The 57,671-nt window shown below is 72.7% G+C and carries 45 protein-coding genes and 3 pseudogenes (1 of these 48 only partly in view); 15 read left to right on the top strand and 33 right to left on the bottom strand.

The features are described 5' to 3' along the window. Window positions 1–186: 186 nt before the first annotated feature. Both ACH47Z_RS19160 and ACH47Z_RS19155 read left to right on the top strand, forming a co-directional pair. Window positions 187–1,017, top strand: a complete 831-nt coding sequence (locus tag ACH47Z_RS19160; protein WP_399075019.1) for a diacylglycerol kinase — start codon at window positions 187–189, stop codon at window positions 1,015–1,017. Window positions 1,018–1,189: 172 nt separating this feature from the next. Further along, window positions 1,190–2,701, top strand: a complete 1,512-nt coding sequence (locus ACH47Z_RS19155) for an APC family permease (RefSeq protein WP_399075017.1) — start codon at window positions 1,190–1,192, stop codon at window positions 2,699–2,701. A gap of 9 nt (window positions 2,702–2,710) precedes the next feature. Here ACH47Z_RS19155 and ACH47Z_RS19150 read toward each other — a convergent pair whose 3' ends face one another. Next, window positions 2,711–3,220, bottom strand: coding sequence for a GbsR/MarR family transcriptional regulator (locus ACH47Z_RS19150; protein WP_399075015.1), 510 nt, complete (start codon window positions 3,218–3,220; stop codon window positions 2,711–2,713). A gap of 73 nt (window positions 3,221–3,293) precedes the next feature. On the opposite strand from ACH47Z_RS19150, the gene ACH47Z_RS19145 reads away from it, so the two are divergent. Beyond that, entirely contained in the window at window positions 3,294–4,187 is an 894-nt protein-coding gene (locus tag ACH47Z_RS19145) for an ATP-binding cassette domain-containing protein (protein ID WP_399075013.1), read from the top strand. Beyond that, the gene (locus ACH47Z_RS19140; RefSeq protein ID WP_399075011.1) at window positions 4,184–5,764 is read left to right on the top strand and encodes an ABC transporter permease; all 1,581 of its coding nucleotides are present in this window, start codon (window positions 4,184–4,186) and stop codon (window positions 5,762–5,764) included. The genes ACH47Z_RS19145 and ACH47Z_RS19140 overlap by 4 nt, the downstream gene beginning before the upstream one ends. Before the next feature lie 3 nt (window positions 5,765–5,767). Here ACH47Z_RS19140 and ACH47Z_RS19135 read toward each other — a convergent pair whose 3' ends face one another. The 11 genes from ACH47Z_RS19135 to ACH47Z_RS19085 all read right to left on the bottom strand — a co-directional run bounded on the left by ACH47Z_RS19135 (window position 5,768) and on the right by ACH47Z_RS19085 (window position 17,867). Next, the gene (locus ACH47Z_RS19135; RefSeq protein ID WP_399075009.1) at window positions 5,768–6,364 is read right to left on the bottom strand and encodes a Uma2 family endonuclease; all 597 of its coding nucleotides are present in this window, start codon (window positions 6,362–6,364) and stop codon (window positions 5,768–5,770) included. Between the two features lie 87 nt (window positions 6,365–6,451). Next, window positions 6,452–7,672, bottom strand: coding sequence for a cytochrome P450 (locus ACH47Z_RS19130; RefSeq protein ID WP_399075007.1), 1,221 nt, complete (start codon window positions 7,670–7,672; stop codon window positions 6,452–6,454). Between the two features lie 115 nt (window positions 7,673–7,787). Continuing rightward, the gene (locus tag ACH47Z_RS19125) at window positions 7,788–8,453 is read right to left on the bottom strand and encodes a response regulator (protein ID WP_399075005.1); all 666 of its coding nucleotides are present in this window, start codon (window positions 8,451–8,453) and stop codon (window positions 7,788–7,790) included. Continuing rightward, window positions 8,450–9,796: a sensor histidine kinase gene (locus ACH47Z_RS19120; RefSeq protein WP_399075003.1), complete on the bottom strand. Its 1,347-nt coding sequence runs from the start codon at window positions 9,794–9,796 to the stop codon at window positions 8,450–8,452. The genes ACH47Z_RS19125 and ACH47Z_RS19120 overlap by 4 nt, the downstream gene beginning before the upstream one ends. Window positions 9,797–9,930: 134 nt before the next feature. After that, on the bottom strand, window positions 9,931–10,614 hold the full coding sequence (locus tag ACH47Z_RS19115; RefSeq protein WP_399075001.1) for a response regulator: 684 nt from the start codon (window positions 10,612–10,614) through the stop codon (window positions 9,931–9,933). Continuing rightward, window positions 10,611–12,143, bottom strand: coding sequence for a histidine kinase (locus ACH47Z_RS19110; RefSeq protein ID WP_399074999.1), 1,533 nt, complete (start codon window positions 12,141–12,143; stop codon window positions 10,611–10,613). Before ACH47Z_RS19110 ends, ACH47Z_RS19115 begins: the two co-directional genes overlap by 4 nt. A gap of 10 nt (window positions 12,144–12,153) precedes the next feature. Further along, window positions 12,154–13,356 (bottom strand): acyltransferase, encoded by a 1,203-nt coding sequence (locus ACH47Z_RS19105; protein ID WP_399075371.1) that lies wholly within the window; start codon window positions 13,354–13,356, stop codon window positions 12,154–12,156. 19 nt (window positions 13,357–13,375) lie between these two features. Beyond that, entirely contained in the window at window positions 13,376–14,509 is a 1,134-nt protein-coding gene (locus ACH47Z_RS19100; protein WP_399075369.1) for an alpha/beta hydrolase, read from the bottom strand. A 216-nt stretch (window positions 14,510–14,725) separates the two neighbouring features. After that, complete coding sequence (locus tag ACH47Z_RS19095; RefSeq protein ID WP_399074997.1) at window positions 14,726–15,622, bottom strand: alpha/beta hydrolase; 897 nt, start codon at window positions 15,620–15,622, stop codon at window positions 14,726–14,728. A gap of 210 nt (window positions 15,623–15,832) precedes the next feature. Beyond that, window positions 15,833–17,026 (bottom strand): kynureninase, encoded by a 1,194-nt coding sequence (kynU, locus tag ACH47Z_RS19090; RefSeq protein ID WP_399074995.1) that lies wholly within the window; start codon window positions 17,024–17,026, stop codon window positions 15,833–15,835. Next, window positions 17,019–17,867 carry a tryptophan 2,3-dioxygenase family protein gene (locus ACH47Z_RS19085; RefSeq protein WP_399074993.1) on the bottom strand — a complete coding sequence of 283 codons (849 nt, stop codon included), beginning with the start codon at window positions 17,865–17,867 and terminating at the stop codon, window positions 17,019–17,021. Before ACH47Z_RS19085 ends, kynU begins: the two co-directional genes overlap by 8 nt. Window positions 17,868–18,102: 235 nt before the next feature. On the opposite strand from ACH47Z_RS19085, the gene ACH47Z_RS19080 reads away from it, so the two are divergent. After that, complete coding sequence (locus ACH47Z_RS19080; RefSeq protein WP_399074991.1) at window positions 18,103–18,882, top strand: class I SAM-dependent methyltransferase; 780 nt, start codon at window positions 18,103–18,105, stop codon at window positions 18,880–18,882. A gap of 30 nt (window positions 18,883–18,912) precedes the next feature. Here the strand turns inward: ACH47Z_RS19080 and ACH47Z_RS19075 are convergent, their stop codons facing one another. Continuing rightward, window positions 18,913–19,878, bottom strand: a complete 966-nt coding sequence (locus ACH47Z_RS19075; protein ID WP_399074989.1) for an ArsR family transcriptional regulator — start codon at window positions 19,876–19,878, stop codon at window positions 18,913–18,915. An 82-nt stretch (window positions 19,879–19,960) separates the two neighbouring features. On the opposite strand from ACH47Z_RS19075, the gene ACH47Z_RS19070 reads away from it, so the two are divergent. Further along, complete coding sequence (locus ACH47Z_RS19070; RefSeq protein ID WP_399074987.1) at window positions 19,961–20,626, top strand: nitroreductase; 666 nt, start codon at window positions 19,961–19,963, stop codon at window positions 20,624–20,626. Between the two features lie 81 nt (window positions 20,627–20,707). Beyond that, complete coding sequence (locus ACH47Z_RS19065) at window positions 20,708–21,127, top strand: DUF3151 domain-containing protein (RefSeq protein ID WP_399074985.1); 420 nt, start codon at window positions 20,708–20,710, stop codon at window positions 21,125–21,127. A 27-nt stretch (window positions 21,128–21,154) separates the two neighbouring features. On the opposite strand, the gene ACH47Z_RS19060 is transcribed toward ACH47Z_RS19065, so the two are convergent. The 8 genes from ACH47Z_RS19060 to ACH47Z_RS19025 form a co-directional block, all read right to left on the bottom strand. Beyond that, window positions 21,155–22,609 carry an MFS transporter gene (locus ACH47Z_RS19060; RefSeq protein WP_399074983.1) on the bottom strand — a complete coding sequence of 485 codons (1,455 nt, stop codon included), beginning with the start codon at window positions 22,607–22,609 and terminating at the stop codon, window positions 21,155–21,157. 63 nt (window positions 22,610–22,672) lie between these two features. Continuing rightward, window positions 22,673–23,695 (bottom strand): class II fructose-bisphosphate aldolase, encoded by a 1,023-nt coding sequence (gene fbaA, locus ACH47Z_RS19055; protein ID WP_399074981.1) that lies wholly within the window; start codon window positions 23,693–23,695, stop codon window positions 22,673–22,675. A gap of 143 nt (window positions 23,696–23,838) precedes the next feature. Further along, on the bottom strand, window positions 23,839–24,387 hold the full coding sequence (gene pyrE, locus ACH47Z_RS19050) for an orotate phosphoribosyltransferase (protein ID WP_399074979.1): 549 nt from the start codon (window positions 24,385–24,387) through the stop codon (window positions 23,839–23,841). A gap of 10 nt (window positions 24,388–24,397) precedes the next feature. After that, window positions 24,398–25,186, bottom strand: a complete 789-nt coding sequence (locus tag ACH47Z_RS19045; RefSeq protein ID WP_399074977.1) for an aldose 1-epimerase — start codon at window positions 25,184–25,186, stop codon at window positions 24,398–24,400. 13 nt (window positions 25,187–25,199) lie between these two features. After that, window positions 25,200–25,973 (bottom strand): SRPBCC domain-containing protein, encoded by a 774-nt coding sequence (locus ACH47Z_RS19040; protein ID WP_399074975.1) that lies wholly within the window; start codon window positions 25,971–25,973, stop codon window positions 25,200–25,202. A 54-nt stretch (window positions 25,974–26,027) separates the two neighbouring features. Continuing rightward, entirely contained in the window at window positions 26,028–27,665 is a 1,638-nt protein-coding gene (locus tag ACH47Z_RS19035; protein WP_399074973.1) for a polyamine aminopropyltransferase, read from the bottom strand. Between the two features lie 79 nt (window positions 27,666–27,744). Next, window positions 27,745–28,266, bottom strand: a complete 522-nt coding sequence (locus ACH47Z_RS19030) for a DUF2617 family protein (protein WP_399074971.1) — start codon at window positions 28,264–28,266, stop codon at window positions 27,745–27,747. A 339-nt stretch (window positions 28,267–28,605) separates the two neighbouring features. After that, window positions 28,606–28,965 (bottom strand): hypothetical protein, encoded by a 360-nt coding sequence (locus ACH47Z_RS19025; protein WP_399074969.1) that lies wholly within the window; start codon window positions 28,963–28,965, stop codon window positions 28,606–28,608. Window positions 28,966–29,082: 117 nt separating this feature from the next. Here ACH47Z_RS19025 and ACH47Z_RS19020 point away from each other — a divergent pair. From ACH47Z_RS19020 to ACH47Z_RS19010, 3 genes and pseudogenes are all read left to right on the top strand, one after another. Beyond that, window positions 29,083–29,847 (top strand): annotated as a pseudogene (locus ACH47Z_RS19020) (aminotransferase class I/II-fold pyridoxal phosphate-dependent enzyme); the annotation flags it as partial. Window positions 29,848–29,964: 117 nt separating this feature from the next. Continuing rightward, a complete protein-coding gene (locus ACH47Z_RS19015; protein ID WP_399074967.1) occupies window positions 29,965–31,131 on the top strand; it encodes a pyridoxal phosphate-dependent aminotransferase in 1,167 nt (388 codons plus the stop codon). Between the two features lie 176 nt (window positions 31,132–31,307). After that, window positions 31,308–31,673: a hypothetical protein gene (locus ACH47Z_RS19010; protein ID WP_399074965.1), complete on the top strand. Its 366-nt coding sequence runs from the start codon at window positions 31,308–31,310 to the stop codon at window positions 31,671–31,673. On the opposite strand, the gene ACH47Z_RS19005 is transcribed toward ACH47Z_RS19010, so the two are convergent. Beyond that, window positions 31,624–32,445, bottom strand: a complete 822-nt coding sequence (locus ACH47Z_RS19005; protein WP_399074963.1) for a hypothetical protein — start codon at window positions 32,443–32,445, stop codon at window positions 31,624–31,626. The genes ACH47Z_RS19010 and ACH47Z_RS19005 overlap by 50 nt on opposite strands. 10 nt (window positions 32,446–32,455) lie before the next feature. Here ACH47Z_RS19005 and ACH47Z_RS19000 point away from each other — a divergent pair. From ACH47Z_RS19000 to ACH47Z_RS18980, 5 genes and pseudogenes are all read left to right on the top strand, one after another. Beyond that, window positions 32,456–32,503 (top strand): annotated as a pseudogene (locus tag ACH47Z_RS19000) (hypothetical protein); the annotation flags it as partial. A gap of 18 nt (window positions 32,504–32,521) precedes the next feature. Beyond that, window positions 32,522–34,645 (top strand): RHS repeat-associated core domain-containing protein, encoded by a 2,124-nt coding sequence (locus ACH47Z_RS18995; protein ID WP_399074961.1) that lies wholly within the window; start codon window positions 32,522–32,524, stop codon window positions 34,643–34,645. A 75-nt stretch (window positions 34,646–34,720) separates the two neighbouring features. Next, a complete protein-coding gene (locus ACH47Z_RS18990; RefSeq protein WP_399074959.1) occupies window positions 34,721–34,987 on the top strand; it encodes a hypothetical protein in 267 nt (88 codons plus the stop codon). A gap of 285 nt (window positions 34,988–35,272) precedes the next feature. Further along, window positions 35,273–35,710: pseudogene (locus tag ACH47Z_RS18985) on the top strand (aminotransferase class I/II-fold pyridoxal phosphate-dependent enzyme); the annotation flags it as partial. Window positions 35,711–35,797: 87 nt separating this feature from the next. Continuing rightward, complete coding sequence (locus ACH47Z_RS18980; protein WP_399074958.1) at window positions 35,798–36,964, top strand: mannosyltransferase family protein; 1,167 nt, start codon at window positions 35,798–35,800, stop codon at window positions 36,962–36,964. A gap of 3 nt (window positions 36,965–36,967) precedes the next feature. Here the strand turns inward: ACH47Z_RS18980 and ACH47Z_RS18975 are convergent, their stop codons facing one another. The 11 genes from ACH47Z_RS18975 to ACH47Z_RS18925 all read right to left on the bottom strand — a co-directional run. After that, window positions 36,968–37,516, bottom strand: a complete 549-nt coding sequence (locus ACH47Z_RS18975; RefSeq protein WP_399074956.1) for a YbjN domain-containing protein — start codon at window positions 37,514–37,516, stop codon at window positions 36,968–36,970. A gap of 74 nt (window positions 37,517–37,590) precedes the next feature. After that, window positions 37,591–39,141, bottom strand: coding sequence for an amino acid adenylation domain-containing protein (locus ACH47Z_RS18970; RefSeq protein ID WP_399074954.1), 1,551 nt, complete (start codon window positions 39,139–39,141; stop codon window positions 37,591–37,593). Beyond that, a complete protein-coding gene (locus tag ACH47Z_RS18965; protein WP_399074952.1) occupies window positions 39,134–40,765 on the bottom strand; it encodes an ABC transporter substrate-binding protein in 1,632 nt (543 codons plus the stop codon). The genes ACH47Z_RS18970 and ACH47Z_RS18965 overlap by 8 nt, the downstream gene beginning before the upstream one ends. Next, window positions 40,762–41,160 carry a hypothetical protein gene (locus ACH47Z_RS18960; RefSeq protein WP_399074950.1) on the bottom strand — a complete coding sequence of 133 codons (399 nt, stop codon included), beginning with the start codon at window positions 41,158–41,160 and terminating at the stop codon, window positions 40,762–40,764. The genes ACH47Z_RS18965 and ACH47Z_RS18960 overlap by 4 nt, the downstream gene beginning before the upstream one ends. Then, a complete protein-coding gene (locus ACH47Z_RS18955; RefSeq protein ID WP_399074948.1) occupies window positions 41,157–42,221 on the bottom strand; it encodes a MupA/Atu3671 family FMN-dependent luciferase-like monooxygenase in 1,065 nt (354 codons plus the stop codon). The genes ACH47Z_RS18960 and ACH47Z_RS18955 overlap by 4 nt, the downstream gene beginning before the upstream one ends. A gap of 30 nt (window positions 42,222–42,251) precedes the next feature. Beyond that, complete coding sequence (locus ACH47Z_RS18950) at window positions 42,252–42,446, bottom strand: MbtH family protein (protein WP_399074946.1); 195 nt, start codon at window positions 42,444–42,446, stop codon at window positions 42,252–42,254. Beyond that, entirely contained in the window at window positions 42,446–43,768 is a 1,323-nt protein-coding gene (locus ACH47Z_RS18945; protein WP_399074945.1) for an MFS transporter, read from the bottom strand. Before ACH47Z_RS18945 ends, ACH47Z_RS18950 begins: the two co-directional genes overlap by 1 nt. Window positions 43,769–43,802: 34 nt before the next feature. Continuing rightward, on the bottom strand, window positions 43,803–47,750 hold the full coding sequence (locus ACH47Z_RS18940; protein WP_399074943.1) for an amino acid adenylation domain-containing protein: 3,948 nt from the start codon (window positions 47,748–47,750) through the stop codon (window positions 43,803–43,805). 40 nt (window positions 47,751–47,790) lie between these two features. Beyond that, window positions 47,791–54,213, bottom strand: a complete 6,423-nt coding sequence (locus tag ACH47Z_RS18935; protein ID WP_399074941.1) for an amino acid adenylation domain-containing protein — start codon at window positions 54,211–54,213, stop codon at window positions 47,791–47,793. Continuing rightward, window positions 54,210–57,572: an AMP-binding protein gene (locus ACH47Z_RS18930; protein ID WP_399074939.1), complete on the bottom strand. Its 3,363-nt coding sequence runs from the start codon at window positions 57,570–57,572 to the stop codon at window positions 54,210–54,212. Before ACH47Z_RS18930 ends, ACH47Z_RS18935 begins: the two co-directional genes overlap by 4 nt. Continuing rightward, on the bottom strand, window positions 57,569–57,671 hold the 3' portion of the coding sequence (locus ACH47Z_RS18925) for an acyl carrier protein (RefSeq protein ID WP_399074937.1). Its footprint extends 146 nt past the window's final position; 103 of the gene's 249 nt are visible here — the last part of the coding sequence; its start codon lies off the right edge, out of view; its stop codon occupies window positions 57,569–57,571. The genes ACH47Z_RS18930 and ACH47Z_RS18925 overlap by 4 nt, the downstream gene beginning before the upstream one ends.

Below are 57,671 nucleotides of genomic sequence, written 5' to 3'. Positions count from 1 at the left end.
CCCTTCCGGGCGGGGCATGTCCAAGGTCGGGGGCGTGGGCGTAAGGTTCACCGCCGCGTGCCACAGCGACCGCCGTTGGTCGCCAACCGTCGGACCGGATGCCCCGGAATAGACGAAGCCCCTGGCGCAATAGCGCAAGGGGCTCTTGCACAAAGATGCTACCCGAGGAAGCGAGGCAGGACCGAGGTGGCGACTTTCGCGACGTCCGAGCAACTGCTGGTGATCATCGATCCGGCGGCACGGCAGACGGACGGCGAGTCCGTACGGATCGCGAAAGACGTGCTCAGCGCGGGTGCGGCGGCGAAGGTGTGCCTCCCGGACAGCCCGGAGGAATTCGCTCGCGCGCTGGGCCGAAGGGGTTCCCGCCGGCCGGTGGTGATCGGCGACGACCACGCTCTGCTACGGGCGGTCACCCTGCTGCACCGTGAGCGTGAGCCGGCCGGATGCGGGCTGTCGGTGGTCCCGGTGGGCGAAACGTCTCTGGCCCGGTCCCTGGGCGTACCCGGCGGGGCGGTGGCGGCGGCGCGGACGGTCCTGGACGGGGTGGAACGCCGCCTGGACCTGCTGGTGGACGACAGCGACGGGCTGGTCCTGACGGACGTGACGATCCCGCCGACCCGGGCCGCCGCCGTGCGCGAGCCGTTGGCGCCGTCCGGCCCCTGGTACCGCACCCTCCTGTCCCGCACCCTGCCCGCCCGCCCACCGCGCCTCGCGGCGGTGCCCTCGCCGGGCCCGGCCCGCCTGCGGGTCCAGCTCGACGGCGAGACGGTGGTGGACCTGGACCAGCCGGTGGAGGCGGTGACGGTGACCCCGGGTTCGTACGGCCTGGCCGAGGTGGAGATCCACCCCCTGTCGGTGGGCGCGGAGGCGACGCCGGTACGGGCGTCCGGGCGGACGGTGACGGTGGTCGGCGCCGACTTCCGCTACCGGGCCGACGCGAGGCTCTCGGGGCCGGTACGGAGGCGTACGTGGCGGGTGCTGGAGGGGGCGTGGGGGTTGGTGCTGCCGTCCGCTTGAGGCGGGCGCCCCTGATGATCTCGGCCCTGTCGCCGGCGGGCGCGATAGCCCCAATGGTCTGGTGACAAATATTTAACCCCGCCGACCCCTTCCCGTGCCCCCGTCTCGTCCACCATCCTGCTCCATCAGGACCCACCAGGGCCCATGGACCGGACGCGGAAGGGGCCACCCGATGGCAGTGGACGAGGGCGTTGCCCCGGAGGCGGGAACGGACGACGGCGGCACGGTTCACCGGCTCAAACCCAATGCCGTAGGGCTGCTGGGTGTGGTGTTCATGGCCGTGGCGACCGCCGCGCCGATCACCGCGATGACCGGGAACGTGCCCTTCATGGTGTCGTCCGGCAACGGGATCGGGGCGCCCGCGAGTTATCTCGTCGCAATGGTCGTCCTGGCAATCTTTTCCGTCGGCTTCACCTCCATGGCGAAGCACATCACGTCCACGGGGGCGTTCTACGGGTTCATCTCGTACGGCCTCGGGCGGACCGCCGGGCTCGCCTCCGGGCTGCTCGCCACCTTCGCGTACGTCGTCTTCGAGCCCGCCCTCATCGGGATCTTCTCGACCTTCGCCACCACCACCCTGAAGGACCAGACGGGCGTGCACGTGCCCTGGTGGGCCTTCGCCCTGCTGATGCTCGCGGTCAACGCGACCGGCACCTGGTTCGGGATCAGCGTCGCCGAGAAGCTGCTGGTGGCGCTGCTGGCGACCGAGGTGACCGTACTGGCCGCCATGGCGGTGTCCGTCGCCTTCCACGGGGGCGGGCCGCACGGGTTCACCTTCGCGCCCGTCGACCCGGTCAACGCCTTCAAGGGCACGTCCGCCGGTCTCGGGCTCTTCTTCGCCTTCTGGTCCTGGGTCGGCTTCGAGTCGACCGCGATGTACGGCGAGGAGTCCCGCGACCCGAAGAAGATCATCCCCAAGGCTACGATGATCAGCGTCCTGGGCGTCGGCGTCTTCTACGTCTTCGTCTCCTGGATGGCCATCACGGGCAACGGCGAGTCCGAGGCCGTGAAGGCCGCCTCCTCCGCCAATCCGCTCGCGATGTTCTTCAACCCCACCGAGCGCTATGTCGGCCACTGGGCGGTCGACGTCATGCAGTGGCTGATGATCACCGGCTCACTGGCCTGCGGCATGGCCTTCCACAACTGCGCCGCCCGCTATCTGTACGCCCTGGGCAGGGAGGGCGTCCTGCCCTCGCTCCAGCGCACCATCGGGCGTACGCACGAGCGGCACGGCTCCCCGCACATCGCCGGGCTGGTGCAGACGGGCGTCACCGCGGTGCTGCTCGGCGCGTTCTGGGCCGCGGGCAAGGACCCGTACACCGGTACGTACGTCCTGCTCGCCATCCTCGGCACCATGGCGATCCTCGTCGTCCAGGCCGTGTGCTCCTTCGCGGTGCTGGCCTACTTCCGCTCCCACCACCCCGAGAGCCGCCACTGGTTCCGCACCTTCACCGCACCGCTGATCGGCGGCATCGCGATGCTGGGCGTCGTCGTGCTGCTGGTGTCCAACATGAGCGCGGCGGCCGGTCCCGAGTCCGGCTCGCTGGTACTGAAGGCGACGCCGTGGCTGGTGGCGGCGGTGGCGGGGACGGGCATCGGTTACGCCCAGTACCTCAGGCGGCGCGCACCCGAGCGGTACGCGCTGCTGGGGCGGACGGTGCTGGAGGAGACGAAGGAGAGGTGACGCCCGGCCTCAGCCGCCGTACGTCTCCTTGCCGCCGTACCTCTCCTCCCGGTACACCCGCCACCGCTCCATCATCAGTGCCACGTCCTGCTCGATGAACTCGAAGAAGGCCAGCGTCTCGGCGAGACGGCGCCCCGCGGGGGTGCCGGCTCCGAGGCTGTCCACCCCCTCGCGCAGGGCGTCCTCCCAGCGCTTGATGATCGCCTCGCGACTGGTGAGCGCCTCGTACCACTGGTTGCTGTGCACCCGGTACCGCTCCCGGCGCGAACCGGGCTCCCGTTCCCTCGACACCATGTGGACCTGGGCGAGATAGCGCACGGCGCCGGAGACTGCGGCGGGGCTGATCCGCAGCTGTTCGCTCAGTTCGGCCGAGGTCAGAGAGCCGGCGTCGGAGGCGAGGAGGGCGGCGAAGACCCGGGAGGGCATGCGCTGCATCCCGGCCTCGACCAGCTGCGCCGCGAACCGCTCCACGAACCGCGAGACCGTCTCCGGATCCCGCTCACTCCCTGGCTCCGTCATGCCCCTCACCCTATCCGGCGTTCATCCGCTTCCTTAACTTCACAAATTTCTGAAAGAAGCGTACGTTCGGAGCATGACGAAGGCAATCACGGTCGTCGGACTCCACAAGTCCTTCGGCCGTACCCACGCGCTGGACGGCCTCGACCTGGACGTCGAGGCCGGTGAGGTGCACGGCTTCCTCGGCCCGAACGGCGCCGGGAAGTCCACCACCATCCGCGTCCTGCTCGGGCTGCTGCGCGCCGACGCGGGCGCCGCCCAGGTGCTGGGCCGCGACCCGTGGCGGGACGCGGTCGAGGTGCACCGCCGTATCGCGTACGTCCCCGGCGACGTCACCCTGTGGCGCAACCTCTCCGGCGGCGAGGTCATCGACCTCTACGGCCGGCTGCGCGGAGGCCTCGACCAGCGGCGCCGGGCAGACCTGATCGAGCGGTTCGAGCTGGACCCCACCAAGAAGGGCCGCACCTACTCCAAGGGCAACCGGCAGAAGGTCGCCCTCGTCGCCGCCTTCGCCTCCGACGTCGACCTGTTGATCCTGGACGAGCCGACCTCGGGCCTGGACCCGCTGATGGAGGAGGTCTTCCAGACTTGCGTGGAGGAGGAACGGGAGCGGGGCCGTACGGTCCTGCTGTCGTCCCACATCTTGAGTGAGGTCGAGGAACTCTGCGACCGGGTCAGCATCATCCGCAAGGGCCGGACCGTGGAGAGCGGTTCGCTGGCCGAACTGCGGCATCTGACCCGGACCAGCGTCAGCGCCGAACTCGCCGGACCGCCCGACGGACTCGCCCATCTGCCGGGCGTGCACGACCTCGACATCCAGGGCCACCGGGTCCGGCTCCAGGTCGACACCGGCCAACTCGACGCCGTACTGCGGTCGTTGAGTGCCACGGGGGTGCGCTCGCTGACCTCGACCCCGCCGACGCTGGAGGAGCTGTTCCTGCGGCACTACGCGGACGAGGTGGCAGTATGAACCGCTCAACCTCCCAACTGGCGGGCACGGGCACCCTGTTGAGGTTCGCCCTGCGCCGCGACCGGGTGCTCGTCCCGGTCTGGGTCGCGGTGAACACGCTGATGGTCCTCTCCATGCCGAACACCCTGAAGAGCCTGTACGCCACCCCGGCCCAACGCGCCGACCTGAAGCACCAGATGGCGGCCAACACCTCGCTGCGCGCCCTGGTCGGCCCGGTCTTCGACGACTCCCTCGGCGCGCTGACCGCCTGGCGGGTCGGGGTGTACGCGGGCGCGCTTGCCGCCGTCATGAGCCTGCTCGTCGTCGTACGGCACACCCGGGACGAGGAGGAGAGCGGGCGGCAGGAGCTGATCTCCTCCGGGACGGTCGGGCGCCGGGCCCCGCTCACGGCGGCCCTGCTGGCGGCGGCGGTCGCGAACGTCCTCCTCGGCCTGCTGATCACCGCCGGGCTGGCCGGGCAGGGCGCGGCCGGTGCCCTGGCCTTCGGGCTCGGGGTGGCGGGCGCGGGCCTGGTCTTCGCCACCATGGCGGCGATCGTCGCCCAGCTGACGGAGAGCGCCCGGATGGCCCGGGGGCTGACGGCGGCGGTGCTCGGCGCGGCCTTCGTGCTGCGCGCGGCGGGCGACTCGGCCTCCTCCGCCGACTCCTCCGTCCTGACCTGGCTGTCCCCGCTGGGCTGGCTGGAGAACCTGCGCGCCTTCGCGGCCGAACGCTGGTGGGTGCTGCTGCTGTTCGTGGCCGCGGTGGCCGTGCAGGCTCTCTGTGCTTACGCGTTGGCGGGTCGCCGGGACATCGGCATGAGCTTCCTGCCGACCCGGCCGGGTCCGGCCGTGGGGCGGCTCGGCACCGCCGGTGCGCTGGCCTGGCGACTGCAGCGGGGCAGCGTGCTCGGCTGGAGCCTCGGCTTCTTCCTCGCCGGGGTCGTCTACGGCGGGCTGACGGACGGCGCGGCCAAGCTCGTCGGCGACAACGCCCGGGCCCGGGAGATCTTCCAGCGCATGGGCGGGCAGTCGGGGCTGACGGACGCCTTCCTCGCCGCGATGGTCGGCATGCTCGGCCTGGTCGCCGCGCTCTACGTCGTCTCGTCCGTGCTGCGGCTCGGCGGTGAGGAGACCTCCGGCCGCGCCGAACCGGTGCTGGCCGGTGCGGTGGGCCGGCTGCGCTGGGCCGCCGGGCATCTGCTGATCGCCTTCGGCGGCTCGGCCCTGATCATGCTGCTGGCCGGCCTGGGCTTCGCCGTCGGCTACGGCAAGCAGATCGGGCCGGTGCTGGGCGCGTGCCTGCTCCAGGTCGCCGCGGTCTGGGTGATCGGCGGCATCGCCGTCCTGCTCTTCGGCGTCCTGCCGCAGGGGGCGGTGGCGGCATGGGGGGTGGCCGGCGCGGCCCTGCTGATCGGCTGGATCGGCCCGGCGTTGAGCCTCCCGCGCGCGGTGCTGGACCTGTCCCCGTTCGGGCATCTGCCGAAGCTGCCGGGTGGGGGGATGGAGTGGGGGCCGGTGGGGGTGCTGCTGACCCTGGCGGCCCTGCTGGTGGCGGGCGGCCTGGCGGGACTGCGGCGCCGCGATCTGGCTGGCTGAGGCTCAGTCGGCGTACTGCTTGAGTTCCTCGGTGTCGAGTTCGATACCGACGGGGTCGGGGAGGGTGACCTTGCCGCCGAACCTCACCACGTGGATGTCACGGTAGCCGTCCTCTGGGTCGGGGTCCGTGTGCACAAGGATCGAGAGGTTGCCACGGTCGATCAGCAAGTACACCGGGATACCCGCTTCGGCGTAGGCGCGGGGTTTCTCCACTCGGTCGCGGTGGTGGGTGTCCGAGTCGTACGAGGTGATCTCGACGGCCATCAGCACGCCGCGGGTTTCGGCCCAGTCCCCCTGTCCCGCGAAGTGCCCCACCGGTGCGAGCACGCCGTCGGGACGGGCCCGGCCCTTGCGGTATGCCTCGACCTTCAGCCCCTGGCCTGTCGTGTTGAGGGTGAGGTCGGGCCGTGCTTCTTTGCACCGGAATGCCAACCACATGGCGATCTCACCGTGGCTGCCGTTCGTCACCTTCTTGACCCCGATCCGTCCGTCGATGAACTCGAACCTGACGGTCTCGTCCTCGCACTCGGCGAATTCCGCGATCCGCTCGAACACGTCCACCGACATCTGAGACGAGGTGCGCTCTGCCATAACCGTCATGGTGCCCCCCTTCGTAGGCAGGCACCAGCGTGACAAGCCACCGGCGGCCTTCGATCGTAATCGCTCGGCGATCATCCGAACGGGTGATCACCCCACCTCGACGCTCAGCCCCTCCAGCCCCCTGATGACGAAGTTCGGCTTCCGCCGCGGCTCCGCCGCCAGGGTCAGCGTGGGGGCCTGCTGGAGGAGGGCCGTCATGGAGGCCGCGAGCTCGATGCGGGCCAGCGGGGCGCCGATGCAGTAGTGAATGCCGGCGCTGAAGGAGATGTGGGGGTTGTCCTTGCGGGCCAGGTCCAGCCGGTCGGGGTCGGTGAAGACGGCCGGGTCGCGGTTGGCGGAGCCGAAGAGCATCGCGATCTCCGAGCCCCTCGGGATCGTCGTGCCGTCGATCTCGATGTCGTCCAGGACCCAGCGTTCGAAGAGCTGGAGCGGGGTGTCGTAGCGCATCAGCTCCTCGATCGCGGACGGGATCAGGGAGTGGTCGGCGCGCAGGGCGGCCAGCTGGCCGGGGTTGCGGAACAGCGCCCACCAGCCGTTCACCGTGGCGTTGACCGTGGCTTCGTGGCCGGCGTTGAGCAACAGGACCGCCGTGGAGATCATCTCCTGCTCGGTCAGCCGGTCGTCCTCGTCGTGGGCCGCGATCAGGCCCGAGATGAGATCCTCGCCCGGTTCCTTGCGGCGCGCGGCGATCAGCTCGCGCAGGTACTCCGAGAACTCCACCGAGGCCCGGACCGCCTTCGTGGCCGTCTCCTCCGACGGGTTCAGCTCGTACATTCCGCAGATGTCCGCCGACCAGGGGCGGAGCTGGGCGCGGTCCGCCTCGGGGATGCCCAGCATCTCGGCGATGACGGCGACCGGCAGCGGCTCCGCCACGTCGGTCAGCAGATCACCGCCCCCGTCCCGGACCAGCCCCGCCACCAGGTCGTTCGCCAGCGCCTCGACGTACGGCTTCAGCCGCTCCACCGTGCGCGGGGTGAACGCCTTGGACACCAGGCGCCGGATCCGGGTGTGGTCCGGCGGCTCCAGGTCGAGCATGCCGTGGTCGTTGAGGGTGTGGAACGGCTCCTGCTCGGGCGGGGGTGCGGTCCGCCCGAAGTCCTCGTGCGAGAAGCGGTGCTGATACGTCCGCCCCAGCCGGCGGTCCCGGAGCAGCGTCGAGACATCCGCGTGATGCGGGACCAGCCACTGGTCGGTCCGCTCGTACCGGATCACCCGGCCGCGTGCGCGCAGCTCGGCATAGGCCGGGTACGGGTCGGCGAGGAACGCCGGGGCCCAGGGGTCGAAACCGAGGTCGTGAGAGCCTGCCATGCGGGGAAGCTAACCCGCCGGACCGGGAGCTGACCAGGGGTGTTCAGCCCCGGCCTTCGCAGTCGAGCAGGACCCGTGTGCCAATCTGATACGAGATCCATGGTTGTGACGCCTGTCAGCCCGGTGTGACCAGGCGGGCCTCGTACGCGAACACCGCTGCCTGGGTGCGGTCTCTCAGGCCCAGTTTGACCAGGATGCGGCTGACGTGGGTTTTGATCGTCGACTCCGCCACCACCAGGCGTTCCGCGATCTCCGCGTTGGACAGGCCCTGGGCGATCAGGATCAGTACCTCCGTCTCGCGTTCCGTCAGTTCGCCGTAGGCCGCCTGGGACGCCGGTATCAGGCGCGGCGGTTCCGAGAGGCGGGAGAACTCGGTGATCAGTCGTCTGGTGACCGAGGGGGCCAGGAGGGCCTCGCCGGCGGCTACCACCCGGACCCCGTCGGCCAGTTGGCGGGCCGAGGCGTCCTTCAGGAGGAAGCCGGAGGCTCCCGCGCGCAGGGCCTGGTAGACGTACTCGTCCAGGTCGAAGGTGGTCAGGACCAGCACCTTCGCCGTCGCGTCCGCAGCGACGATCTCCCGGGTCGCCTCGATGCCGTTCAGCTCCGGCATCCGGATGTCCATCAGGACGACGTCCGGCGCCAGTTCCCGGACCCGTTCCACCGCCTCCCTTCCGTTGACGGCCTCGCCGACGACCTCGATGTCCGGCATCGCGTTCAGCAGGACCGAGAAGCCCTCGCGGACCATCATCTGGTCGTCCGCGATCAGTACGCGGATGGTCATGCGTCCCCTTCGCTCACGGCGGCCGCCACCGGCAGGAACACCGTCACCTCGTGGCCCCCGTCGTCCGTCGGGCCCGCCGTCATCTCGCCGTTCAGCATCGAGACGCGCTCCCGCATGCCCGTGATGCCGTGCCCCGCGCCCGGAGAGGGCTGGACGAGGTGCGGTGCGGGCGGCGGGGTGTTGACGATGCGCAGGCCCAGGCCGCCGAGGACATAGCCGATCTCCACGCGGGCGCTCGCCCCCGGTGCGTGCCGCAGGGTGTTGCTGAGGGCCTCCTGGACTATTCGGTACGCCGACAGCTCCACGCCCTGCGGGAGTTCACGGACCGCTCCCGTCACCGCCTTGTCCACCTCCAGCCCGGCCTCCCGCACATTGGCCAGCAGCCCGTCCAGGTCGGCGAGCGTGGGCTGCGGGGCGTCCGGGGCCTCGTAGTCCTCCGCGCGGACCACGCCCAGGACCCGGCGCAGCTCGGTCAGCGCCGCCACCGCGTTCTCCCGGATGGTGGCGAACGCCTGCTCCAGCTCCGGCGGCGGATTCTCCACCCGGTACGGCGCGGCCTCCGCCTGGATCGCGACCACCGACATGTGATGGGCGACCACGTCATGCAGCTCACGGGCGATCGTCGTGCGCTCCTCCAGCAGGGTGCGGCGGGAGCGTTCGTGCGCCGTCGCCGTCTGCTGGGCGGTCACCTCCTGCCGCGCCTCCCGCCGTATGTGCCGGACCGTGACGATCAGCAGGATCAGCGCCGACAGGATCAGCATCGGGTCGGTGTCGGAACCGAACCTGCCCCGGCCCAGGCCCGTTTCGGCGAAGAGGCCGAACAACGCCGTCAGCACCCACATCCAGGCCGCCGTGCGCGGGCGGGTGCGCAGCGCGACGATCGTCAGCACCAGCAGATGGGAGACGAAGCTGCCCGGCAGCCACGGCCAGCTGCCGTCGCCGCTGCCGATCACGGCCGTGGCGACCGTGCCCGCCAGCGACGCCCAGAACGCGCCCACCGGACGCACCAGGGTCAGCAGGACCGGCACCAGCGCGAACAGCCCGCACAGCAGGGCCCTCAGGGGCGCCTCCTCGTTCGTCGCGCCGAGGAACAGGGCCACGGCACCGCCGAGGGCCACCAGCACGTGCGGGGTCCAGGCTCCGTACACCCGCGTCCGGCTCGACAGACGCCGGGTGGGCGAGGGGGCCTCGGCCACCCGGGGCAGCGGGTCGTAGGCGAAGGCGTCCTGGAACAGGTCCTGCCGCAGCCCCCGCAGGGCGTCCGCGGCGAGCCGGAACTCCGGGCTGCGCGGCCGGCCGGCCGGGCCCGGCGGTGTCGTCTGCGTGTGCGTCGTCTCGGTCACGTACAGAACGGTAGGCCGGGCCGGAGGTCGCGGTCGTCCCCTTGGAGAGGGGTCCTTCGGGGTCCCTCTCAGGTACTACGGGTCTCCGGGGGCGGGATCCCCTAGGTGCGGAGGGGACTCAGTGGGCCGGCGGGTCAGCGGCCGCCGCCCGGGCGGACCAGGCCCGACTCGAAGGCGAAGACCGCCGCCTGGGTGCGGTCCCTGAGCCCCAGCTTCACCAGGATCCGGCCGACGTGCGTCTTCACGGTCTGCTCCGCCACGACCAGCCGCTCGGCGATCTCCGCGTTCGACAGGCCCTGCGCGATCAGCGCCAGCACCTCCGTCTCCCGTTCCGTGAGATCCCCGACGCGCTGCTTGAGCGGGGCCTGGCGGCTGCCGTCCAGCCGGGCGAACTGGGCGATCAGACGCCGGGTGACGCCGGGCGCGAGCAGGGCGTCGCCCGCGGCCACCACCCGCACCGCCTCGGCCAGCTTGTCCGCCGAAGCGTCCTTGAGCAGGAAGCCGGAGGCACCGGCCCGCAGCGCCTCGTACACGTACTCGTCCAGGTCGAACGTGGTCAGCACGAGCACCTTGACCGCGGGGTGCTCGACGCTGATCCGCCGGGTCGCCTCGAGACCGCCCATCTCGGGCATCCGGATGTCCATCAGCACGACGTCCGGGGCCAGTTCGGCGGTCCGGGCGATCGCGTCCAGCCCGTCCACCGCCTGCCCGACCACCTCGATGTCGGGCTGGGTGTTGAGCAGCACGGTGAAACCCTGCCGGACCATCTCCTGGTCGTCGGCGATGAGTACACGGATGGTGCCGGCACCGCTCGTCATGGGGCCTGTTCTCCTGTCGGGGGCTCGGGGCTGTGCGGATCGCGCGCGGATGCGGGGGGTGACGGCGGCAGCGGGGGCGGCGACGGGCGCGACGGTGAGGGCGGGAGCCCCGGTGGGAAGGGCCCCTCGGTGTCCGCCGGTTCCGGGGTGCCCTCGCGCGGCAGGAACGCCGTCACCCGGAAGCCGCCGCGTCGGTCGCCCATCGCGACGACGTGCCCGCCGAGCATCGCCGTGCGCTCCCGCATCCCGAGCAGCCCGTGGCCGCTGCCGGGGGACGGCGGGGCCGGGCGGCTCGGGCGGGAGTTGGTGATGTCCAGGCATATCCCGTTCGGGTAGTGCAGGACCTCCACGGTGACCGACGCGCCCGGCGCGTGCCGCAGGACGTTGCTCAGGGCCTCCTGCACGATCCGGTACGCCGACAGCTCCACGCCGGGCGGATAGCCGCGCGCCTCGCCGTCCGTCCTCAGGACGACCTCCAGCCCGGCCGCCCGCGTGTTCTCGATCAGCGCGCCCAGCCGGGCGAGGTTCGGCTGCGGGGCGTCGGGGGCCGGGCCGGTGCCGGGGGCGGACAGCCGGTAGGCGTCGTCCACGGCCGCCGGGTCGTCCGGGCCCGCCGAACGCAGCACACCGAGCACACGGCGCAGCTCCGTCAGGGCCTCCAGGGCGTTGTTGCGGATGCCCTCCAGGTTCTCCTTCAGCTCCTCGGAGGGGTTCTCCACCAGGTGCGGTGCCACCTGGGCCTGGATCGAGATCACCGACATGTGGTGGGCGACCACGTCGTGCAGCTCGCGGGCGATACGGCTGCGCTCCTCCAGCAGGGCCCGGCGGGCCCGCTCCTCCGCGGTGATCGTCGTCTGCTCGACCAGTTCCTTACGGGCCTCGCTCCGGCCGCGCAGGGCGGAGCCGATGACGGCGGCGACGGCGAACAGTCCGACCGCGGTGTATCCCGTCGGCGAGTAGCGCAGCGCACCTATGCCGCCTTCGACGACGAAGGTCACCAGGGCGGTCACGCCGAGCGCGGCGACCGTGCCACGGACCCGGACGCGCAGGGCGAGGAGCAGGAACACGGCCATGTGGGCCAGCAGAGTGGCCGTGGCCCACGGCCAGTTGGGGCTGGAGAGCTTCAGCTGCGTCAGGTTCTGGCGGGCGAGCAGCGCGGTGAAGGTGGCGGCGGACAGGGACAGGGCCCAGGCGGGGACGGGTCGCCGCAGAGCCAGGACGACGGCGGCGGCCTGGAGGAAGGTGCTCAGGAACGCCATGGCGGTGGTGAAGCCGTAGCTGCCGGACAGATCCTGGGCGCCCGCGAGGGCGATGCCGAGGGCCAGATAGCCGACGAGGACGTAGGTGAGCAGGCGGGCCCAGCGGTACTTCGAGAAGGGGGGCGACTGCGTCGACGGGGCCTCGCCCAGCCAGGCCGCGAGGCGGCTCTTGAGGCTCGGTTCGGCACCGGGGGCGGTGTGCGCGGGGGTGGGAGTGGCACCGGCGGAGGGGTGGAGCTTGTCGAGATCGTGGGGGTCCGCGGGCTTCACGAGGTCAACCTTAGGCATGGTGCGGGGTCTTTGCCGGGGGCAGGTGGCGGCGGACCACGTGCGACGTGCGGTTCCGGGGGCGGCGGGGGCCCTGTTCGTGGTGGCGGAAGGCCGTCCAGCACAAGGCCAGGACCAGGGTGAAGACGGGGAGCCAGGCGAGGCGGTACGGCACCCAGTCCAGCGAATCGGGTGCGGTGTGCAGGCCGGGCAGACGGCCGGCCGTCAGGCCCGTCGCCGTCGTGGCCATCATGGCCGTCTGGTGCCAGAGGTAGATCGTCATCGCCGACAGGTTGACGAGGGCCACCGCCGACCAGAGCAGCGGGCGGGCCATCGCACGACGCAGCCGGTCGCGCAGGAGCAGGGCCAGGCCGCACTGGGCCAGGCCGAAGGTGACGGCCGCGAGGGTCGGCGGGTCGAGGTTGGAGATCTTCGCGCCGGGGACGCCGACCATGGACGCCGGGTAGCCCGCGCAGCCGATGAGCAGCGCCGTGGCCGCCGTACCGCCGAGGAGGAGGACCCAGGCCGCGCGGCGGCCGTCCAGTTCTCCCCGGGTCCAGGCCGCGCCCAGGGTGTACGGCACGAGCCAGCCCGCCGCCACGTTCAGCCAGCCGAGCCAGGCGGGGCCGAGGTGGAGGCCGAAGCGGAGGAGGTCGACGTGCAGGACGACGGCCAGCGGCCAGAGGGGGTTGAGGCGGGTGAGGAGCGGGGTGGCGGCGGTCAGGCCGGCGAAGACCAGCAGGAACCACAGCGGGGACAGGGCCAGTTTGACCAGGGCCTCGATCGTGGCCGGCGGAGTGCCGGTGAGGAGGAGGACCGTGGCGGTGACCGCCCACAGGCACAGCAGGGCGGCCACCGGGCGGAGCAGGCGGGTCAGGCGGGCGCGCAGCCAGGAGCCGTAGCCGTCGCCTCTCGCACGGGCCGAGGTGAGGCTGCGGGTCGCCACATGGCCGCCGACCAGGAAGAACACGGCCAGGGTCTGGAACAGCCAGGAGATCGGGGCCAGCCAGGGCATGTGCTGCAGCGGGCTGGTGGTGTGCAGGCCGCCGTCCTTCGCGACCAGCGCGGTCACCAGCCAGTGGCCGAGGACGACACCGAGGATCGCGAAGGCCCGCAGGGCGTCGACGGCCCGGTCCCGGTCGGCGGGGGTGGCGGAGTCGACCTGGTGGGCCGTACGGCGCAGGGTGCGCAGGGGGTGGCGTCGAGGGGCGTGCAGGGGGTCGAGTACGGCGGGCTCAGGCACGGGTCACCTCCGAGGTCTCGCCGAGGGTGATCCGGGCCAGGTTGGCGAGGGAGGCCGAGCCCGGGGTGAAGTAGCCGCTGTGTCCGGCGTCGGCCGCGTCGAAGACCCGGGCGCCGAAGGCGTGGGAGACCGGGTCGGTGCCGAAGCCGATGGTGGTGCCGAAGAGGTGGGCGCTGACGTGCGGGACGTTCGCCACCCAGTCGTCGCTGCCGCGGGCCGCCCAGATCCGGGCGTGGCTGTGCAGGGCGGCGGCGGAGTCCGCGCCGGTGCCGGGGCTGCCGACCAGGGCGATGTCGCCGGCGTCCAGGCCGGGGGCGGCTCGGCCGCAGACGACCGAGCCGTAGGAGTGGCAGAGCAGGGAGAGGTGTGCGGTCGGCTTGGTCGCCGCGCGCAGGTCTCGTACGAAGGCACGCAGGTGGGGGGCGGCTTCGTCGGCTCGGGTGGTCGTGGTGACCGTGCTGCTGACCGTGGCCGGGGTCTCGTAACCGAGCCAGGCGATGACGGAGACACGGGTGCCGTGGGGAGCGCGGTGGGTGAGGTCGCTGTACAGGGACTCGGCGGCCCGGTGGAAGCGGGCGTAGGTGTCCAGGGAGGTGTCCGAACCGGGAACCAGGACGGCGATGTGGTCGGCGTGGGGGAGGTCGCCGAGGACCTCCGTGGCCTGGCCGGTGCCTCGGCCGTCGAAGGCGAGGAGGGTGCGGGTGGGGGCGGCGAGGGCTCGGTCGGCGGCGGCGCGGTGGCTGTCGCCGTGGGCCGCGGCCATGCGGGCGGCTGCCGCCGCGTCGGCTCGGTTGGCTTCGTAGGCGGTGTGGAGGGTGGTTGCCGTGAGCGGGGGGAGGGTGGCGGGGCGGGGGGCCGGGATGCGGGGGTGGGTGGTGGCGGCGGAGAGGGGGGCCGCGATGGCTGTGACGAGGAGGGTGGCGAGCAACGCGCGGACGCATCCGCGGGTTCGGCCGCTTCTTTTGCCCACCCGCACCAGCCGTGACGCCTTCGTCGCCGACCGTGGGTGGCCCTGGTGGGGCACATTCGCCGTCGGCGACTGCGGATGTGAGGACGGGGACTGCGAGTCGAGTGCCGTGTGCGGGTGAGTGGTGGCTGGTCGCGCCCACGCGGCGGAGCCGCACATGGATGCAGCCCCGCGCCCCTCACGGGGCCCATTCACCGCCGGCGTCTGCGGGTGGGCCCGGTGCTCGGTGTGCCCCACGGTCGGCTTCCTTTCAGAGTGCCCGGCCATCGGGCTTTTCTGGCAAGGAAGTTATGGAGCGAGGGCTGTCGTCGGCGTCCCGCCTGAGAGCTGTTCTGCGGGGTAGCTCTCAGGTACTACGGGTATGACCGGGGTCTGTCACCAGGCCAGTTGGGCGATCTCCTCCGCCACCACCGCACACGCGTCCGCCGCCGGGTCGATCAGGGGGAAGTGGCCCACGTCCTCCAGCAGGGTCAGGCCCACCACCTCACCCGCCTTCGCCGCCGCGTCCGCGTACGACTCGGCCACCGCGTGCGGTACGACCAGGTCCGCGCGCCCCTGGACCAGCGTCGTCGCGATGCCCGTCGGGAGGAGGAGGACGGGGTCGGCGTACGGACGGCGGTCGGTGAAGGTGTCGCGGCCGCCGAGGAGTTGCAGGCTCGCGTTGCCGCAGACGTCCAGCTTCTCCGCCACCTCGAAGTCCGCGATCGGGGCCAGCGCGACGACGCCCCGGAGAGCGGTCGGGCCCGCCGTGCGCCAGGGCGCGTCCGCGGGGAGGACGTGCCGGGCCGCCGCCCACAACGCCAGGTGGCCGCCCGCCGAGTGGCCCGTCAGCACCGTGCGGCGGGGGTCCGCCTGCGGGATCGCCGTACGGACGAGGTCCGGCAGCGCGTCCAGGGCGGCCGCCACGTCGTCGAACGTGTCCGGCCAGCGGCCTGCCGGCGGGGTGACCCCACCCGTGTTCTGCTCGGGGATCAGGGAAGGAGTCTCGCCGCCGCGCCGGTACTCGACGTTGGCCACCGCGAAACCCCTACGGGCCAGGTAGTCCGCGAACGGCGTGATGTGCCGACGGTCGTACCGGGCCCGCCAGGCGCCGCCGTGCAGGACCACCACCAGCGGGGCGAGCGCGTCCCGGTCGGACCGCGGTGCGTAGAAGTCGATCACCTGGTCGGGGTGGTCGCCGTACGCGGAGCTGACGTCGGGGTCGACCGGGGAGTGCGAGAAGGCCGACTCCTCTTCGGCGGCGGCGCGGGCTGCTGCGGCGTCGTCCGGCATGCTCCAACCTCTCAGCGATGGAACGTGTTTGGCCTGTGGCGGACCAGGTGGGAACTTTGCGTTCACCGTTGGCGGGGACGGTATCAGGCCGGTGACGTGCGCGAACATGGGGTTGTCACTCAGGGTGAGGGTAAACGGTTCTGTGCCGGTCGGAAGGGGGAGGATCCGTTCCGCTCAGGACCCTCCCCCAGCCCTCCCCCAGCACTTCCCCTACGCCAGCTCCTCCCCCAGGATCCGCGCCGCCCGCTCCGTCTCGGCGAAGCCCACGTACAGCGGGGTGAAGCCGAAGCGGAGGACGTCCGGGTGCCGGAAGTCGCCCACGACACCCCTGCTGATCAGGCGTTTCATCACCTCACCGGCGTCCGCGCAGCGCAGGGCGACCTGGCTGCCGCGCTCCTCGTGCCGCCCGGGTGTCACCGACTCCACCCGGCCCGGCTCGGTGTACGCCGACACGCAGCGCAGGAAGAAGTCCGTCAGGGCGAGGGACTTCGCGCGGACCGCGGCGACGGAGACCCCGTCCCAGACCTCCAGGGCCGCCTCCAGGGCCAGCATGGACAGGATGTCCGGCGTACCCACGCGGCCGCGCAGCGCGCCCGGCGCCGGGGTGTACGACGGGCTCATGCCGAAGGGGTCGGTGTGCGAGTTCCAGCCGGGCAGCGGGGAGTCGAAGCGGGGCTGCAACTCCTGCCGCACGTACAGGTACGCCGGTGCACCCGGGCCGCCGTTCAGGTACTTGTAGGTGCAGCCGACCGCCAGGTCGACCCCGTGCTCGTCCAGGCCCACCGGCAGCGCGCCCGCGCTGTGGCACAGGTCCCAGACCGCGAGGGCGCCCGCCGCGTGGATCGCGGCCGTCAGACCGGGCAGGTCGTGCAGACGGCCGGTGCGGTAGTCGACGTGGTTCAGCAGGACCGCCGCCGTACGGTCGCTCAGGGCCGCCGGGACCTCCGCCGGGGTCACCGCACGCAGCGTGCGGCCGGTCAGGCGGGCCGCCGACTCGGCGATGTAGCCGTCCGTGGGGAAGGTCGTGGCGTCGACCAGGATTTCCGTCCGGTCCGCGCCCTCCTCCCCCGCCATCCGTACCGCTGCCACAAGTGCCTTGAAAACGTTGACACTTGTGGAGTCACCCACGACGATCTGGCCGGCCGCCGCGCCGACCAGCGGGGCGATCCGGTCGCCGATCCGCTCGGGCGCGGTCCACCAGCCGCTCTCGTCCCAGGAGCGGATGCGCAGCTCGCCCCACTGGCGGCGGACCACGTCCGCGACCCGGTCGGGGACGACCGCCGGGAGCGCGCCGAGCGAGTTCCCGTCCAGGTAGACCGTCTCATCGAGGACGAAGCGCGTGCGCAGCGCGGCCAGCTCGTCCGCCGCGTCCAACTTCTCTGCCTGCAGGGCAAGTTCAGACATGGGACCTCGCCGTCCACAGCTCCGGGAACACGTTCTTGCGGGCGCGCTTCTCCAGCCAGGCCACCCCGGCCGAGCCGCCCGTGCCGGGCTTGGCGCCCATCGCGCGGCGGGTGGCGACCAGGTGGTCGTTGCGCCAGCGCCACACCAGTTCGGCGACGTCGGTCAACGCCTCGCCCAGCCGGGCCGGTTCGGCGTCCTGGTCGCCGGAGTAGATGGCCGCCCAGACCTGTTCGACCTGGTCTGAGGGCTCGTAGCGCTGGGAGACGTCCCGGTGGACGACGGACGCGGGGATGGCGTGGCCGCGGCGGGCCAGCAGGCGCAGCACCTCGTCGTACAGGCTCGGCTCGTGCAGCGCCTTCTCCAGTTCCGCGTGGACGCGGGGGGCGCCGCGGTGCGGGACGAGCATGGACGCGGACTTCTCGCCGAGCAGGAACTCCATGCGGCGGTACATGGCCGACTGGAAGCCGGAGCCCTCGCCGAGGGCGGAGCGGTAGGCGTTGAACTGGGCCGGGGTGAGCTGGGCGAGCGGGGTCCAGGAGGCGTTGAGGGCCTCCAGCTCCCGTACGGAACGCTTCAGCGCGGCGATCGCGGTCGGTACGTCGTCCGAGCGGAGGGCGTTCGCCGCCGTCTCCCACTCGTGCACGATCACCGTGAACCACAGCTCCATGACCTGGGTCGTGACCAGGAAGACCATCTCTCCGGGATCGTCGGAGAGGGTGTGCTGGAGGTGGGTGAGCACGTCGGCCTTGACGTAGTCCTCGTACGGCGTGGTGCCGGCGAAGTCGAGATGCGGGGTCTCGGGCTCCTGAGTCTCGATGGACAGATGAGCCTGTTGGGACATCGCTGTCTCCTGTAGTACTCCGGGTAGCGGTCCGCCCCTGCCGATTCCGGCACGGGGGCCCCGGTCCCCAACCGCATCCTCTGTAATCGACCCCCGTAGGGCAAGGCCCGTCCGTGCCAGACGGGCCACACCGATCCCTCCGGGGAGGGACAGCCGAGGGTCTGGGCCGCGACGCCATTTCGGCCTGCACCGAATCTTTGGTCCACCCGCCGGACGTTCTGTTGGGATCTGAGGCATGAGCATCTCTGGTGCCGGCGGAATGTCGGCCACGTATGACCGTATCGGCATCGGGTATCGGCACGTCCGCCGCCCCGACCCGCGGCTGGCGGAGTTGGTCCATCGGGCCTTGGGAGGGGCGCGCACGGTGGTCGACGTGGGTGCGGGTGCGGGTTCCTACGAGCCGACGGACGCGGAGGTCACCGCGGTGGACCCGTCCCAGGTCATGCTCGACCAGCATCCGGGGCCGAAGAAGGTGCTGGCCTCGGCCGAACACCTGCCGTTCGAGGACAACGCCTTCGATGCGGCCATGGCGGTCATGACCGTGCACCACTGGAACGACCTGCGCGGTGGGCTGCGTGAGCTGCGTCGTGTGTCCCGTCGGCAGACCGTCTTCACCTGGGATCCGGAGCATCAGCCGGAACTGTGGCTGATCGACGAGTACCTGCCCGAGATCCGAGACCTCGAGCACGCGCGTTTCACCCCCCTGTCCGACGTCGTCGAAGCGCTCGGTGCGCACACCGTGCTTCCCTTCCCCGTCCCGCACGACTTCACGGACGGATTCCAGATCGCCTACTGGCGACGCCCCGAGCACTATCTCGACCCCGTCGTACGACAGGCGAGCTCCACCTTCGCCCAACTCCCGCCTTCCCTTGTGGAACCGGCGATGGCAAGACTGCGCGCGGACCTGGAGTCCGGCGCCTGGCGACACCGGCACGCCGATCTGCTGGAGCGGGAGCACATGGACTACGGCTACCGACTCGTCGTCGCGGGTGAAGAAGAGCCCTGCGCGGCATGACAAGTGCCGGATCTGTCAGGCAGGACGGTTTCACGCCGTCAGTCGGTCGCCGAGTGGACTGCGCAGGTACAGGACGAGGTGTCCGTGCCGGGCCCGGGTGACCAGTCGTGCACGGTGCAGAACGCCGAGGTGCTGGCTCACGGTGCTGGGACTGAGGCTCAGCCGGTGGGCCAGGTCGGTGGTACTGGCGGGCTCCGCGAGAAGGGTCAGGAGGCGGGCACGGGTGCTGCCGAGGAGGTCGGCAAGGGCGTTCGGCAAGGTGGCCGTGTTCGTGTGCCAGACCGCGCCGCGGCCCCGGGCGGGGTAGCCGATCCTGGGCGGCAGGGCAGGGTTGACGAGAGTATTGGCATGGTCACAGAACAGGGACGGGGTGAACGTCACGCCGCGGCCGTCCACCGCCAGGTCACGGTGTTCGTCGCGGAGGGCGTCCACGGTGAGGGCGCCGGCCTGCCAGCGCAGGCCCGGGTCGATACCGGCGAACAGTGCCGCGGCCCCCGCGTCGGTCAGCTGCCGGGCCCGGTGCAGGATGTCGGCGCGCAGGACGGCCTGCATGCGCGGCCAGTGCGGCGCGATCACGAGGGCCCAGTATGCGTGCAGGGCGTCGGCGATGCGCGTGAGCAGACCCACGGGGTCTCCGTACGCCCGCTGAAGCTCGGGGTGCAGCTCCGCACCGCTGGCGGCCTGAACCAATTCGGTTCTCACACGCTCGGCCGGTGTCGCCCGCAGAGCGGCGAACTCGTCGTCGATGTCAGGGGACGGACCGGCGGGGTGAGGGGTCAGGAAGTCGGGGATGCGCCGGCGCGGGCCGACCAGCGATTGCAGCAGGGGCCAGTCGAGTTGCCGGAGCAGCGGGGCGGACTCGCGCAGGAACGGCTGGTGCTCGGCGTGCCGGGCCGGGTTGTGCCACGCCCACAGGCTCAGAGCGGTCTCCTGCAGGGGTGAACACGCGAACCGGACGGAGGCGAGGTCGTCCAGGTCGAGCCGTAGCAGCAACATTCGGCCCAGACTAAAACTCCCCTTGTTCTGCGTGCTGAGGACGGTAGGGAGGTGGCTGTCGTCCAGTGAGAGGTGAGAAGACGTGGACGTGTACGAAGCCGTGAACAGTCGCCGGGCCGTGCGGGCGTTCAGCGATGAGCCGGTGGCCAAAGAGGTACTCGAACGAGTGCTGGCCGCAGCGACGCGGGCTCCGTCGAGCGGGAACCTCCAGCCGTGGCATGTGTATGTCGTGACCGGTGAGCCCCTGGCCGAGCTGAAGAAGCGCGCGACGGCCAGGGCACTGGCGCGGGACCCGGGTGATGAGCGGGAGTATCCGATGTACCCGGCCGAACTGACCTCGCCGTACCTGGACCGCTTTTCCGCCGCGGCCGCCCAGCGGTACGAAGCCCTGGGAATCGAGCGCGACGACCTCGACAGGCCCACGAAGATCGCCGCCTTGAACGCGGAGGCGTTCGGGGCGCCGGTCGTGCTGTTCTGCTACCTCGACCGGACCATGGGGCCCGGGCAGTGGGGGGACGCGGGGATGTACCTGCAGACGGTCATGCTGTTGCTGAGGGCCGAAGGGTTGCACACCTGCCCCCAGGTGATGTGGACGATGTACCGCAAGACCGTCAGCGAGATGGTCGGAGCCGATGACGGGCTCGTACTGTTCTGCGGTGTCGCCGTGGGATTCGAGAAGGAAGCCGCACCACGGCTGCGGACCGGGCGGGCGGACATGGCGGAGACAGTGAGCTTCATCGGCGTGTGACCGCCAGGGCCCTCCCAGCCCCTCGGCCTCGTCGTCCTTGCTGATCCGGGTGCAGATGCCCGCAAGTGGCAGACTGACGGCATGACGACTCACAAGAACCTGCTCGGCGGCCCGGAGCCGACGTACCTCCCGGAGAACGAAGAGGCGTACCGCCTGCTGGGCAAGGAGTCCCGGTCACCGGCCGAGGTCGCGGCGAAGCACCCCACGTTCTCGCTCGCCTGGGCCATGCTCGCCGACGACGCCTTCGAGGCGGGGCGAGTGGTCGAGTCGTACGCGTACGCGCGCACCGGCTACCACCGCGGTCTGGACGCGCTGCGCCGGGCCGGGTGGAAGGGACATGGCCCCATCCCCTGGGACCACCGCGCCAATCGCGGCTTCCTGCGCTGCCTCGCCGCCCTCGCCCGCGCAGCCGGCGAGATCAACGAGAAGGACGAGACGGAGCGTTGCTGGCAGTTCCTCCAGGACAGCAGCGCCGAGGCGTACGCCGAGCTGAAGCGGTAACAGTCACCGAAGCTCACATGAAGGGACCTAGGGCTGTCCCCGTCCCTCCAGCGGCGGAGCCGTCACGCACCCATGGGTCCGGCATTCCGGGTGGCGGCACTCCGGGGCCGGGCGTCGGACCAGTGCGAAGGCCAGCGCGGCGCCCAGCACCAGGACCCCCGCGCACATCGGCATCGCCCGCCGGAACGCCGTATCGAACGCCGTAGGCATCCGGTACGCCTCCGGCCCCATCCCCGCCAGCACGGGCAGGGCCGCCACCGCGATCAGGCCGGCGGCCCGCGCCGCCGCGTTGTTGACGCCGCTGGCCAGGCCCGCGCGGGTGGTGTCCACCGAGGCAAGGACCGTGGCCGTCAGGGGGGCGACCAGGGTGACCATGCCGGCGCCCATCACCAGCAGGGCGGGGAGGACGTCCGTGAGGTAGGAGGCGTGCGGCCCCACCCGCAGCATCAGCAGCATCGCCGCCGCGCACAGCAGCGGGCCGACGGTCAGCGGCAGGCGCGGGCCCGTGCGGTCCGCCAGGGCACCCGAGCGGGCGGAGAAGAGCAGCATCAGGGCCGTCGTCGGCAGCAACGCCGTACCGGCCGCCAGCGGCGAGTACCCCGTCACCACCTGCAGCTGGAGCGCCACCAGGAAGAAGAAACCGCCGAACGCCGCGTACACGCACAGGGTGACCAGGTTAACCGCGGTGAACTGGCGGGAGGCGAAGATGTCCGGCGGGAGCATCGGGTCCGGGCGGTGCCGTTCGACCTGGACGAAGGCCACCGCCGCCGCCAGGCCCGCGACCGCGCTCAGGGTCACCGCCAGCGAACCCTCCCTGGCCTCGATCAGCGCGTACGTCAGCAACGCCAGGGCCAGGGCGCCCAGGGCCGCGCCCAGGGCGTCGAAGCGGGCGTGTCTGCCGCCGTCCGCGGACTCGGGGACATGCCGTAGGGCCACCGGGACGCACAGCAGCGCCAGCGGGACGTTCAGCAGGAAGACCCAGCGCCAGCCGGGGCCGGTCACCAGCCAGCCGCCCAGGAACGGGCCGACCGCCGCGCCGATCCCGCCGAAGCCCGACCACAGGCCGACCGCCTGGCTCCGGTCGTCGGGGTGGAAGGACGCCTGGATCAGCGCCAGAGAGCCGGGCGTGAGAAGCGCGCCGCCGATGCCCTGCAGGGCCCGCGCGGCGATCAGCATGGCCGGGTTCAGTGCCAGGCCGCACAGCAGGGACGCCGCCGCGAACCACACCACACCCAGGACGAAGATCTTCCGGCGGCCGTAGTGGTCGCCGAGCGAGCCGCCCAGCAGGATCAGACCGGCCAGCGTGACCATGTACGCGTTGACCGTCCACTGGAGGGCGGCCAGGCTCGCACCCAGGTCGCGGCCGATGCGCGGCAGCGCCACATTGACGACGGTCGAGTCCAGCAGGGCCATGCTGGAGCCGAGGACCGTGGTGAGCAGGATCCACTTGCCCTGGGGCGAGGCCAGCCGGACATCGGGCATGTCCCCAGATATACAGCGGACCCGGTGACGTAGACAGTCACCGGGCCCACCGAAAGGCACGGGTTACTTGATCTTGTTGCCCGCCGAGCGCAGGTTCTTCGTCGCCTCGAGGACGCGCGCGGCCATGGACGCCTCGGCCAGCTTGCCCCAGGTGCGCGGGTCGTAGGCCTTCTTGTTGCCGACCTCGCCGTCGACCTTCAGGACGCCGTCGTAGTTCTGGAACATGTGGGCGGCGACCGGACGGGTGAACGCGTACTGGGTGTCCGTGTCCAGGTTCATCTTCACGACGCCGTTCTCCAGCGCGGTGAGGATCTCCTGCTCGGTGGAGCCGGAGCCGCCGTGGAAGACGAAGTCGAAGGGGGAGGCCTTGCCGAACTTGGCGGCGACGCCCTCGTTCAGCTCCTTCAGCAGCTCGGGGCGGAGCACGACGTTGCCCGGCTTGTACACGCCGTGGACGTTGCCGAAGGACGCGGCCAGCAGGTAGCGGCCCTTCTCGCCCAGGCCGAGGGCCTCGGCGGTACGGATCGCGTCGTCGACGGTCGTGTACAGGGAGTCGTTGATCTCGTGCGAGACGCCGTCCTCCTCGCCGCCGGTCGGGGTGATCTCCACCTCGAGGATGATGTTGGCGCGGCGGGCCTGCTCGAGGAGCTCCTGCGCGATGGCCAGGTTGTCGGCCAGGGTCTCGGCGGAGCCGTCCCACATGTGCGACTGGAAGAGCGGGTTACGGCCGGCCTTCACGCGCTCCTCGGAGATCGCGAGCAGGGGACGTACGTACCCGTCGAGCTTGTCCTTCGGGCAGTGGTCCGTGTGCAGGGCGATGTTGACCGGGTACTTCTCGGCGACGATGTGCGCGAACTCGGCGAGCGCGACCGCGCCGCTCACCATGTCCTTGCTGTACTGGCCGCCCAGGAACTCGGCGCCACCCGTGGAGATCTGGACGATGCCGTCGCTCTCGGCCTCCGCGAAACCGCGCAGGGCGGCGTGCAGGGTCTGGGTCGAGGTGACGTTGATGGCCGGGTAGGCGAACTTGCCTGCCTTCGCCCGGTCGAGCATCTCGTTGTAGACCTCGGGGGTTGCGATGGGCATCTGTCCGCTCCTTGTGTTGCGGGTGAGAGGTGCTGCGTTACGGCCCTGACCTAGACCTTGGGGGTGACGTCATCGTCGTCCCCATCTTTCCAGACATGGACCGATGGTCCATGCGCCGGTCAAGTCCAGGTCGATCCGCGTCGTCAGTCCAGACCCAGTTCATCCTTCGAGAAGGCGAAACGGTACGGAACACCCGCGCCGGCCTCGATCTTCTCGGCGGCGCCGGTCGCCCGGTCCACGATCGTGGCGACGGCGACGACCTCCGCGCCCGCCTCGCGCACGGCCTCGACCGCGGTGAGCGGGGAGCCGCCGGTGGTGGAGGTGTCCTCGACGACCAGGACCCGGCGGCCCGCGATCTCCGGCCCCTCGACCCGCCGCTGCATACCGTGCGCCTTCGCCGCCTTGCGTACGACGAACGCGTCCAGCCGCTTCCCGCGCGCGGCGGCGGCGTGCAGCATGGCGGCCGCGACCGGGTCGGCGCCCATGGTGAGGCCCCCGACCGCGTCGAACTCCAGGTCGGCCGTCAGATCCAGCAGCACCTGACCGACCAGCGGGGCGGCCTCGCCGTCGAGCGTGACGCGGCGCAGGTCGACGTAGTAGTCGGCCTCCAGACCCGAGGAGAGGGTCACCTTGCCGTGCACCACGGCCTTGTCCTTGATCTGCTGCAGCAGCGCGCCGCGTACGTCCGTCATGCCGACCAGCTTAAGGGCGCCGCCAGCTCCAGGTCGTGGCAGCCTCCAGCGGCTCCAGCGGAGTGACCAGGCGCGGAAGGGTGTTCAGGCCGTTGGGCGGGCCGGTCTGCGGCTCCACGCAGACGGCCTCGGCCTGCTCGTCGTAGACGACGACCCACTCCTCGCGGCTGGTCACCTTCAGCTCCAGCTGTCCGGGCCAGGTGAGGGTGACGTCGACGCCGTCGGGCATGCCGAAGCAGTCGTCCCAGGGGCCGGGCTTCGGTTCGATCCGGTTGCCGGTGGGGAGGTGGTCGGCGCCGCGCTCCTCCTGCCAGGCGGGCTCGAAGTCGAGGGTCGCGTCCTGACCGCCGAGATTCCGGTTGAACCACGGGTGCCAGCCGATCTGCGCCGGGAAGGAGTCGTCCCGCGCCTCCACCGACATCGTCAGCGTCAGGCTGTCCTCGGTGAGCGTGACGACCTGGGTGACGCGGCCGGGGTGCGGCCAGGGCTCGACCAGGTCGTACGTGATCGCCGCCTCGTTCTCCGCGACGCGCGCGATCTTCCAGGCGCCGTCGCGGGCGGTGCCGTGGATGGCGTGCGGCGGGGAGTTCAGCGGCATCTGGCGGAGGGTGCCGCCGTCGAGGAACCGGCCCTCCTTGGTACGGCCGCACCAGGGGACCATCGGGAAACACCCGAAGCGGTCCCCTTGGCGGAGCAGTTCCAGGGAGTCGACCTTGAGGCCACTGATACGGCCGCCGTGGGCGGGGCTGACGCGTACTTCCGCGTTCCCCGCGGTCAGCGTGATGTCTTCGTTACTCACGGGATGACAGTACTCACCTGCGCTTACGAAGTGCCCTACCTACGACGATCGCCGACGCCAGTGCCAGTGCCGCCGCCGGGGCCGCCCAGCGCAGGGTCTGGTTCGCGGTGACCGTCTGGGGGGCCGGGACCGGGGCGTAGCGGCCGCGGGGCGGGGCGTGGTCGACCTCCTCGGCACTGCGGCCGATCATCGTGCGGCGGGCGTGCGCGGCCTCGGCGGGGGGTTCGCCTGTGTCGGCGAAGTCCGGTTCGAGCGAGGACGGGGGGACCTCGGCGTCGAAGACCGAGGCTGCCGCCTCCTGCTCCTCCGGCGCCTCGTGGGCCTCCTGCGCCTCCTCGGGCTCAGGCCGCTGCGCCTCCGGCTCCGGTTCAGGTTCCGCCAGGTTCTCCAGGGAACGGCTCAGCAACCGGACCGCCGCCGAACTCACCGTCTCCGCCGGGAGTTCCGCGATGCGGCCGTCCGCTTCGGCCGTGCCCTCGGCCGTGACCGTCGTACCGCCCTCGGTGTCCGCGAGGCGCAGGGTGAGGGCGAGTTTCACGGTGCCGGTGCCGCGGGCCTCGGTGGCCTCCCCCGTCACGTCGTACCCGCCGTCCTCGCGGGGCGTGATCCGTACCGCCCCCCGGTAGGTGACGGAGTGCCCGCCGACGCGCAGTTTCAGGCGTCCGGCGACGGGGTCGGCACCGGCGTCCTGCTGCAGGCCGGGGATCGCGCGGGCGGCGCGGGCGGGGTCGGCGAGGGCGGCGCGGAGTCGCTCGGCGGGGACCGGGACGAAGACCTGGTGCTCCATGTCCGCTGAGCCTACCCAGGTGTGGCCTGGACGTACCCCCGCGTCACGAAACGGTCAGTACCGCGGATGCACCAGCGTCGAGGCGGGAAGCCCCGGGATCCGGGTCCGCTCGGCCGCCGTCGCGTCCGCCGCGAGGCCGGCCCCGGTCACGGTGGCCGACCGCCCGGCGCCGAGCCGCAGCGGGGGCGCGGTGGGCCCCGGCGCCGCCAGCAGGAAGCCCCAGTCGTGCGGGGCGCGGGAGGCGCCGGCCGAGCGGTCGGGGCCGGCCGCGAAGCCGGAGTCGTGGCCGAGGACCCGGTAGGGGGAGGTGGTGAAGCCCGCCGCGCGGAGGGTCGCGTCGACCGTCCAGAAGACCTGGGGGCGGGTGGTGACGGCCCCGGCGTGCACGACGAGCCGGCCGCCGAGGGCGAGGACGTGGCGGGCCAGGCCGTAGAACTCCTGGGAGTACAGCTTGGTGCTGGCGGTGATGCAGGGGTCGGGCAGGTCGGCGATCACGACGTCGTACGCCGCCGCGGGCGCCCCGCGCAGCCAGCCGAAGGCGTCGGCCGTGGTGACGTGGACGCGGGGGTCGTCGTAGGCGTGGCCGTTGGCGGCGGCGAGGCCGGGGTCGTGGCGGGCGAGGCGGACCAGGCCGGCGTCGATCTCGACGAGGTCGACACGGCGCACCCCGCGCGCGCCCAGCACCTCGCGGGCGGCCATGCCGTCACCGCCGCCGAGGATGAGCACGCGCGCGTGGGGGCCGCCGGACAGGGCCGGGTGGACGAGGGCCTCGTGGTAGCGGCGTTCGTCGCGGCCGCCGACGCGGAGCCGGCCGTCAAGGAAGAGGTCGAGGGGCTTGCCGTCGGTGCCGCCGGACAGGACGACCTCCTGTACGTCGGTCTGCACGGCGACCCGGACGTCCCTGCCGTAGACGGCGTGCCGGGCGGCGCGTTCGAACTCGTCGGCGAGGGCGGCGGCGGAGGCGAGGACGGCGAGCACGGTGAGGCCGACGAGGAGCAGGGTCCAGCGGGCCCGGCGGGACAGGTCGCGGCGGAAGAGACCCAGCACCAGGGCGCCGCCCGCCACCACGTTGACCGTGCCGGTGACCAGCGCGCCCGTCAACTGGCCGAGGAACGGCAGGAGAAGGAAGGGGAAGGCCAGGCCGCCGACCAGCGCGCCGACATAGTCCGCGGCGAACAGGTCGGCCACCGCGCCGCCCGCGTCCTGGTGCCGGATGCGCTGGATCAGCTCCATCAGCAGCGGGACCTCGGCGCCGATGAGCAGGCCGATGGCGAGGGAGAAGGCGACCAGCAGACAGCGCGGGCCGTCGGCCCAGACCCCGCCCCAGCCGCCGGTCCAGGCGAAGACGGCGTACAGCGCCATCGCGCTGCACCCGCCGACGAGCGCGAGGGCGGTCTCGATGGCGCCGAAGCCGGCCGCCGCGTGCCAGCGCAGCCGCTTGGCGCCGAGCGAGCCGACGCCCATCGCGAACACCATGACGGACAGCACGACGGAGGCCTGGGTGACCGAGTCCCCCATCAAGTACGAGGCGAACGCGACGAGTTCGAGTTCGTACACGAGCCCGCAGGCCGCGCAGACGAAGACGCACACGAGGACCAGGAACCGCCCGGTCCCGGGCCGCACGGGCAGCCGGGCCGGGCCTGTCCAGTGGGGCGGGGCGCCCGGGGGCGCGGGGGCGTGCGGTTCGATCACTCTGCGACGTTACGTCACGCGCTCGGCACGCTTCGTCACCCACACGTGTGGATCTGAAGCGAGTTGAAGCCGAACACGTTTATGCGGCGGAAGTCGACGCCCGCGCGCCCACGCGGGTGCGGGTGGCCACCAACTGGCCGTCCTGCGGGTAGGCGTGCCAGGTCCGCCAGTGCACCTGCCCGCCGTGACGCTGGGCCAGCATCGCGGTGAAGGCGTGCGGGCTGCCCGGGAAGACGCCCGCCAGGCCATGCGGATGGTCGGAGACCAGCGCCAGCAACTCCTGGGCGCGGCCCGCGAACGAGCCGGGCGTGAGCAGTTCGACGCGGGCGGCGAACTCGTACTCCCAGTCGCCGACGCGTTTGGCGACGCCGAGCGGCAGCGGGGTACTGGAGCCGGGGATGCAGGCGACCGTCTCCGAGCACATGCCGCGCTCCTCCTCCAGCAGCACCTGGTGGGACGCGCCGAGCAGTCTCAACTGGAGCTTCACGCCTGTGAGTTCGAGGTCGAGGGTGGCCAGTGCGGGCAGCGGCTCGCGTCCCAGCGCCCAGGCGAGGTCGGCGGCGCGCGTATCGGTGTAGGACGTGTTCAGGGTCGTGAGCATGGATCGGCTCCGCTAACGCACGAAGGGGGGAGATCGGCCATGTCAGCCAGGTCGGCATCCCGGCCGTCCCGACCGGCGGGGGGAGTCTGCGGGACGTCCGAGGGGCTGCATTGGCGTTTTAGAGGGAATCATGAACAGAGAGGCCGCGACAGCGTTTTTACCCAACTTCGTGGGGTTTCCATCCCTCAGAGGGCTCCACAGTTCAACTGTTCAACCATGGCGTACGCCGGGCGCGCGCCCGCACGGCCGAGCGCCCGCCGGCTGTCTTCGCCCGGCGGGCGCCCGTCGTGCGGTCCGGATGCGGTTCCCCCGGAACCCCGGAAGCTCAGCTGCCCCGTGTCAGCTGCCTCCCCCGCATCCGCCCCCGCCGCCGCACGAGGAACCCCCGCCGCAGGAGGAGTGGCCCCCGCAGGAGTGGCCGCCGCCGCACGAGTGGTGGCCACCGTGGTGTCCCCCGTGTCCCCCGTGTCCCCCGTGACTCCCCGAGGACGAACCCGAGTCGGTGCTGCCCGCCCACCAGCTGCCGCCGGCGGCATAGGCGTCGCTGGACGACGAGCCGGACGACCCGCTGGACGACGTACCGCGCGAGCGGCCGTACCCGCCCGCGTACCGCCGGCCGGCCCGCCGCCGGTTCCGCGCGGTCCGCACACCGACCACGAACAGGACCACGATCAGCCCCAGGATGATGCCGGTGAACATGGCGTCACCCTCCTTCCGTTCCCCCGAAACGGCCCCCGTGGACCGCGGTGAACGGGGGATGCCCGGCCGCCCGCGGGCTGAAAGCAGAGTTGAGGAACTCCAGAGCTTGGGCGCAGGATGACCGGCATGACCTCCACCGCGCGCCCCCACCTGAACCGGCGGCTGGCCGAGTTCGGTACGACGATCTTCGCCGAGATGTCCGCCCTGGCCACGGCGACCGGGGCGATCAACCTGGGGCAGGGCTTTCCCGACACCGACGGCCCCGAGGAGGTCCGGGAGGCCGCCGTACGGGCGCTGCGCGAGGGCCGTGGCAACCAGTACCCGCCGGGCCCCGGCATCCCCGAGCTGCGCACCGCGATCGCCGCGCACCAGCGGCGGCGCTACGGACTGATCCACGACCCCGACACCGAGGTGCTGGTCACGGCGGGCGCGACGGAGGCGATCGCCGCCTCACTGCTGGCGCTGCTGGAGCCGGGCGACGAGGTGGTGGCCCTGGAGCCGTACCACGACTCCTACGCGGCGAGCATCGCCCTGGCGGGCGGCCGCCGGGTCCCGGTGACCCTGCGCCCGGACAGCGGCTCCTTCCGCCTGGACCTGGACGAACTGCGCGCGGCGATCACGGACCGCACCCGCCTGCTGCTGATCAACACCCCGCACAACCCGACCGGTACGGTCCTCACGCGCACGGAGCTGGCCGCGATCGCCGAGCTGGCGGTCGAGCGGGATCTGCTGGTGGTGACGGACGAGGTCTACGAGCACCTGGTCTTCGACGACGCCGAGCACGTGCCGCTCGCCACGTTCCCCGGGATGCGCGAGCGCACGGTCACCATCGGCTCGGCCGGCAAGACCTTCTCCTTCACCGGCTGGACGGTCGGCTGGGTCAATCCGCCTTCGCCTACCTATTGGGCCCTCGCCGCGTGAACGCCCGGTCGGGCATCGGCAAGGATGGCCCCGAGGGATCGACGAATAGCAGGGTGCTCGGGTGAGGATGGTGGAGAAATGAGCGGCAGGCCGCTGCTGAACCACAGGCTGGACGGGCTCGGGACGACGATCTTCGCGGAGATGTCGGCACTGGCAACCGCGACGGGCGCGATCAACCTGGGTCAGGGCTTCCCTGACACGGACGGACCGGAGTCCGTACGAGAGGCGGCCGTGCGAGCGCTGCGCGAGGGCCGGGGAAACCAGTACCCGCCGGGCCCGGGCATCCCGGAGCTGCGCACGGCCATCAGCGAACACCAGCACCGCTTCTACGACCTGAGCTTCGACCCGGACACGGAAGTCCTGGTCACTGCAGGTGCGACAGAGGCGATTGCCGCGTCCATGCTCGCGTTGCTGGAGCCTGGTGACGAGGTGATCGCCTTCGAACCCTTCTACGACTCCTACGCGGCCTGCATCGCGATGGCCGGCGCGCAGCGGGTACCGCTCACTCTGCGCGCGCCGTCCTTCCGCCCGGATCTGGACGAACTCCGAGCCAAGATCACCCCCCGGACACGCCTCCTTCTGCTCAACACTCCCCACAACCCGACCGGGATGGTGCTCACCGCCGAAGAGCAGAGCGCCATCGCCGCACTCGCCGTCGAACACGACCTGCTCGTCGTCACCGACGAGGTGTACGAGCATCTCGTCTACGACGGCAAACACCGCCCCATCGCGGGCCTGCCCGGCATGCGCGAGCGCACCGTCTCCATCTCCTCCGCCGGCAAGACTTTCTCCTTCACAGGATGGAAGGTTGGCTGGATCACGGCGGACGCCCCGCTCGTCGCCGCCGTCCGGACGGCCAAGCAGTACCTCACCTACGTCAGCGCAGGCCCCTTCCAGTACGCGATCGCAGAAGCGCTCCGTCTGCCGGACACGTATTTCGACAGCTTCCGCGCCGACCTCCGCCGCAAGCGCGATCTACTCGGTGACGGCCTGCGCGCGGCCGGATTCGAGGTCTACCAGCCCCAGGGCACGTACTTCATCACCACCGACATCTCCCCCTTCGGTGAGAAGGACGCCTACGCTTTCTGCCGCGCGCTCCCCCAACGCTGTGGCGTCGTCGCGATCCCCAACTCCGTCTTCTACGACGACCCCGACGCCGGCCGCAGCCAGGTCCGATTCACCTTCTGCAAGAGGGACGACGTCCTCCAAACGGCCACCAGCCGCCTGCGACGCTTGGCTGACTGAGCTCATGGCCATTCTCGCGATGGTGGAAGATGCGGCGAGACCGGCCACTGAGCGGTGCCGCCGCGCATGACCTCCATGAGGCGAACGCAGGTCCCACGCCTTGAATATGACCGTTCCTTGACCCGCCTCCCCTAGGGTCAGAAGCCGCGGTTGCGAACCGGGGGGAGACGACAGCGATGGGTGACGGCAAAGTCCCGGGCAAGGTGCTGGACATCAAGACCGCCGACATCAAGGCGGCGGCACCGGCCTTCCACCAGGGGGCCTTCGATCTGAGCAAGGCCCTGACCACCCTCATCAAGACCCTGGACGGCCTCGGCGAGCCCTGGGGCCACGACGACCAGGGCAACCAGTTCGGCGGCGTCTACAAGCCGAACCAGAAGAAGATCGAGAGCGCCGCGGGCATCCTCGTACTCGGCCTGACGAGCATCAACGAAGCCATGGCCGACATGGCCGACGGACACGTGGACAACGACCAGCTCATCGCCGGCATGTTCACCGAAATAAAGACCCCCAAGCAGAGCGACGGTGCCGGTGAGCATTGAGTCCAAAGCCCGCCACATCCTTCTCGACATGGGCCTGTGGTGGCCCGAGGCCGACCCCGACAAACTGAGGGACGCGGCCAAAGCCTGGCGTGCGTTCGCCCACTCGGTGGATGACGTCCGCTCCCCCGTGCACCGCAGCGCGTCCGGGATCATCCACAACAACACGGGTGAGTCCATCGAGGCGTTCCGCAAGTTCTGGGGCCGTTACACCACCGACCAGCACAGCGGCTGGCTGAGTGACCTCGCGGAGTCCTCGCGGGACATGGCCAACGGCTTGGACAAGTTCGCCGACGGCATCGACGACGCGATCAACAAGCTCTGGACGCGGATAGCCATCGACGCGGCCGTGATCGCGGGTGGTGTGGCGCTGGCCATCATGACCGCGGGCATCGCCTCCGGGGCGGCGGCAGCGGCAGCGGACGCGGTCATCGAGTTCGGCGCCACGATAGGCGTCGGGGTCTCCGCCGTGGTGGCCGACATCATCGGAGGTGCCTTTGCCGGCGTCGCGTTCGGCGGCGTCGAGTCGGTCACCATCGACGCCGCCGTGGCCCAGCCGCTGCAGATGGCGGCGGGTCTGCAACACGGCTTCAGCCTGGACGAGGTCAACCAGGCCGCCAAGGACGGCATGATCTTCGGCGGCGCGTTCGGAGCGGGCGACGGCCTGCTGAAGGCAAGCATGGAAGGCGGCCTCGCCGACACCACCCCGCTGCTGCTGCGCCCGCCCTCCCTCCGCCGACCCGGACGGTGCCCAATACGCTTTCTCGTACGACACGGAACTACGCCTGACAGAGGTCACCAACGCGCAGGGCCGCACCTGGTCGTACACATACGACGAGTCCGGTCGTCTCGTGACCGAGACGGACTTCAACGGCCGCACGCTGACGTACACGCACGACGCGGCGGGGCGGGTGACCGCACGCACCAACGGAGCCGGGGAGACTTTGCGCTTCGCGCGGGATCCGTTGGGGCGGCTGGTGGAGCAACGGTCGGACGCGGACGACGTCACGACATTCGCTTACGCGGCGGATGGCCGCCTCGCGCAGGCGGTGAACGCGGACGCGGACGTCGCGTTCACCAGGGATGCGATGGGCCGCATAGTGAGCGAGACCATCAACGGCCGCACCACCACATACGCCTACGACGCCCTAGGACGCCGGGTTCGACGCGAGACCCCGTCGGGGCCGGCCTCGCACTGGACATACGACCCGGCGGGCATGCCGACACAGCTGCGGTCCGAAGTGGGAGTGCTGACCTTCACGCATGACGCGGCAGGGCGCGAGACACGACGTCACCTGGGCAGCGGTGTGGTACTCACGCAGACCTGGGACGAGGTCGACCGCCTCACCGCCCAATCCCTTACGGCGGGTGCGCACAACCTGTTGCAGCACCGCGCGTACGCATACCGAGCCGACGGTCACCTGACCGAGATCCGAGAACTCGCAACGGGCACACGTCGCTTCGACCTCGACACCATGGGCCGAGTGACGGGTGTACGAGCCCACGGCTGGAGCGAGACCTACGCCTACGACAGCGCAGGCAACCTCACCGACGCGTCCGCGGCCGGCCACGCCGCCGCCGGTGGTCGTGACATCGACGGCATGCTGATCCGGCGGGCGGGCGACACCACGTACACCTACGATTCCCAGGGCCGCCGGACCCACAAAACGCGCAAGCTGTTGAGCGGACAGGCGAAGACGTGGGCGTACGCCTGGAACGCGGAGGACCGGCTCGTCGAGGTCGTCACGCCCGAGGGCGACCGATGGCGGTACGTCTACGACCCGCTGGGCCGGCGCATCGCCAAGTTCAGGCACTTGCCGGACGGTTCGGAGGTCGACCGGACGGACTTCACGTGGGAGGAGACTCTGCTCGCCGAGCAGATCCTCGCGGACGGCAGGGTCACGACGTGGGACTACGCCCCCGGCACGCACCGCCCCGTCGCCCAGACCAGCAGCAGGCACGTGGTCGTTCCCACAGGTGCGTCCTTCCTCACCCGGCTCGCCGAGGAGACCACGGCCGACCACACCACTCGCTTCCACGCTGTCATCACGGACGTGATCGGCACCCCGGCCGAACTCGTCTCCTCCGACGGTGACGTCGGCTGGCAAAGGCGTACCGCCCTGTGGGGCACACGGTATCCGACACCTGCGGACGATGCCGAGGCCGTGGATTGCCCCTTGCGTTTCCCCGGCCAGTACGCCGATGCGGAATCCGGCCTCAACCAGAACCTCCACCGCTACTACGACCCCGAGACTGCGGCGTACCTCTCCCCGGACCCGCTCGGTCTGGAAGCCGGCTCGAACCCGTACTGGTACGGCCCTCATCCGCTCACCTGGACGGACCCATACGGTCTCGCGCTGTGCCGCACCACTCCGAGGCTGGAGAACGGAGCGGGTATCGGATCCCGCGCGCCGGATCCAGACCTTCGAGAAGAGGATGACCGTGAACGGCATGTCGGCCCGGTATCGGCTCATCGTCGACTCCGAGGACGGAAACCGCGTCATCACCTTCTTCCCGGTAGGAAAGAGCTACACACCGTGATCACTGTGCAGTTCACCGTACGACCCGGCCAGGGCGACGCCAGCGGCTTCGATCTGGGAGACATGGCCTTCACCGGGGACCTCGGCACGGCCGACTCGGCCGGCCACGTCCCCGATCAGGGCATGATGATCTACCTTTCGGTCGTCCAGTTGCTGGACAGCCTGGGTGCCTTTCTCCAGGGCAACGCCCGTGTGCTGAGCTTCACCGGTGCCGACACCTCCTTCGGTCTTGTCGTGCGACGGACCAAAGACGGCCTGCCGGTCGCTGGCAAGAGCGGCGTCGTCGCACGGACGACGGCGCCGGAGCTCGCCTCAGCCGTGCTGCGCGCGGCAGAAGACCTGGGTCCCGCCCTCCCCCCGGAAGACCCGGTCGCATCCGACTGGGAAGCTGCCCTCGCCGCATTCCGTCCCCTCGTACGGCGCAGCAAGGGGTGAGTGCAGCAGTCGGGACGAGAAGGCCGAGGAGACGTAGTCCTCATGCCCTGGAAAAGGGCATGGAGCCGGCGCGCCATGGCAGTGTCGGTCAACCAGCAGGGCGCTCGTACCACCGAGGAGCTGGAACCCATGGACAAGGTCGCCTGCGCGCACTGCGCCCAGGACTGGGTGCTCTGTTACGAGCGCAAGGACACGGGCCAGAGGTTCTTCCTCTGCCCCGAGTGCGAATCTGTCTGGGACCCGGAGGACGACCTTCACGAGGACACAGGCATGTATCTGAGTGAGTACCTGCTGACCGGGGACCCCGCAAAGGACTGGGAGATCATCACTCCGTGCGGCTGAGAAGGCCGAGGCACTGGGCCCGCGTTGGTTTGCGGCTGAGTCACGCTCCCCTCCTACGTTGCGCCCAGATCACTCCGGGCGGCTGGGTCATCACCCGAGGGGCTGCGCGCCGGACAGTCCTCGCCCGTTCGCCGAGGCGAGCCGCAAGGCAACTCCGGAGTGAGCGGAGAGCTGGTCTAGCAGCTCCGCACCGGCCTGTGAGACACCCGAGTACCGGCCCGGACGAAGCCGTGCCCGTCATGGACGGGGGCACCGCTGAGGTCTCGCTCACCTGCCTGCGGGAGGTGGAATCTGAGCTGGGTGACGGCCGCGCCGGAGCTGGTCACCGCGGTCCGCTCGGTGAAGCAGTTCCTGACGTACGTCTCCTCGGGTCCCTTCCAGTACGCGGTCGCCGAGGCCCTCGCCCTGCCCGACTCCTACTTCGAGGACTTCCGCCGCTCCATGCTGGCCCGCCGCGACATCCTGGCCGAGGGCCTGACGGCGGCCGGCTTCCAGGTCTTCCAGCCGGCCGGCACCTACTTCATCACCACCGACATCCGCCCCCTCGGCGAGAAGGACGGCTTCGCCTTCTGCCGCGCGCTGCCCGAACGGGCGGGGGTGGTGGCCATCCCCAACGCGGTGTTCTACGACGACCGGGAGGCGGGGGCGCCGTTCGTGCGGTTCGCGTTCTGCAAGAGAGAGGAAATTCTCCGGGAGGCGGCGGAGCGCCTGCGCACGATGTAAGAACGAGACCCGCAGACGGGCGACGGCAGGCAGCACAACGGCGCGTCACCGCACACCCCCACGCACCGTCACGCAAGGTGCTCAGATGTGACCCACGCCAGCACCGTCAGAACCCTCAGCACCGTCCTGGCCCCGCCCAAACCGGCGCAGCGCCTGGTCGCCCTAGGTCTCTTCCTCGGCGCCCGGCTCGCCGGCGCCGCCGTGCTCACCCTCGTCGCGCAGCTCACCGGCCGGAACCCGCTCGCGCTGCTCGGCCGGTCCTGGGACTCGGTGTGGTACCTGGGCATCGCCACGCACGGCTACGGCCACGACCTGCCCTCCACCGCCCCGGGCGTCCACAGTGACCTGGCGTTCTTCCCGCTGTACCCGGTGCTGGTGCGGGCGCTGACGGCGGTGCTGCCGCTCACCGGGGGCGCGGCCGGGCTGCTGATCTCGTGGACGGCGGCCGTGGTGGCCGCCACCGGGATCTACGCGGTCGGCTCCCGGCTGCACGGCCGGGCCACCGGGATCGCGCTGGTGCTGCTGTGGGGCCTGCTGCCGCACTCGGTGGTGCTGTCGATGGCGTACACCGAGCCGCTGCTGACGGCGCTCGCGGCCTGGTCGCTGTACGCGCTGCTGGCCGGGAACTGGCTGTGGGCGGGCGCGCTGGCGGCGCTCGCGGGGCTGGCCCGGCCCAACGGGTTCGCGGTCGCCGCCGCCGTACTGGCCACGGCCGGCTGTGAGGCCGTCCGGCGGCGCGGAAGAGTTTCCCACAGGCTGTGGACGGGCGCGGCGCTCGCCCCGCTGGGCTGGACGGCGTATGTGCTGTGGGTCGGCCGGCGCGAGGGCGATCTGCTGGGTGGCTACTTCGAGGTGCAGCGGCAGTGGGGCTCGAGGTTCGACTTCGGGCGGGGCTCGCTGCACTCCCTGCGTCTGATGGCGGCGCACGGCAGCCGGTTCACGTTCTCCGTGGCGCTGCTGATCGTGGCGGCCGGGGTGGTGCTGTACGTCCTGCTGCTGCTCGACCGCGCCCCGCTGCCACTGCTCGTGCACAGCGGGGTGCTGCTGCTGATCGCGCTCGGCGGATCGGGCTTCTTCGAGTCCAAGCCGCGGTTCCTGCTGCCGGCGTTCCCGCTGCTGCTGCCGCTCGCGCACCTGCTGGTGCGAACGGCGAGAACCCGGCCCTGGCACACGACCGTGCTGGTCGCGACCCTGGCCGGGTTCAGCTATCTCTACGGCGCGTACCTGGTCGTGTACGCGCACACGCCGCTGTGAGGACTACTGCTCGTCGCTCTCGGGGGTGTCCCCCTCGTCGCCCTGCTCCGCCTCGTCGACCTCCTGCTCCAGGCCGAGCTGCTCGACCAGCCACTTGTCGAACTCGATCGCGGCCCGCACCCAGCTGACCGTCGAGGAGACGAAGTGGTTGATGTCGACGCCCGTGCCGATCAGCATCTGGGCCTCGCCGATGAGGCGGACGGTGCCGTCGTCGTGGGTGTGGGTGTAGACCTTGGGCCACAGGGTGCGGCGGTTCCAGTCGTCCACGGACTCCAGCAGCTGCGGCTTCTCGTCGATCTTGTGCGGGCGGTCGTAGAAGGTCCGCACCGAGAAGACCGCCTGGTCGGCCTCCCCACGGAACATGAAGTACGTGCGGAACTGCTCCCACGGAGCCGCGAGGTCGCCCTCCTCGTCGACGACGTACTTCAGCTCCATCTGGTCGAGGAGCTGCTTCACGAGGTCCTGATCCGGGAGGACGGGGCCCGCCGGTCCCTGGGGCTGCGGTTCGGGCTGGCCCCCGAAGTTCGGAATCGAGGACGGGTCGATGCTCACCGTGAATTTCCCTTCATTGGATGCCGCCATCCTCCCCCATGCGGGGAGGGGGGAAGCAAGCCCCGACCCGCCTGTCATCCCTGGGCGGACAGAAGGGCGCCGACCGCCCTGCGGTCGATCTTGCGGTTGGCGTTGAGCGGGAAGGCGTCCAAGTGGGTGAAGGACCTCGGGAGCATGTACGCGGGCAGCCGCTCCGCCAGCTGGCTGCGCAGGGTCAGGGGGTCCTGGGCGTCCCCGGTGTAGGCGGCTTCCAGGGCGGGCTCGGCGCCCTCGGCCGTGCGGACGCTCACCACCGCCTCGGCGATCCCGTCGACCGACCGCAGGGCGGCCTCGACGTCCCCCAGTTCGATGCGGTGGCCGCGGATCTTCACCTGCTGGTCGAGGCGCCCCAGGTGCAGCAGTGAGCCGTCGGCGCCCCGCCGGACCCGGTCGCCGGTGCGGTAGTACAGCTCCGGGCCGGGCGCCCCGGGCTCCTCGTGCACCGTGGCACGCAGCCCGTCGAAGCGGAGGAACCGGCCGGTGTTCTCGGCGGGGTCGAGATAGCCGGGGAAGCGCTGCGGGCCGCGCAGGGCAAGCTCGCCCTCGTCCGCCGGGTGGCCCTCGTCGTCCAGGACGAGGGCGTCGAGGTGCGGGTAGGGCGTGCCGATGGGCACGGTGCCGTTGGCGGTGGCGGGCCAGTCGGCGGGGTCGGCGGGCAGCCGGTGCTGGGTGCAGGAGACGGTGACCTCGGTGGGGCCGTAGAGGTTCTCCAGCACGCTGCCGGGTGCCGCCGCCTGCCAGGCCGCGGCCTGGTCCAGGGTGAGCGGTTCGCCGCCGAACAGGGTCCAGCGCAGCCCGGGCATGCTGCCGGGGGCGAGGTCGCGCAGCCGCCGGGCGTAGCCGATCAGCGACGGGACGGAGAACCAGTGGGTGATCCGGTGCTCGCGGATGAACCGGGCCGGGCGGACCAGCTCGCCGCGGTCCGGCACCACCAGCGCGGCTCCCGCGCTCCACGCGGTGAACATGTCCCACGCGGTCGGGTCGAAGGTGAGGTCGAAGGTCTGCGAGACACGGTCCTCGGGGCCGATGCCGTAGCGGTCGACCGCGTAGTCCAGTACGGCCGCCGTGTTGCGCTGTGTCACCGGGACACCCTTGGGGGTGCCGGTGGAGCCCGAGGTGAACACGATGTAGGCGAGCGCGCCGGGGCGGGCCTCGTACGGCGGCAGGGCGGCGAAGGCCTCCGTGGCGCCGGGCTCGGTGAACGGCAGGACGGGGCACGGGAATCCGGTCGCGTCGGCCAGGTCCGTGCTCTCCGGTTCGGCGAGCACCGCGTCCAGCCCCGCCGCCTCGGCGATCGCGGTGAGCCGGGCCGGGGCGACCTGCGGACCCAGCGGTACGGCGGCCGCGCCCAACCGCTGGGCGGCCAGGTAGGAGGCGTACGCGGCGACGCTCCGGTTGGCCAGGACGCCGAGGCGCTCCGGGCGGCGGCCGCCGAGGGCGCCGAGCACCCGGGCGGCGGTGTGCTCGGCGAGGCGGCGCAGCTCCGCGTATGCGAGGGCCCGGCCGCCCGTCTCCAGCGCGGTCCGCCCGGGATGCGCCTCGGCCGACGCGGCGAACCGCTCGTACAGCGTGCGCACGTCAGCCATGGGCGGCGCCCTCCGTGTCGGCGGTGACGTACGCGTCGTAGTACACCGGTGTGCCGAGGAACGACGACGTGAACACGCCGCCCACGCGTGAGCCGCGCACCGCCAGGTGGACGTAGGAGAAGACCGGCACCAGCGGGACGTGACGGGTCGTCAGTATCTCGTCCAGCGCGGCCCATTCGGGGGCCGCGAGGTCGGCGGGCAGGGCGGAGACGCGGGCGATCTCGGCGTTGACCTCGGGGTCGTCGAGGTAGGTGTAGTCGGCGTTCCCGGTGGCGCGCAGGGTGCGGCCGTCGAACCCGGTGAGCAGGGTCGAGGCGCCGGGCCAGTCGGCGGCCTGGCACATCAGGTAGAGGTCGTGGTCATGGCCGCGGGTGAGGACGGCCGCGTTGTGCCGGGGCCGTTCGATCTCCACCAGCTCGACGGCGAAGCCGGCCGCCTCGAGGGAGCGTTGGACCTCGCGGGCGCCGGCGGTGAAGTACGCGCCGTCGCGGCTGAGCAGCCGCAGCGGGCGGGCGTACGCGCTGTCCGGCAGACCGCGCGGGCCGCCCGCGTGCGGGTCCGGGTAGGGACGGTGACCGAGGGTCGCGGGCGAGAGGATGGTGTGGGTGATCTCGCCCTGCGTGGCACCCCCCATCGCACCGAGCACCGCCTCCTTGTCCAGGGCGCGGGCGATCTCCCGGCGGGCCTCCACGTCCGTCACCCGGGCCGTGTTGATCGCCAGGTACCAGACGAGCGGGGTGCGGTCGCGGCGCAGCCGGGGGCCGAGGGACGGGTCGGCCAGCAGCTCCGTGGCGACCTCCTCGGGGGCGGTGTTCTCGGCGACGGCGAAGGCGTCCTGACCCTCGTCGGCGAGGGCGCGCCGGTTCTGGGCGGCGGCGTCGACGTCCAGTTCGATCTCGACACGGTCCGGGTGGTCGTGCCGTACGGCGTCGGTGGCCGGGTCCCAGTGCGGGTTGCGCTCCAGGACCAGGCGCTGTCCGGCGATGTGCTCGGCGATGCGGTACGGGCCGGAGGCGAGCGGCGCCTTGCCGTAGCTCTCGCCGGTGTCGGCGTCCCGCGGCACCGGCACGGTCGTCACCAGGGCCGCGGCGAACGGCAGGTCGGGGCGCGGCTCGGGGAAGCGGAACACCAGGGTGCGCGCGTCCCGCACCTCCAGGCCGGGCACCTCGTCGGTGCCGTCGGTGAAGGGGCCCGCGTAGGGGCCGTTGGCCCCCAGCCAGTCCTGCAGGTGGTGGGGGCCGCCGGCCAGGCTCTCCTCGAAGGAGCGGGCGATGCCGTGGGCCACGTCCGCCGCGGTGATCTCGCGGCCGTCCTCGTAGCGCAGGCCGGGTTTGAGGGTGAACTCCCAGGTACGGCCGTCGCCGTCGACGTCCCGGCCGGGGTGCTCGGCGAGGTCGCCGACCAGCCGCCAGCCGCCCTCGCCGTCCTCGGCGAACATCGTCAGGGTGCGGAAGAGGAGGTGGCCGAGCGCGGTCGCCTGAAGGGTCTGGACGCGCTGCGGGTCCAGGTGGTCGTAGTCGGCGTCGCGCAGGATGCGCAGCGTGCCGCCGCGCACCGCGCCCGGCACCGGCCGGGCCGGTCCCCGCGAGTCCCGCGGGTCCCGGGCGATGGATGCCTTGCTCATGGTCGTACTCCGAGGGGTCCGGAAGGTCTGAGGGAGGGGTCGGGGGTGCTGAAGGAACCGTCGGCCGGCACCGGACAGCCGGCGACCGCGGCCACCGCCCAGGTCTCACCGACGACCGCGGCCGAGCCGACGAGCAGCGCCGGATCGGCGGGCCGCGCAGGATCGGCGGAGCGCGCCGGGCCGACGGACCCGCGGGCGGCGGCCGTCTGACGGTCGCTGAGCTCGGGCGGTGCGACCCGGCCCGGGCGCAGCGCATGGGTGTGGGCCCGGGCGCCGAGGCCGACCGTGACCGGGGTGGGCGAGGGGGTCGTGAAGGGCCCGCCGTCATGTCGTACGGCTCGCCGTCCGCGAGCGTGGTCGGCACGCTGGGGAACCGGCCCCGCCGTGCGCGTCACGTGGTCGCCTCGCGCAGGGCGTCGAGGTGGTCCAGGCCGGTCAGCACCTCGTCCTTGCCGACCCCGAAATCGATCAGGCAGGCCAGTTCGTCGACGCCCGCGGCGCGCGCCCGCTCCACGACCGCCGACGCCTGCTCCACCGTCCCGAACAGGCCGCTGGTGTTGTAGTACGTGTCGAAGGAGCGCCGTACCAGGAAGTCGATGTCGGACTCGCGCAGCTTGTCGGGGTCGAAGCCGGACAGGATGCTGCCCGCCGAGCGGGCGATGAGCCCGAAGCTGCTCTTCAGGTACGCGGTGAACGGCTCGCGGACCGTCTCCCGCACCTTCTCCGGGTCATCCCCGAGGTAGGTGTGGAGCATCAGGGCCACATGGCCGGGCCGGCCGTCGTGGCCGGGGCGCTGCGCGAGCGCCTCGCGGTACAGGGCGATCTTCTCGGTGAGCTGGTCGATGTCCTGGCCGAGGAGGTGGGTGAGCACCCCGGCGCCCGCCGCGCCCGCCGCGCGGAACGTCTCCGCGCCGCCCGCGCTGGTCACCCAGATCGGCAGCTCGCGCTGGACGGGCGGCGGGAAGACGCGCACCTCGGCCGGGTTGCCGGCGCCGTCCGTGACGGCCAGCGGCTCGCCCCGCCACAGGGCGCGCACCTGCCCCACGGCCTCGATGACGGCGGTCTTGCGGCCCGCGTAGCCCTCGGGACGCAGCGCGAAGTCGACCGCGTTCCAGCCGGAGGCCAGGGACAGACCGGCCCGGCCGCCGGAGAGGTTGTCGACGACCGACCACTCCTCGGCGATGCGCAGCGGGTGGTGCAGCGGAGCGACCACACTGCCCGCGCGGACGGCGACCCGCTCGGTGACGGCGGCGACGGCGGCGCCGGTCACGGACGGGTTCGGGTAGAGCCCCCCGAAGGGGTGGAAGTGGCGCTCTGGGGTCCACACGGCCGAAAAGCCGTGCGTGTCGGCGTACTTGGCGCCTTCGAGCAGCAGGTCGTAGCGGCCGCCGCCGCTGTCACCGGCGTCGCTGTCACCGACGCTGCCGTCGGCGAAGTAGAAGAGACTGAAGTCCATCGCGGGGCCTCTCGGGCGGGTCGGTGCCGGTCAGCGCAGGCTGAGCGGGCGCAGGTCGGTCCAGACGGTCTCGATGTGCGCGAGGGCCTCGGCGCGCGTGCCCTCGAAGCCTTCGGCGCGCCAGCCGTCGGGCACGGGCAGCAGCGCGGGCCACACCGAGTACTGCTCCTCGTGGTTGACGACCACCAGGTGGCGGGGCTCGGGGGTGTCGTACGACTCGGGCATCAGACTTCTTCTTCCTTGGTCAGGGGGATCTGGGCGGGCAGGTCGAACCTGATCCGGGCCAGCGAGGACAGGGCGAGCGGGACCAGCGCCGAGGACAGGCCGATCGCGGCGACCAGGACCGTGGCGCGCAGCCCGACGGCGCCGCCCAGCAGGCCGCCGGCGAGGGCGCCGACCGGGGCGATGCCCATGGCGACGAAGCGGTTGGTGGCGGCGACCCGGCCCTGCAGCGAGTCGGGGGTGAGGGTCTGCCGGATGCTGAGCACGGTGACGTTGTTGGCGACGCCGAAGGACGCGAACAGGAAGTTGATCAGCATCAGGGTGCCCACGGCCAGGAACCCGGAGCCGTGCACGGTGGAGATGCCGAGCATGACGAGGTTGGCGATCGCGGCGGTGGTGAGCATGGTGCGGCCGTAGCCGAACCGCTGCGGCAGCCGGCCCGCGAAGGCCGCGCCGACCAGGAAGCCGGGGCCGAGCGCGGCCATCACCAGGCCGATCTCGCCCGCGCTCAGACCCAGGGTGCGCGGCATGAACTGGACGAAGGCGACCTCCAGCGCGGTGAACGACAGATTGAAGATGGACGCCATGACCGTCATGGCGCGCAGCGGCTCGTTGCCGAACACGAACTTCAGACCCGCCCACACCTCGCGCAGCGTCCCGGCGGGGGTGACCCGCTCGGCCTGCTCCGCCCTGTCCTCCTGGTGCCGGATGGTGGCGACGGTCAGCGCGGAGACCAGGTAGGACAGCGCGCCGGCCAGCACCGCGACGGGCGCGGTCAGCCACTGCACGAGCACACCGCCGAGCGCCGGGCCGCCGATGGTGGCGGCGGACTGGCTGGCGCCGAGCGCCGAGTTGCCCCGGGTGAGCTGCTCGCGCTCCACCAGCCGGGGCAGATAGGCCTGCCCGGCCACGTCGAACAGCACGCTGCCGCAGCCGGCCAGGAAACCGAGGACGTACAGCCAGCTGATGCCGAGCCGGTCCGTCCAGTACAGGACGGGCACGACGGACAGCACGAGGGCGCGGCCGAGGTCGGTGACGATGAGGATGTTCCTGCGCCGGGCCCGGTCCACGAGCACGCCCGCGAACAACGAGACCAGCAGATACGGCAGTTTGACCACCGAGGTGAGCAGACCGACCTGCGCCGAGGTGGCGGCCAGGGCCAGCACCGCGACCAGGGGCAGGGCGAGTTCGCTGACCTGGGCGGCGAACAGGGAGGCGGTCTGCCCGGTCCACAGCCGGACGAAGTCGGTGTTGCGCCAGACGCTGGGGGTGGGCGGGGCCGCCGCCTCCGCCGCGGTCGCGGCGCCGGTCGTGGCGTCCGTCATGAAGTGCTCCTACGCGTGGGGGAGTTGATCGGGCTCAGGATGCGGCGGGGACGCCGTGCGGGCGGCCGGCGGCCGCGTCCTCGAGGCGGCGCGCGACCTCGGGGACGTTCGGCTGTTCGAGCATGCTGAAGTGGTCGCCGGGCGACTCGTCGATCAGCAGCGTGCCGCCGACCCGCGGCTGCCAGCCCATGTGCCAGCCGTCGAACAGCTCGGTCTCGGCCCGGATCAGCACCGCGTCCGCGCGCAGCGGCTCGCGCGGGGTGTCGCGGTAGGCGAGCAGGGCGCGGGCGTGCCGGGTGTACAGCTGGACCAGGCGGCGCAGGTCCTCCACCGAGCGGGCGTCGGCGCGTTCGTCGCTGGTGCCCTGGGTGAGCCGGACGACATGGGCGAGGCGGGCCTCGGGGTCGAGGGCCTCCAGTTCGGCCTCGGTGACGTCGAGCCGGCCGGCGAACGCGCCGAGGATGGCGGCGGACTCGCTGGTGGCGTAGCGCGGCGGGACCGGGTCGTCGATGCTGGCGCTGATGATCGTCAGCATGCCGACCTCCTCGCCGGCGGCCTCCAACTGGCGGGCCATCTCGTAGGAGACCATGCCGCCCATGCACCAGCCGCCGAGGAAGTACGGCCCCTCGGGCTGGATCGCGCGCACCTCGGACAGGTACAGGGCGGCGATCTCCTCGACGCTGTCCGGGCGGGGCACGTCGGGGCCGGCGTACTCCGGTGCCTGGAACGCGTACAGCGGGCGGTCGGGGTCGAGGACGCCGACGAGTTCGGAGTAGCAGAAGACGCTGCCGCCCAGCGGGTGAACCAGGAAGAACGGCGCCTTCGTGCCGGTCGAGCGCAGCGGCACCAGCGTGGACGCCGCCTGCTGCCGCTCGCCGGTGACGATCGCGGCGAGCCTCTCGATCGTGCCGCCCTCGAACAGCGCGGCCACCGGCACCTCGGCGTCGGTGATCTCCGGCAGCCGCATGATGACGCGCAGCGCGGAGATGGAGTTGCCGCCGAGGTCGAGGAAGGCGTCGGTGACCCCGACCCGCGCCACGCCGAGGACGTCCCGCCAGATCGCGGCGATCGCCTCCTCGGTGGGGGTGCGGGGCGCGACGAAGGCACCGGCGGTGGTCTCCTCGCGGCCGGGTGCGGGCAGCGCCAGCCGGTCCACCTTGCCGTTGGGGGTGAGCGGGAAGGCGTCGAGGACGACGAAGGCGCTGGGCACCATGTACTCGGGCAGCGCGGCGCCGGCCAGCTCGCGCAGCTCGGCCGCGGTGGGCGCGGCGGGGCCCTCGGGGGTGAGGTAGGCGGCCAGGCGGGCGTCGCCGGGCTGGTCCCGGCGGGCCATGACGACGACCCGGCCGACGGCGGGGTGCCGGGCCAGCACGTTCTCTATCTCGCCGAGTTCGATGCGGAAGCCGCGCACCTTGACCTGGTGGTCGGAGCGGCCCAGGAACTCCAGCCGTCCGTCGGGCAGCCACCGCGCCACGTCGCCGGTGCGGTACATCCGGGCGCCCTCGGCCACCGCGCCGGCGTACGGGTCGGGCACGAAGCGGTCGGCGGTCAGGTCGCCGCGCCGGGAGTAGCCCCGGGCCAGTCCGTCGCCGGCGAGGTAGAGGTCGCCGGGCACGCCCTCGGGGACCGGGGCGTACGACTCGTCGAGGACGTAGACGCGGGTGTTGGCGATCGGACGGCCGAGGGTGACGGGCTCGCCGGGGCGCACCCGGTCCAGGCAGGACCAGATGGTGGTCTCGGTGGGGCCGTAGGCGTTCCACACCACCGGGAAGCGGGCGGTCAGTTCCCGCGCGAGGTCCTCGGGCAGCGCCTCGCCGCCGGAGACCACGCGCAGCCGCTCGTCGCCCGTCAGGCCCGCCTCGATCAGCAGCCGCCAGCTGGACGGGGTGGCCTGCACGACGGTCGCGCCGGACTGTTCCACCGCCGCGCGCAGCCGGGGCCCGTCGACGGCGATGTCCGGGGCGACGATCAGCTCGGCGCCGGTCAGCAGCGGCAGGTACACCTCCAGGGCGGCGATGTCGAAGGAGAGGGAGGTGACGGCCAGCAGCCGGTCCTCCTCGGTGAGTTCGAGGTCGCGGCCGAAGGAGAACAGCAGGTTGAGCAGCGCGCGGTGGGGGATCTGCACGCCCTTGGGGCGGCCGGTGGAGCCCGAGGTGTAGATGACGTACGCCAGGTGCTCGGGCCCGGCCTGCGGCAGCGGGTCGGTCCCGGGCCGGCCGGCCGCGACCGACCGGTCCACCTCGAGGACGGCGGTGCCCTCGGGGACGGCGGGCACGGCGAGCCCGGGTCCGGTCAGCAGGACGGGGACACGGGCGTCGTCGAGCATGTACTCCAGGCGCTCGCGCGGGTATCCGGGGTCCAGAGGCACATAGGCGCCGCCCGCCTTCAGCACCGCGGCCAGGGCGACGATCAGCTCGGCCGAGCGGTGGAGGTGGACGCCGACCAGGGTGTCGGGGCCGACGCCGAGGGCGCGCAGCTCGTGGGCGAGCCGGTTGGCCCAGGCGTTGAACTCGCCGTAGGTCAGGGCGGTGTCGCCGAAGCGTACGGCGATCCGGTCGGGGTGCTTGGCGGCGCGCTCGGCGAGCAGCTCGGGCAGGGTGCGGTCGAGGTCCCAGCCGGCCGCGGTGTCGTTCCACTCGGTGAACTGCCGGTCGAGGTCGGCGCCGGGGAGCAGCGCGGTGGCGTGCACGGCCGCGTGCGGGTCGGTGACGAGGGCGTCGAGGGCGTCGGCGTAGTGGCCACCGACGCCGGCGATCCAGGCGTCGGTGAACTCGGCGGCGTCGTAGTTGACGCGCAGCCGGACCTGGCCGGTGACCGGGTCGGTGCCGAAGTTGGCGGTGAACGGGAAGTTGGTCTGCTCGAAGAACTCGCCGCCGGTGACGGCCAGGTGCTCCAGCTCCATGTCGTAGCCGCGGAAGCTGCGGTGGTCGACGACCGTCTCGAAGAAGCCCGGCCGACGCAGGTCCCGGAGCATCTGGGCCATCGGGTAGCGGCGGTGCGGCAGGGCGCCGCTCTCGGCCGCGTGGACCCGGCGGGCCAGCTCGAGCCAGGTGGAGCCGGTGACGTCCACGACGAGCGGGAGGGTGTTCAGGAACAGGCCGACGACCTGGTCGCCGTCGGCGGTCTCCGGCCGGCCGCCCGCGACCAGTCCGGTGACGACCCGGCTCCGGCCGGACAGCAGCGACAGCACGCGGGCGTGCGCGGCGAACATCACCGCCTTCACCGGCACCCGCGCCTCGGCGGCCACCGCGCGCAGCCTCTCCCCGAGGCCTTCGGGCAGCGGTACGTCGTGCACCCGGGCCTCGCGTACGGCACTGAGTCCGGCGTCCGCGCGCCGGGGCAGGCCGGTGAAGTCGGTGTCCTGCAGCAGGCCCGCCCAGTAGGCGCGGGACTCCTCGCTCGCCAGGGCCTCCTGCTCCAGCGCCAGGTAGTCGCGGAACCGGGTGACGGGGGCGGTCGCCGGGTCGGGGCGGCCGGCGAGCCGGGCGTCGTAGCCGGTGATCAGCTGGTTGGTCACCAGGGACAGGCTCCAGCCGTCCAGGATCGCGTGGTGGAAGCTGAGGCTGAGCCGGAAGTCGTCGTCGGCGAGGACGTGCACGTGCACGGTGAGCAGCGGGGCCCGGGTCAGCACGAACGGCGTCGCCTTCTCCCGCTCGGTCCACGCGGCCACCCGCCGCTCCTGCTCGGCCGCGTCCAGTCCGCGCAGGTCCTCGACGGTCAGCGGGGTCCGCACGGACGCGTGCACCAGCTGCACCGGTGTGCTGAAGCGGGTGAGGTCGAAGGAGCTGCGCAGGATGTCGGAGCGCTCGATCACCCCGGCGAGGGTGGCGCGCAGGGCCGCCTCGTCGAACCGGCCGGACAGCCGTACGGCGGAGATGTCGTGGTAGGTGGGGGTGTCGGCGTCGGCGTGGCTGTGGAACAGCATGCCGGACTGGAGCAGGGTCAGCGGATAGGCGTCGGTGATGTCGTCGTGGGACGGCACGGGGTTCCTTCCAGGTGCGTCTGGGGAGCTGGGGGCCGGGTCAGGAGGTGAGGCGGGCGAGGTCCTCCGGGGAGAGCAGGCCGAAGGCGGGGACCTCCCGGCGGGCGGGGCCGCTGTCGGCGCGGGTGGCCAGCCACCGGGCGAGGGCCTCAACGGTCCGGCTCGCGAACAGCTGCTGCAGCGGGATCTCGTGGCCGGCCTCGCGGGCCAGGCCCACGACCCGCACGGCGTGCATCGAGTCGCCGCCGATGTCGAAGAAGTCGTCGTGCGCCCCCACCCGGTCCACCCCGACGACCCGCCGCCACAGCCCGGCCAGCAGCTCCTCCTCGGGCGTGCGCGGGGCGACATGGGCGACCGCGGTGCCCGCGGACCGGTCGGGCGCGGGCAGCGCCGCGCGGTCGACCTTGCCGTTGGGGCTGAGCGGCAGCGCGTCGAGGACGACGAAGGCGCTGGGCACCATGTGCTCGGGCAGCCGCTCGCCGAGCGCCGCGCGCAGCTCGGGGACGGCCGGGACGGCGGCCGTCCGGTCCGCGGTCAGGTAGGCGACGATCCGCCGGTCCCCCGGCCGGTCCTCGCGCACCACCGCCACCGCCTGCCCGACGCCGTCCACGTCGAGCAGGGCCGCCTCGATCTCGCCGAGTTCGATCCGGAAGCCCCGGACCTTGACCTGGTGGTCGGAGCGGCCCAGGTACTCCAGCCGGCCCTCGGCACTCCAGCGGGCCACGTCACCGGTGCGGTACAGGCGGGCCCCGGGCGGCCCGAACGGGTCGGGCACGAACCGGTCGGCGGTCAGCGCGGGCCGCCCGCCGTAGCCGCGGGCCAGCTGGACCCCGCCCAGGTACAGCTCGCCGGGGACACCGACGGGGGCGGGCCGCAGACGGGCGTCGAGGACATACGCACGGGTGTTGGCAATGGGGGCGCCGATGGGGACCGTCGCGCCGGTCCAGTCGGGGCGGGAGGTCCAGCGGGTGACGTCGACGGACGCCTCGGTGGGGCCGTACAGGTTCTCCAGGGCCGCCTGCGGCAGCGCCCGGTGGAAGCGGCGGGCCAGGTCGGCGGGGAGGGCCTCGCCGCTGCACACCACCAGGCGCAGGCTGCCGCAGTCGGCGGCCCGTACGGCACCCAGGAACGTGTCCAGCATGGGCGGCACGAAGTGACAGACGGTGACCCGCTGCTCCCGCACCAGGCCGGCGAGGTACCCGGGGTCGCGGTGCCCGCCGGGAGCCGCCAGCACCAGCCGGGCGCCGGTCAGCAGGGGCCAGAACAGCTCCCACACCGACACGTCGAAGGAGATCGGCGTCTTCTGCAGCACGGTGTCGGCGCCGGTCAGCCCGTACGCGTCCTGCATCCAGCGCAGCCGGTTGACGATACCCCGGTGCGGCACCTGCACGCCCTTGGGGCGGCCGGTGGAGCCCGAGGTGTAGATGACGTACGCCAAGTGGTCCGGGCCGGCGAGCGGTTCGGGCGCGGAGTGCGGGAAGCCGTCCCCGGCGCGCTCGTCCACCTCGACGACGGTGACGCCCTCGGCGGCGAGCGCCGTGCCCCGGCCGGGGTGTGTGAGCAGCACCGGTACCCGGGCGTCGGCGAGCATGAACGCCAGCCGTTCGTGCGGGTATCCGGGGTCCAGCGGCAGATAGGCACCGCCCGCCTTCAGCACGGCCAGCAGGGCCGTCATCAGCTCCGGCGAGCGCTCCAGGTGGACGCCGACCACCGTGTCGGGGCCGACACCGAGACCGCGCAGGCGGTGCGCGAGCGCGCCGGCCCTGCGGTGCAGTTCGGCGTACGTCAGCTCCCGGCCCTCGAAACGGACGGCGACCGCGTCGGCGTGCCGGGCGGCCGCCTCGGCGAGCAGACCGGTCAGGGTGTCGTGCGCGGGCCAGTCGACGGCGGTGTCGTTCCAGCCGTCGAGGAGCTGTACACGCTCGGCGGCCGCGAGCGGGTCGATCAGGGGGACGACGGCGGAGGGATCGGCCACGACGGCGGTCAGCACGTTGGTGAAGTGCTCGGTGAACCGCTCGACGGTGGCCGCGTCGAACAGCTCCGTGTCGTAGTCCAGCCAGCCGACCAGCTCCCGCCCGGTGTCGATCATCCGCAGGTTCAGGTCGAACTGGCTGTTGGCGGCGGACACGTCCACGAACTCGGCTGTGACGCCCGGTACGTCGAGGGTGCCGAGCTCGACGTTCTGCAGGGCGAACAGCACCTGCATGAGCGGGCCGCGCGACAGATCCCGCTCCGGCGCCAGCTCGGTCACCAGACGGCCGAAGGGGACGCGCTGGTGGGTGAACGCCGCCAGGGCGCTGTCGCGGACGCGGCCGAGCAGCTCGCCGAAGCCCGGGTCGCCGTGCAGATCGACGCGGAGCGGCAGGGTGTTGAGGAAGCAGCCGGGCACGTCCTCGAACTCGGCGCGGGGCCGGTTGGCGACGGGCGTCCCGACCAGCAGCCGCTCCTGGCCGCTCCAGCGGGACAGCACGACGGCGTAGGCCGACAGCAGCGTCATGAACAGGGTCGCGCCCCGGGTACGCGACAGCTCGCGCAGGGCGGCGGAGGTGGCGGCGTCCACGGTCAGCCTGCGACGCGCTCCCCGGTGGGCACGCACGGCGGGCCGCGGCCGGTCGGTGGGCAGCTCCAGCACCCGGGGCGCGCCGTCGAGATGGTTCCGCCACCACTCGACCAGCCCGTCGAGCACGGGCCCGTCGAGCCCGGCCCGCTCCCAGCGTGCCACGTCGGCGAACTGAACTGCGGGGACGGGGAGTTCGTCCGCCCGGCCCGCGTACGCCGCCGACAGCTCACGCAGCAGAACCCCGAACGACCAGCCGTCGAAGACGATGTGATGCACCGTCAGCGCGAGAACATGCTCCTGGCCGTCGATCCGCAGCAGGGCCACGCGCAGCAGCGGGCCCCGCGCGAGGTCGAAGGACTCCCGCACGCTGTCCATCGCCGCGGCGACGGCGGCCCCCCGCGGGTCCGGCCGGTCCGACAGATCGGTCACGGCCACGGACACCCGCCCCTCGGGGAGCGCCCGCTGGCGCGGGGTGCCGTCGGCGCCGGTCTCGAAGACGGTCCGCAGCACGGCGTGCCGCGCCACGACCACGTCCACGGCCCGCTGCAGCGCGGCCGTGTCCAGCGGGCCGGACAGCCGCAGCACGACGGGCATGTTGTACGCCGCGTCCCCGGGCCGCAGCTGCTCCTCCAGCCACAGCCGCTCCTGCGTCCAGGACAGGGGGGCGGGCCGGGCCGGGTCGGTGTGCGGGAGGTCGTCCGTGGTGGGGCTGGTGTCCGGGGTCGGGGCGGTGTCCTCCAGCAGTCCGGCCAGCGCGGTGACCGTCGGACGGGCGAACAGGTCCTGGAGGGTGAGCCGTTGGGCTGCCGGGCCGGGGAACTCGCGCTGGATGCGGGCCAGCAGGCGGGTCAGGAGCAGGGAGTGGCCGCCGAGGGCGAAGAAGTCGTCGGTGGCGCCCACGCGTTCGCGGCGCAGCAGGGTCCGCCACTGCTCGGCCAGCCGTTCCTCGACCGGGCCGCGTGGGGCGACGTAGCCTCCGGTGGCTGCCTCGGCCCGGTGCTCCAGGGCGCGCAGGGCCGCCCGGTCGACCTTGCGGTTGGGGGTGAGCGGCAGGGCGTCCAGGACGACGTACCCGGCGGGCACCAGATGGTCCGGCAGCCGCCGGGCCAGCGCGGCGCGCACCTCGGCGAGCGGGGGTGCCTCGTCGCCGGTGGCCAGGAAGGCCACCAGCCGCAGGTCACCGTCGCCGTCCGGTACGGCCACGACGGCACTCTGCCGCACCCCGGGCAGCGCGTCGAGCGCGGCCTCCACCTCGGCGGGCTCCACCCGGAAGCCACGGACCTTGACCTGCTGGTCGGCGCGGCCGAGGTGGTCCACGAGACCGTCGGGACGCAGCCGGGCGAGGTCGCCGGTGCGGTAGACGCGGTCACGGAGGCGGCCGGAGAACGGGTCGGGCAGATAGCCGGTTCCCCAGTCGCCGTCCCCGTCGCCGTAGCGCGCGAGGTACGGGGTGCGTACGACGAGTTCGCCGATCTCGCCGACACCGGCCGGGCGGTCCCCCGCGAGGACCAGCAGCTGTACGCCCTCGATGCCCGGACCGAGCGGCACCGGCCCGGCCGGGATCGTGTCCGCGGGCGTCCCGGCCCGGTGGGCGAGGTGCACCGACACCGCCTGCGGCGTCTCGGTGGCGCCGTACAGGTTCAGCAGGTCGGCGCCGGGGGCGCGGCGGGCCCAGGCGCGCAGGGTGCGGCCGGTCAGGGTGTCGCCGCCGAAGCCCACCAGCCGCAGCGCGGGCCAGGCCGCCGCCCCGGCCCCCGTGGTGCGGTCCGCCTGGTCGGCGAGGGCCCGCGCGAGGGCCGGGGTGAGGTGGGCGACGGTCGGTGCGGCCTCGGCGAGCCAGGCGGCGAGGGCGGCGGTGTCCCGTACGTCGGCGTCGGGGAAGACGGCGGCGGCGCCCGCCCACAGCGGGGCGAGGACGTCCCGCAGGAACGGGTCGTGCCCGAGCCCGGACAGCGCGGCGAACCGGTCGCCGGGGCCGAGGGCGAAGGCGCGCGTGTACCGGTCGAGAAAGTGCGTGAGCGGCCGGTGGGTGCCGATGACCCGGCGGGGCCGGCCGGTGGTGCCGGAGGTGAAGGCGACGTAGGCGTCGTCGTCGGGGCCGGGCGCGGGCACCGGGGCACCGTCCGGCAGGCCGGCCAGTGCACGGTCCGGATCCGCGCCGGGCTCGATGCGCAGGACCGGGCCGGTGACGAAGGCCGGCAGCGGCACCCCGGGGGCGCAGCCGATCCAGGCGCGGGGCGCGAGGTTCTCGGCACGGGCCCGCAGGGCGTCCTCGGGGTGGTGCGCGTCCAGCACCGAGAAGACCGCGCCCGCCTTGACCGCGGCCAGGATGCCGAGGACGACGGCCGGATGGCGCCCGGCGTGCAGGGCGAGCACATCGCCGGGGCGGATGCCGCGCGTGTGCAGCAGCCGGGCCAGGCGGTCGGTGGTGCGCTCGACCTCGGCATACGTCCAGACGCGGTCGCCGGCGACGAGGGCGGGCGCGTCCGGGGTGGCCGCGGCATGCCGGGCGAGCCGGGCGGTGAGCGGCTCGGACGCGGCGGGCTCCAGCAGGGCGAAGGGGTCGGGCTGGAGGGCGGCGGAGCGGGCCGTGGCCAGGTCGAACCCGCTGACGGCGCGGGTGGGTTCGGCGGCGGCCTGGGCCAGCACCGCGCGCAGCTGGTGCAGCAGCTCCTCGACGCGCTCACCGTCGTACAGCCCGGCGTCGTGGACCGCCTCCAGCGCGTAGCCGCCGTCGGGGCGGGCGGCGGCGTACAGCGTGAGGTCGAACTTGTTGTCGATGTCCCCGAACGGCAGCTGCTCCACGGTGCAGCCGGGCAGCTCGGGGGTGACGGCGGGCGGCAGCATGTTGAAGAAGACCTGGACGAGCCGGCCCCGGGACAGATCGCGCTCCGGGGCGAGGTCGGCGACCAGCCGCCCGAACGGCACCCGCTGGCGGGCGAAGGCGGCCAGGGCGTCCTCGCGGAGGCGGCCGAGGAGATCGGCGAACGCCGGGGCACCGGCCGCGTCCACCTTCAGGGGCAGGGTGTTGAGGAAGCAGCCGACCAGGTCACGGTCGCCCGGGCCGCGTGTGGACGCCGGGGTGCCGACGACCAGCCGCTCCTGGCCGGTCTGCCGGGCGAGCACCACGCCGAACGCCGCGAGCAGGGTCATGAAGGGGGTCGCCTCGTGGGCGCGGGCCAGCTCGCGCACCGCCTGCCCGGCGGCCGCGTCCAGCTCCAGCCGGCGGCTCGCGCCGCGGTGGCCACGTACGGCGGGCCGCGGGCGGTCGGCGGGCAGCTCGAGCACCCGGGGCACCCCGTCCAGGTGCCGGCGCCACCAGGCCACCAGCTCGTCCGCGGCGGCCTCGCCGAGCTGCTCGCGCTCGGCGCGCACGGTCTCGGCGAACCCGCGGCGCGGCGGCTTCAGGGCGGTGCCGGGGTCGGTGTACAGCCGGGACAGCTCGTCGAAGAGGACGGCGAACGACCGGCCGTCCGCGATCAGGTGATGGGCGGACACCAGCAGCAGATGCGCGTCGTCGGCGTACCGCACGGCCAGGACGCGCAGCAGCGGCCCGTGGGCGAGATCGAACGGCTCCCGCGCGGCCCGTCGCACGGCGGAGTACGCCGCCTCCTCCGGGTCCGCGAGGCCGCGCGTGTCGTGCGTGCGGACGGTGACGGTCACCGCGTCCTCGTCCAGGACCCGCTGCCGCGGCTCCCCGTCGGCCGGGTCGAAGACGGTGCGCAGCGCGTCGTGCCGGGTCACGAGGGCGTCCACGGCGCGCTGGAGAGCGGGGACGTCGAGCGGTCCGCGCACCCGCAGGGTCACCGGCATGTGGTAGGCGGTGTCGCCCGGACGGAGCTGCTCCTCGAACCAGATCCGCTCCTGGGTCCAGGACAGCGGGACGGCGGCGTGGTCGGTCATGTGTGGTCCTCGGGTACGCGGGGGTTCGGGCGTGCGGAGGCGGGGGGTGTGGGGGGCCGCCGGGACCGGGTGAGGGCGGTCAGGTCGGCGAGGGCGGTCGTGAACAGGGCGGTGATCTCGGCGAGCGCGGCCGGGTCCAGCAGGCCCTCGGGGGCGGTGACGGAGCCGGTGACGGTCCGGCCCTCGTCCCAGAGTTCGCAGGCCAGTTCGGCCTGGGGGCCGAGGGCGGGCGCGGCCAGCGGGACGAACCGCACGCCGTCGGACTCGGCCGGGGCGGAGGGCCGTTGCAGCACCAGCAGGGTCTGGTAGAGCGGGGCGCGGCCGCCGGGCGGACGGGGGGCGAGCGCCGCGATCTCGTCGGTGCCGAGCGCGGTGTGCGCGAACACCTCCAGCAGCCGGTCGCGGACCAGCGGCAGCAGGGCGGTGGCGTCCAGCGCCGGGTCGGCGGCGATCCGTACGGGCAGGCCGTTGGCGAAGTAGCCGACGGTACGCTCGTGCGCGTCCGCGCGGTCCTCGACGATCGTGCCGACGGCGAGGTCGCTCTGCCCGGTGACCTTGGTCAGCGCCCGCCACCAGGCCGCGAGCAGCGGCACCAGCACCGGCTGACGCTCGCGGGCGGCGAACTCCCGCAGCCGGGCGGTGGTTTCGGTGCCGAGCGCGAACCGGTGCGTGACCAGGGGCCGCGTCCACAGCTCCCGCGGCCCGAGCCCTGCGCCGCCGGGCCACTCGGTCGCGGTGAGCCCGGCGAGCCGGCCGCGCCAGAACTCCCGTGCCTCGGCGGCGCCGGGACGCGGGAGTCCGGCGGGCGGTGCGGGGGCGGCGACCGGGGTACTGCCCGCGTAGGCGGCAGCGAGGTCCGCGACCAGGATCTCCTCGGACCGGGCGTCGTAGACGATGTGGTGCACGGCGAGGAGCAGCAACTGCCGTTCCGGACCGGCGGTGAGAACCGCGGCGGCCAGCAGCGGGCCGTGCTCCACGTCCGGTACGAGGGCCGCGAGCTCCCGGGTGACGGTGTGTTCGTCGTCCGTGCGGAACAGCAGCGGGGTCGGTGCCGGGGTGTCGGCCACGCTCCGGCGCGGCCGGCCCTTCTGCCGGGGGAACGTGGTGCGCAGCGCGGGGTGCGCGGCGACGACGGCCGTGAGGGCGCGGCGCAGCCGCTCCGTGTCCAGCACGCCGGTGACCGCGATCCGGCTGACCGCGACGTGCCCGGGCGCACCGGGCACGAGCCGGGAGGCGAGCCAGAACCTCCGCTCGCCGGGGGAGAGTTCGAAGGGCGCGTCCCGGCCGGCACTCATGACACCGGCTCCGGCGCCGCCCGCGCCCCGCCGCCCGGCGGCCAGCGCTTCCAACTCGCGCACGCACGGGTGTTCGTACACGTCCCGGGCGGACAACGGCACCCCGTACAACCGCGACAACCGGGCGGCGATCCGCAGCACGTGCAGGGAGGTGGCTCCGGCCGCCAACAGGTCCGCGTCCGGCTCCAGTCGGGGCGCGGAGAGTATGGCCTGGGCTTCCCGGAGAGCGGGGGTGGGGGCCGGGCCGGCGTCGGTGTCGGTGTCGGTGTCGGCAAGTTGCTGCCGGACCCAGCTCTCCACCGCCCGCAGGTCCGCCTTGCCGGTCGGGCCCAGCGGGACGGGGTGCAGGTGGAGGTAGTGGTCGGGGCGGAGGTGGGCCGGGAGGTGGTCGGTGGCGGCGCGGCGCAGTGCGGCCTCCGGCAGGGGTACGGCGTCCTCGCTCGCGTAGGCGCAGACCGTGCCGGTGACGGTGGCGTGCTCGTCGCGCAGCGGGACGAGGAAGGCGTGGCGGACGCCGGGAAGGCCGGCGACTCGGCGCTCCACCTCGCCGGGCTCCACCCGGTATCCGCGGATCTTGAACTGACGGTCGGCCCGGCCGACGAAGGACAGCCGGCCCTCGTCGTCCATGCGGACCCGGTCGCCGGTGGCGTACGCACGCAGCGTGCCGTGTCCCGGGAGGCCGATGGAGGCGAAGCGGCGCGCGTTCTCCTCGGGCCGTTCGAGATAGCCGAGGGCGAGTCCGTCGCCCGCGACCCACAGCTCGCCCTCGGTGCCGCGGGCCACGGGGCGCAGGGTGCCGGGATCGAGGACGGCCAGCACGGTGCCCCGGACCGGCCGGCCGACCGGGATGCCGTACGGCGCCGTGGTGTCGGCGGGCCGGACGTCGTGCGTGCTGACGAAGACCATCGACTCGACCGGGCCGTAGCCGTTGGTGACGCGCAGACCGGGGTGCCGTTCGAGGAGGGCCGCGATGTGCGACGGGGACAGCCGCTCGCCGCCGCACATCAGATGCCGCACGCCGGTGAACGCGTCGGGGTCCTCGTCGATGACCAGGTTGACGAGGGAGCTGGTGAGCCACAGCGTGTCGACACCGTGCCCGGCGACGAGGGCGCGCAGCCCGTCCGGGGTGAGCAACGGCTCGTCGGGGGTCACACACGTCCCCCCGTTCATCAGCGGACCGAAGACCTCCAGCGCGCCCGCGTCCCAGTACGGCGCGGCGAGCAACGGCATGACGGTGCCGGGCCCGAACGCGGCGTACCCGCCGTCGACGAAGGTCCGCACGAAGGCCCGGTGCGGCACGACCACACCCTTGGGGCGCCCGGTCGACCCGGAGGTGAAGAACACACAGGCGGGATCACCGGCACCGACCCCTGTCCGCTCGGCGTCGGCTCGTTCGGCGTCGGACCGCTCGCCGTCCAGCAACTCGGTGACCACCCTCTCGCCGGCCCTCCGTTCGGCGCGGTCACCACCGGGTGCCCCAGCCCGTACGGCGCCGGCGGTGGCGGTGGCGTCCGGCAGCCGAAGGATCCGCACCCCGGCCGGGAACCGCTCTGCCGGGAACGGCCCGGCAGGGAGCCGCCCCGCCGAGAGCCGCCCGGCAGGGGCGTTGGCCGACGCGCCGCCCGTCGCGCCACCGCCCGCCGCGTCGGCGCCCGTCGCGTCGGCGCCCGTCGCGTCCAACACCACGCGCGCACCAAGATCCTCGAGCACCCCGCGCAACCGGTCCGCAGGCCACGCCGGGTCCACGGCGGCGTAGGCGGCGCCCGCCAGGAGCACGCCGAGGGCGGCGACGGCGAAGTCCCCGCCCGCCGTGGCGGCCACCGGCACGAAGGCGCGGGGCGGGACGCCCGCGCCCACCAGCAGGTCCCGTACCGCGCGGGCCCGCCCGACCAGTTCGGCGTAGGTCAGCCGGGTACCGCCCGGTCCGCGCAGCGCGGTGGCCCGCGGGGACCGGGCGGCCTGTCGCAGCACCGCCTCGTGAGCGGTGGCGCCGGCCGGGACGGGCTGCCCCGGGCCGACGGCGACCGAGGGGACGGAGGGGACCGGGGAATGCGGGCCCGTCATGACGGACGCGGCGCCGCGCCCAGCGCCGCCGCCAATTCGGCGGGGGTCGACTGGAGTACGGCGGTGAAGTCGACCTCGATACCCCAGAGTTCCTCGATG

The sequence above is a fragment of the Streptomyces sp. NPDC020192 genome (assembly GCF_044388685.1).
Lineage (GTDB): Bacteria > Actinomycetota > Actinomycetes > Streptomycetales > Streptomycetaceae > Streptomyces.
This window is presented reverse-complemented; position numbering and strand designations above follow the sequence as displayed.

Excerpts from the sequence above, each read along its gene's own strand:
- ACH47Z_RS19155 (WP_399075017.1), top strand. The coding sequence starts at position 1,190 with ATGGCAGTGGACGAGGGCGTTGCCCCGGAGGCGGGAACGGACGACGGC.
- ACH47Z_RS19150 (WP_399075015.1), bottom strand. The coding sequence starts at position 3,220 with ATGACGGAGCCAGGGAGTGAGCGGGATCCGGAGACGGTCTCGCGGTTC.
- ACH47Z_RS19145 (WP_399075013.1), top strand. The coding sequence starts at position 3,294 with ATGACGAAGGCAATCACGGTCGTCGGACTCCACAAGTCCTTCGGCCGT.
- ACH47Z_RS19140 (WP_399075011.1), top strand. The coding sequence starts at position 4,184 with ATGAACCGCTCAACCTCCCAACTGGCGGGCACGGGCACCCTGTTGAGG.
- ACH47Z_RS19135 (WP_399075009.1), bottom strand. The coding sequence starts at position 6,364 with ATGACGGTTATGGCAGAGCGCACCTCGTCTCAGATGTCGGTGGACGTG.
- ACH47Z_RS19130 (WP_399075007.1), bottom strand. The coding sequence starts at position 7,672 with ATGGCAGGCTCTCACGACCTCGGTTTCGACCCCTGGGCCCCGGCGTTC.
- ACH47Z_RS19125 (WP_399075005.1), bottom strand. The coding sequence starts at position 8,453 with ATGACCATCCGCGTACTGATCGCGGACGACCAGATGATGGTCCGCGAG.
- ACH47Z_RS19115 (WP_399075001.1), bottom strand. The coding sequence starts at position 10,614 with ATGACGAGCGGTGCCGGCACCATCCGTGTACTCATCGCCGACGACCAG.
- ACH47Z_RS19100 (WP_399075369.1), bottom strand. The coding sequence starts at position 14,509 with ATGTGCGGCTCCGCCGCGTGGGCGCGACCAGCCACCACTCACCCGCAC.
- ACH47Z_RS19095 (WP_399074997.1), bottom strand. The coding sequence starts at position 15,622 with ATGCCGGACGACGCCGCAGCAGCCCGCGCCGCCGCCGAAGAGGAGTCG.
- kynU (WP_399074995.1), bottom strand. The coding sequence starts at position 17,026 with ATGTCTGAACTTGCCCTGCAGGCAGAGAAGTTGGACGCGGCGGACGAG.
- ACH47Z_RS19085 (WP_399074993.1), bottom strand. The coding sequence starts at position 17,867 with ATGTCCCAACAGGCTCATCTGTCCATCGAGACTCAGGAGCCCGAGACC.
- ACH47Z_RS19080 (WP_399074991.1), top strand. The coding sequence starts at position 18,103 with ATGAGCATCTCTGGTGCCGGCGGAATGTCGGCCACGTATGACCGTATC.
- ACH47Z_RS19075 (WP_399074989.1), bottom strand. The coding sequence starts at position 19,878 with ATGTTGCTGCTACGGCTCGACCTGGACGACCTCGCCTCCGTCCGGTTC.
- ACH47Z_RS19065 (WP_399074985.1), top strand. The coding sequence starts at position 20,708 with ATGACGACTCACAAGAACCTGCTCGGCGGCCCGGAGCCGACGTACCTC.
- ACH47Z_RS19060 (WP_399074983.1), bottom strand. The coding sequence starts at position 22,609 with ATGCCCGATGTCCGGCTGGCCTCGCCCCAGGGCAAGTGGATCCTGCTC.
- fbaA (WP_399074981.1), bottom strand. The coding sequence starts at position 23,695 with ATGCCCATCGCAACCCCCGAGGTCTACAACGAGATGCTCGACCGGGCG.
- pyrE (WP_399074979.1), bottom strand. The coding sequence starts at position 24,387 with ATGACGGACGTACGCGGCGCGCTGCTGCAGCAGATCAAGGACAAGGCC.
- ACH47Z_RS19040 (WP_399074975.1), bottom strand. The coding sequence starts at position 25,973 with ATGGAGCACCAGGTCTTCGTCCCGGTCCCCGCCGAGCGACTCCGCGCC.
- ACH47Z_RS19030 (WP_399074971.1), bottom strand. The coding sequence starts at position 28,266 with ATGCTCACGACCCTGAACACGTCCTACACCGATACGCGCGCCGCCGAC.
- ACH47Z_RS19025 (WP_399074969.1), bottom strand. The coding sequence starts at position 28,965 with ATGTTCACCGGCATCATCCTGGGGCTGATCGTGGTCCTGTTCGTGGTC.
- ACH47Z_RS19015 (WP_399074967.1), top strand. The coding sequence starts at position 29,965 with ATGAGCGGCAGGCCGCTGCTGAACCACAGGCTGGACGGGCTCGGGACG.
- ACH47Z_RS19010 (WP_399074965.1), top strand. The coding sequence starts at position 31,308 with ATGGGTGACGGCAAAGTCCCGGGCAAGGTGCTGGACATCAAGACCGCC.
- ACH47Z_RS18990 (WP_399074959.1), top strand. The coding sequence starts at position 34,721 with ATGGCAGTGTCGGTCAACCAGCAGGGCGCTCGTACCACCGAGGAGCTG.
- ACH47Z_RS18970 (WP_399074954.1), bottom strand. The coding sequence starts at position 39,141 with ATGGCTGACGTGCGCACGCTGTACGAGCGGTTCGCCGCGTCGGCCGAG.
- ACH47Z_RS18965 (WP_399074952.1), bottom strand. The coding sequence starts at position 40,765 with ATGAGCAAGGCATCCATCGCCCGGGACCCGCGGGACTCGCGGGGACCG.
- ACH47Z_RS18955 (WP_399074948.1), bottom strand. The coding sequence starts at position 42,221 with ATGGACTTCAGTCTCTTCTACTTCGCCGACGGCAGCGTCGGTGACAGC.
- ACH47Z_RS18950 (WP_399074946.1), bottom strand. The coding sequence starts at position 42,446 with ATGCCCGAGTCGTACGACACCCCCGAGCCCCGCCACCTGGTGGTCGTC.
- ACH47Z_RS18945 (WP_399074945.1), bottom strand. The coding sequence starts at position 43,768 with ATGACGGACGCCACGACCGGCGCCGCGACCGCGGCGGAGGCGGCGGCC.
- ACH47Z_RS18935 (WP_399074941.1), bottom strand. The coding sequence starts at position 54,213 with ATGACCGACCACGCCGCCGTCCCGCTGTCCTGGACCCAGGAGCGGATC.
- ACH47Z_RS18930 (WP_399074939.1), bottom strand. The coding sequence starts at position 57,572 with ATGACGGGCCCGCATTCCCCGGTCCCCTCCGTCCCCTCGGTCGCCGTC.